Origin of the sequence: Mesorhizobium sp. CA13 (genome assembly GCF_020165235.1) — a bacterium.
GTDB lineage: Bacteria > Pseudomonadota > Alphaproteobacteria > Rhizobiales > Rhizobiaceae > Mesorhizobium.
Genome location: NZ_JAIUHS010000002.1, coordinates 391866 through 446638, shown reverse-complemented (window position 1 = coordinate 446638; position 54773 = coordinate 391866). Strand labels below are relative to the sequence as shown.

The following is a 54773-nucleotide window of genomic DNA, read 5'->3' as shown; positions in this document are numbered from 1 at the left end:
GCCCGACGCCCATGCATCTTCGCGGCCACGGTCGCTGCCGCATATAGCTTTGGATTGACGTTTACGTCAACGCGAATTGCAGGGCCTGATTCCGATCGCCGCGCCGGGCGAGGGACCGGATCACCGTGCCTGGCCGTGGCATGCCGATAGCTCAATGCGACTTGAACGCCTTGGTCATCTCGGACGCCGTGGGGCCGGCTTCCTGCCGGCGGCGCAGCCAGTTGTCGCGTATCTCATCCTTGCTCAGGAAATTGACCTGATCGACCAGAACTTCATGCACCAGTGTGGCGCCGACGCGTGTGTTGACGGTATCGCGGATCGCGGCGCGGAAGGCGTCGAGGTCGAGCGTCTCCTTCTTGGTGAAGTCGATCTGCGGATTGGAATAGAGATAGGAATAGACCTGGTCGGTGATCAGCGCCTCGGCCGGGATCGACAGTTTCTTGATCTGCTCGGGTTCGACCGTGTAGACCAACTTGGTCAGGAAATAACCGTCGATCCTGGCGTTGCGGATCAGCGGCACCGAGATGACCTCGGTCTTGACGTAGTCCAGCCCGCCCAGCATCGGCTTCGGCTTTTCGCCGACGCCGCGTTCGCCGGCGGCCTGGAACGAATAGAACACCGCGCCGAGCGTGGCGACGCAGATCCAGACCGCGATGGCGATGACCTTGACCATTCAGGCAACCGAGCCGGCGAGCACCGCGCGCTAACCGCGCGCCCGGCCGAACTCGCCGGCGGAATAGGTGCCGTCGGTTTCGGCGCGCTGGATGGCGGTGCGCAACAGGCCAGCGACCTCGTTGACGGCGCTCAGATGCGCCAGGATCGCCGCCTCGTTCTTCGCCAGCTTCTGGCGAAGCCGGACAAGGCCTTCGCGGTGCTGTTCGAGGAACTCGGCTTCGCTGCCGCCGCGCATGGCACGGGTCAGTTCATAGAGATAGCGGCTCTTGCGCGCGTTCGATGCCTTGAGGTCGTAGCCCGTGTCGCTGCGCAGCCCGGCCGTCTCCTGCTCGACGACTTCCTCGATGCGGCCGATGATGGCGGCAAGATTTCCGGGCCGCGCGAGTGCGACCGGGGCTTCCGATGTGGCCGTGCGCGCCGGCAGGTTGGCGGTGAATTCCGAAAAGTCGGCCATGGCGTTTCCCAGTCTAGATCTTGATGTCTGTCTTTGTGATCGTTTCATCGCCGGTCATGGACCTGGCGGCCTTGCGCTGCAGCTCCTGGACGAGCGAGGTGGACAGACGGCTCTGCCGGTCGATCTCGGTCTTTTCAGGCCCGCCGGAGACCGGGCCGATCGGCACCTTGCGCTTGCCTTCGAGATAATGGTCGGCGAGCAGCGATTTGGCGATGCCGATGCCGCCGCGCTCGGCCATGACGTCGGCGACGCGCTCGGCGAGCTGCGATTTCCACATGTCGCCGGCCAGGCCCGTGCCGTACACGCCCTCGGTATCCTTGGGCAACATGTTCTGGATGAAGGTCTGGAGCACCATGGCTTCGAATTTCTTGAACTTCTTGGATGGATCGGCCGCCACGGCCTGGTCGGCGTTGGCGCGCGACAGCATCGTCCCGGCCGAAGCGGCATCGACCGAAAAGCCGCCGGCAACGCCGCCCGCATGCCTGGTCAGCGCGGCGCGCGCGGCCGCGAGATCCGCCGGCTCGGCTGCTCGGACAACATCCATCACGATGTCGCTGGGTGGAGAGATCGCCAAGAAAGTCCGCCTTTTATCGGTTTTCCTTGGCCAGACCATGCCTCAACAAGCTTGTGGCAGGCTTGCGGGGGAGGGCGCAAGGTCAGGGTTCTCTGCATCCAGCCGCGTAGCCAGATTTTCAACAACGCATGTCGGATAAACTGGCTTCCGGTTTTGGGAGAACGACCAGCAGAAGGCCTCTCGCCGAACGTGACGCGCTTCAGGACGGGGGAAGACCGGCCCTCGACAGCATTTCAAGGAACCGGGAATGGTGATGATCCTTCACATAGCGCGGCACAAAGCCAGGGCAGACATTGCCCAGATTGAGATGCGGAAGTTGTGACAGGCAATGATGGATGGCCCGCGACGCTTCATCGCGATTGCCGGTCGCGGCCGCGGCTGCGGCCCAATAAAGCGCGCCACGAACGAAGCCCGGCTTTGTCCTGACCACCTTGCGCGCGACCTCGAGCGCCCGTTGATCGTCTCCGCCGGCAAACAACGCCATGACGAGCCCGTGGTGACGCCAGTAGTCGATGACGTCATGGGTTCCCAACCGGATCGCCTCGTTCGCCTCGCGCACGGCTTCGCTGACCTGTCCGCGGAGCGCGAAGAGCATCGCAATATCGCCGTGGCCGCTCGGATAATTTGGGTTGAGGCTGATGGCGTGCCGGCATTCGACGATCGCCTCGTCGATACGACCGCAACTTTCGAGAGCGAATGACAAGATGCACCGGGCAATTTCATCGTCCGGCACCGCCCGCACCGCGGCCTCGGCGAGCGCCAGCGTATACTCAATATTGCCCTGCTCGCGGGGCAGCGCGCCAAACGCGATGCCCATGGAAATTAGGATCGAGAGCGTCCGCTTCGCACGGGCGTTGTCGGGCCCTATCGAGAGCGCCTTCGTCGCAAGTTCCATTCCGACCAGCAGCGAGTCCTGGGTCATCTCAAAATATTTCATGAGCGCCTCGTTCACCAACCTGCGCACTTCAGGGGGACCAGGCGGACTCTTGTCGCGGACCTTCCAGTTGGTCAGTTGAAGTTCGAGGATCACCGCCAGAACGACGGACTGCGCGATCCTGTCCTGGAATTCGAGCGCATTCTCGGAGTGGCCGTCGAACTTCTGGGCCCAGACATGATGACCGCCGACGGCATCGACAAGCTGGATGTTCACCCTTAGCCCATTGCCGGATCTCTGGATGCTGCCGCTGAGCACATATTGTGCCCGCAGCGCTCCCGGCGCTTTACCTTCTTGGCGCAGGCCGACCTTATCTGCCGGGGGAACCGCGGAGAGCACGACATAGTCGGCCACCTCGGAAAGGGCTGTCGTGATGTCCTGGACCAGTCCCTTGGAGAAAAAATTGTCGCCTTGTTTTCCGGTCAGATTGGTGAAGTCGGCAACGCCAATGGAGGGGCGTCCGAGGCGATGGCTGGCCGCAACACCACTTGCCGACGGTGCGTGTGACGCCGTGTCGGAAGTGAGCAGCAGGGACTGCCATAGTGCCCGCGTCTCAGGGCCGGCTTCGACGCCGAACTCCTTCTTCAGCATGTTTCTACAAGCCTCGTATGTCCTGAGCGCCTTGTCGCGTTGCCCGCAAGCAAGGAGCAATTCCATCTTGAGCCGATAGGATTCTTCCCGCGTCGGATCCATAGCCAGGACGCGATCGGCCAGGACGAGGCCCGCTTCAGCGTCGACGAGGCGAGCCAGTTTCTCGAACGATTCAAGCGCACGACCGAGCAACCTGTCGCGTTCCGACGCGACCCAGTCGTCGAAGCCATTGCTTCCCACATGGAAACCGTCGAGGAACGGGCCAGTGTAGTTCGCCAGAGCCTTTTCGAGTTCCTGCGCGGAGCGGGCCGATAGACCCGTCTCGAACTCCTCCACATCGACCCGAAACGTCTCTGGCCTGAGGTGGATCAACTCTCCGGTGGAATGGATAAGATCGACACCCGAGAGATCGCGGCGCAGGATGCTGAGGGTTTGGCGAAGACTGTTGCGCGAATGTTCGCCATCGCTGTCGCCCCATAGCAGGTCAGCCAGTTTCTCCCGCGTTGCTGCCATGCCCGGACATCGGGTCAGATAAGCAACGATTGCCGGGCCGCGTTTCCCAGCCAGTCGAAGCGGGCCAGTTGTTTCAATACGGAAGCCGCCGAAGAGTGAGATTGTATTTGCAGCGCCGCCGTCGTCACTTTGCATCTGCTGCCTCAGCCTGACGAAATTCTAACGCAAATCTAACGTTCCGCAATCGTCCGTCACCGCGCTTCAAGCGCCCCCGTGACGGCAGGTCATTTAGACTTCGCTAAATTAGGCCGCCAAGTCAACGCAATGCTTGGTTCAAGAGGGGCGCGTGTCCAGAACAAGAGCCGATTTGCTGCTGCTCTTTGCAGCCGCATTGTGGGGCTTCGGCAACGTCTCGCAAAAGACGGTGCTGGTCCATCTCGACGCCATGAGCGCGGTAAGTCTGCGTTGTCTGATCGGCGGGCTGCTGGTGCTGCCCTTTGTCTTGACCGAAAGGCGAGTGGCGATCGGGGCGGGCTATTTTCCGAGCCTGGCCAGGGTGGGCGCGCTGTTCGCCATCTCCATCACGCTTCAGCAGCTTTGCTATCTGGGAGCCTCGGTCACGAATGCAAGCTTCCTGGTAAGCACGGCAACCGTGATGACACCATTGGCCGCCTGGTTGCTGGTCGGCGAGCGTCCGACGGCGGGCCTCACGATCGCTGCCGGGCTGACCCTGGTCGGAGCCCTGCTTTTGTCGGATGGGATCGGCGGCCTCAGCAGCGGCGATCTCACCGCCGTCCTCTCGGCTGCCTGTTATGCGCTCTGGGCGGTCGAGCTCGGCCGGCACATGCAGGCCCATGCGCGGCCGTTCACCGCCGCCGCGGCACAATTCCTCGGCGCCGCAGTCTTCGCCCTGCCGCTCGGGGCAATGCATGGCAACCTGTCGCTGGCCGCCGCATTCGCAGCCGGCCCGGAATTGGCGATACTCGGCGTCTTCTCCACCGCGATAGCCTTCGGCATACAGACGGTTGCCCTCCGCTTCACGCCGGCCAGCCACGCCGCCGTGATCGTCAGTGCCGAAAGCGTTTTCGGGGCGCTGGGCGCGGCGATCTTTCTGGGCGAGCGGAGTTCGTGGCCGGGCGCCTTGGGAGCAGCGATCATTCTCGGTGCGATCCTTTCCGTAGCACGATCGAACCAAACGCCGCAGGCACGCGAGTCCTTGCGGACCGCTTCGAACCAACTCTTCGACATTGCCCCTGCCTTTGCAACGGTGCCGGCAAGCGGGGCAGGCGAACGGCGCGTCAACAGTTCAGGTCCGGTGGAGGAATGCGATGACCACTGCCGCTGATGCGAACGTCGCCGTGTCGATCGCCGCCGGACAGGCCACGGAGGCGCTGTGATGAACGCATGGACAGTCCTTCCTCCGCTCACACATTTGAGATCAGCCCTTGGTGCCCGCATGAAGGGACCCGGCGGCTATTACAACAGTGGCAACGCGCTTGGCCTCGTCGTAGGTCTTGCAACCCAAATTGCGGCCGCGCCAGTCGGCCCGCATGAGGAAAGCGCTGTCATCGCGGCGGTGATGGACTATTTCGCGGGCAGCCATGGCACTGTTGCGCTCACCTTGGCTACCCTCGTCTTTTTCTGCGGCGGCGAAGCCTACCACCGAGCTTGGGCAAAGCCGGATGTTCCCGATCCCACCCTCAATCGTCTGGGCGACTTCCTCTCGGGATTAGGCGCAATCGGGCTCGGCATCGCGCTGTTGCTGCTCGGCGACCCGCTGCTTGCGGCGACCTCTGGCCTGCTGCATGCGCTCGGCAAGTTCGGCAGCGCCTTTCACAGGCCGGGCAGGCAGGTTCCGGTGTGGCCGACCGCTTGGCCCGATCCGTTCCGCAGTGCGGTGCTCGCCAGCAGGTTGCCGGCAGTGGTGGCGACAACCGTCGTCCTCGGCCAGGCTTTGCCGGTGGTCTGGTCGGGCGAGTCCTTCGCGGCACTCATCATGCCGCTGACGTTACTCGGCTGTTATCTTTTGTGGACCAAGGCCGATCTGCTGCTGTTCGGCGTTAGGTCCAAGGTCCCTCGTCAAATTTCCACATGTTGAAAATGGGCGGCTTTGACAACGATCGGTTGTCGAGATGGAGAATGGCATGTTTACAGATATGTATCAGGACGCCGGTCCCTCTTCTGGAGCGGTCTCCTTTCGCGGGCGGGTGCGGTCGATAGGCGGGGCCAATCTTTTTTCGCCCACAAAGCCATCGGGAAGGGGGCTGGCAAAGCGAGGCAATTCACTCCTGAGACTGGCGGGGATACTTGCAGCTCCTGCGTTCTGGAATTTCCCGGCGCATGCGGCGAATGTCGACGTTGCCACCGTGTTCGCGGTCGACTTCTCGTCATCGATTGATCCAAAGATCGCCGATCTGCAACGCGAGGGACATGCCGCAGCACTCACGTCGCCCGAGATCATCGCCGCCATCGGCCGGAATTACGTCGGCTGCATCGGCGTGGCCTACTTTGAATGGTCGAGCCCCGGACACGCACGCACCATACTGCCGTGGACAAGCATTTGCGGACTGGAAGATGCAAGAGCGGCGGCGGCGGAGATCAGCAGGAAAGGGGATACCGGCGTCATCCGTCGAGGGCGAGCCGGAACATCGGTTTCCTCGGCTATCGACATTGGCAGTCTTCTGCTGGACCAGTTTCCTGGAAATGCCGCCAAGAAAGTCATCGATATCTCTTCCAATGGTGAGAACAACGACGGACTTCCTGTTCAGCCGAGCAGGCTGAACGCCATTGCCAAGGGATATACGATCAACGCGATCGCCATTCCCACCGAAGACGACGATCCCGACAATTCGCTGGCATCCTATTTTGCCAAATCGGTCATTGGTGGTTCCCAGGCCTTCGTCATGACGCCGAAAGGGCCAAACGACTACAGCACGGCGCTTCGCCGCAAGCTGGTCACGGAAGTAAGCATGAACAACGAAGGGCAATTCCCGCAACCGGCGGACGGGCGCTCTTCTCAACCATAATTCCGGACAGTGGCGAATTGCTGCACGGCCGCGTAGGGCCGAGAGCAGAGGGCGGCTCCTGGCATCAGTAAACACAGCTTTCCAGGCTGCTCGGCTCGACGCGCCGAGCCGTCAACTGACCTGAATGCGGCGGTCACCTGTCCGTTGCTCTCCCAATAGGTGTTTCTTGGCGATCCACGGCCCCTCGTCGATCTTGACCTCGGCCCGGTCGATCGGCGCACCCCAGGCGGCTCCAACGATCCGACAATTGCTGCCAATATGAGTCACCCGAGCCGGCGCCGATTTGAGGGCCGGCTCAGCCGCGGCGACCCTCATGCCACCGCGGCGGTGGGAGCGCGGCTCATCCGATCGAGCGGAGCACACCACCGTCGACGCGCAGCGCGGCGCCGGTGGTCGCCGAGGCCTGCTCGGAGCAGGTGTAGACGACCATGTTCGCGACTTCCTCGGTTGTCGCGAACCGGTTGATGAGCGTGGTCGGACGCAGCGATTTCAGGAAATTATGCTCGGCGTCCGTTTGCGTGATGCCCTGCTCCTTCGCGGTGGCCTTCATCCAGCCGCCGAGAATCTCGGAGTCGGTCGGCCCCGGCAGGACAGCGTTGACCGTGACGCCGGTGGCACCGACAAGTTCGGCCAGGCCGCGCGACACGGCCAGCAACGCGGTCTTGGTCATGCCGTAGTCGATCATCTCCTTGGGGATGGCGAGCGCGGACTCGCTGCTGATGAAGACGACCCGTCCCCACCCGCGCTCGACCATACCCGGCATATAGTGGCGCGCGGCGCGCACGCCGCTCATCACGTTGAGCTGGAAGAGGTCGAGCCATGCGGCGTCGTCCTGCTCGAAGAAGCCATTGGGACGCGCAGTGCCAACATTGTTGACGAGGATGTCGGCGTCCGGCGCCTGCGCCGCGAGCGCCGCCGAGCCCTCGGCCGTCGCGAGATCGGCGGCAATGCCGGTGAGGTCGGCGTCAGGCAGCAGCGCGCGCAGTTCCCGGAGCGTCGCGGCGACCCGCTCTTCCGTACGTCCATTGAGGACGACGGCGGAGCCTGCGCGCGCGAGCCCTTCGGCGATCGCGCGGCCGATGCCGGCGGTCGATCCCGTGACGATGGCCTTGCGGCCCTTGAGTTCGATGTTCATGCCCTTGATCTCCGATTACAGGTGGCCGGACGACCGGACAGATGGCCCGGAGGTCAGCTGATGCCGCTCAGCTAGATAAGCCGCGCGAGCGCACGCAGGCGTTCCGATGCTAGTGCCGAAAGACGCCGAGCCCGGGTGCTTGCCATGGACACCGCCATTTCCTGGCGGCCGAATATACGGGCAATGCCTGGCCAACAGCCCCACATCTTATGATTGAATAGCTCATCGCGCTTCTCCTTCGTGGGCGGACGCATCGCCGCTGCCTCACGCCAAGAGGTAGGCGTGCCGAGGCGCGCCATGCAGTCGGAAGATATGCACTAGGGTGGTGCGAAATTGCACCGGAGGCTTCACGTGACCGCGCGAACGTCTCGATGATCGACTGGGACGATATCCGTACTTCCTCGCGGTCGCGCGCGGCGGTTCGGTCCGAGCGGCGAGCGAGCGCCCCGGCGTGTCTATTCGATCGTCCTGCGCCGCATCTCCCAGCTCGTCGATGTCGGACTGCCCGAAGGCAATGGCTTCGATCTGGCTGCCGAGATTCGCCGAAACAGCCAATGCGGCATCATCATGCTGACGACGCTGGGCGGCAGCGATGACCGCATTCGCGGCTTCGACAACGGCGCCGACATCTACCTGGTCAAGCACAGCACCTTGCGCGAGATAGAAGCGGCCGCCCGTAGCCTGCTGCGGCGGGCGGGCGACACGCCGGACGCCGCGGACGGAAACGAAGACCGCTGGGTACTCAATGGCTCCAATTGGCTGCCGACCGCGCCCAACCAGCATTCGCTAAAGCTGACGGCCACCGGGTTCGCTTTCCTCAATGTGTTGTGCAATCGCAAGGGCGAGGTGTGCCGGCGCGAAGATCTGGTGGAAACGCTCGCCCGCCCCAAAGTCCATTTCGATGACCGCGATCTGGACGCGGTGGTCAGCCGGCCGCGCCGCAAGATCGAGCATCATTCCAAGCTGCAGGCACCGATCAAGGTCGTTTACGGCGTCGGCTACACGTTCACCGCCGCCGTGTCGGTGGAATGACCGTCGGCTCCCGGCGCGCTTCGAGGATCACGCGGTAAAGCCGGAGCATCATCAGATGGCGACTGTCTCGCGAACCTGATCGGCCGCAGCATCCAGAAAAGCCTGCGCGAGGTCGGGGTCGTTGACCACCCGCGAGAGCAGTACCGCGCCGACCATTGTCGAGAGAACGGCCATTGCCTTGTCGCCGGCCTTTTCGCCGTCGTCCTCGCCAACCCAACCGCCGAGCATCTTGAGATACTCCTTGATGCCGGCCTCGAATGAGGCCTTCACCTCGGCGCCTTGCCTGGCCGCATCCGAGCCGAGCGCGACGACCGGGCAGCCGTCCATCTTTTCCGCGCGATGATCCATACTGAGGTAGAATGAAATCACCCCGTCGAGCGGTCTCCCAGGGTTTGCCGCCGTCGCGGCCGACCACTTGTCGGTGGCGCTTTCCATCGCGCGCCTGGATGCCTGCGCCGCCAGGTCGTCCTTCGACTCGAACTGCTTATAAAAGGCGCCCTGGGTCAGCCCGGCGCCCTTCATCAGATCCTTCAGGCCAATGCCGTCAAAGCCTCGCTCCCGAAAAAGGCGGCTTGCCACATTGATCACGGTTTCGCGGTTTTCCGCGGCCTGAGTGCGACTTACGCGCATCGCCATCTCCTTTTTTAGATTGCATTCGTAATCTATACATTATATAGATGTCGAATGCAATCTAAAAAGGAGATATGAGATGATCCGCAAAACCCTGAGTGCGTCCCTTCTGGCCGCGATGTTTCTTGCGAAACCGGCTTTTGCCGAGGAAGCAACCATCGGACGCCCGATCGAAGCTGCCAGCCTGCACGAGGGAAAGCTCGACATGGTGGTCTACTACGTCCCGGTCGACGGCGACCTGTTGGAGGTCACCGCCACCTTCGCGCCGAAGACCGGAGGTGATCCGCTGCGCTTCGTCATGGGCCTTGCTGACGGCGACTCCGTGGCCTTTTCCATGCCGGGCTACCAGGATTCGCTTTATGCGTTCTCAAGGTCGGGCGAGGAGGTGACGATCTCGACAGAGACTGACACCTACCTGCGAGCCGACGCGACAATGCGCTGACGCGCAGACCCTGCGTGGTGTCGGCCGCGTCCGACAGCTCGCCACAAGTGCCTTCGATCGCGCCACCGAATGAGTTGGAGGAGAGTGAGATGCTATATGGCTATTTCGTCGAGAAATCGATTCGAAAAAGCTTCGATGACGTCAACAATCATCGCTGGGATGCGGCGGCGAAAGCACTCGCGTCGCATGTCCATCATCGGGTCGGCGGCGCCCACGCGCTTGGCGGAGAGCGCCACGACAAGGAAGCCCTGCGCCGCTGGTTTGAACGCCTCGGCCGTCCTGGCGCGTCTCGTGCAGCGCCTTCAACTGTTCCTGCACCTTGACCAGCTTCTTCAGGCGGTCCTTGCGCGTGCTCATGTCACCTCGCCGGAGAGCCGACCTTGCACTGTACAGTTCGCCATGGGTGAGTCTGCATGTAGGCGCAGAAGTGCGCTTGCCGACGAGTGCGGCGTAAAGCGGCCGTCCATAGCACGGCTGGCGGAATCGCATTTGCGTTAACAGCGCCGATCGTGGTCGCCCACTCACAAAAGACAATGCGCGACAAGCAGCCCGTTTCAACCCAAGCCTGTTTCTGCTTGAATACCCTCGATCCCGGAATGGAGCACAGCCCCATCTCAAACGACCCTTTCGCCGCGTTGCGGCAACGCTTCCTTGCCCGATGTGCCGACCAGCTGGCGGCGCTGAAGGCCACACGTGAGCAAAGTGCCGCGCTCGGGACTTCCGGCGATGCGCTGGCCCGCATCGCCCACTCGCTGGCGGGGGCGGCGGGGACATTCGGCTTTGCGGAGATCAGCGCGCGGGCGTCCGCGCTGGAGGCGCTGCTGATCGAGAAGGAGCATGAAGCGGCGGCAGAAGCCGCGCTCGACGCCCTGATCGCGGAGATTGAGCGGACGCTGCAATGATGCGTCCGGCGACGTCTATTTCTTGGCGCCCGACAGGCCGGTCCTGGTCATCTCGCCCCAGTTCTGGTCTGCCCGCAAGAATTGCCACCAGCCCTTCACGCGCCAGAAATTGTTGAGCTGGCGATAGCCAAAATTCTCGATCACGGCGACCGCGGTCAGCACGGCTAGGTCCCGGGCGCGTGGGAAGCGCTGGAGCTCGGCCTCTTCGAGGATGAGGGAACATACGCTCACACAGACGCCATAGGTGAAGATGAGCGAGGTGAAGGCCAAAAGATACTCCGCCGAAAGGATGCCAAGCAGCCAGAAAGCCGGGATCAGGATATAGCCCAGCACCTCCGCCACAGGCCCGAGCACGTCGACGATCAATATGTGGCCGAAACCGAGGAAGCCGACGCGGCCATAGCGCGGATTGAAAAGCATGGCGCGGTGGCGGAAGAAGCATTCGAGCGCACCGCGCTGCCAGCGCGTGCGCTGCCTTGCCAGAACGCTGAGCGATTCCGGCGCCTCCGTCCAGCACACCGGTTCGGGGATGAACTGGATGCGGTATTTGCGCCTGGCGTCCCGCATATGGCGATGCAGCTTGATGACGAGGTCCAGGTCCTCGCCCATCGAACCCTTGGTGAAGCCGCCCACCGCCACCACTTCCGCGCGGCGGAACATGCCGAAGGCACCGGACACCAGCATCAGCGTGTTGATGCGGCTCCAGGCAAGCCGCGCCATGAGGAAGGCACGCAGATATTCGACTACCTGGAGCAGCGGCAGCAGGCGGCGCGGCAAATGGATCTCGCGCACCCTGCCGGCCTCGATTTTCGAGCCGTTTGCGATTCGAATCGTGCCACCCACGGCGATGGTGCGCTCGGGGTCGTCGATGAAAGGTTGGGCAGCGCGCATCAGCGCATCGGGCTCAAGGATGGAGTCGCCGTCTATTACGCAGAAGAGCGGGGCCCGGCAGACATTGATGCCGGCATTCTGGGCGTCGGCCTTGCCGCCATTCTCCTTGTCGACTACGAACAGCCGCTCGGTCATCGGCGAGGAATAGAGGCCGCGAATCGGCTTGTGCGCGAGCGCCTCTTCATAGGGCCGATGGAACTTCACCAGCCTGAAGGCCTCGATCAGGCTCTGCAGCGTCCGGTCCTTCGAGCCGTCATTGATGACGATCACCTCGAAATTGGGATATTCGAGCGCCAGCATGGAATGGACGCTCTCTACCACGTTCAACGCCTCGTTATAGGCAGGCACCAGCAGCGCGATCGGCGGTGCGACGTCGCTATAACGGTGCCAGAGCAGCGCCGAGCGCGCCACCGGCGGGCGCTTGGAAAGCGCATAGCCGGCGACGACGAGCTGCAGCAGATAGATCGTCGTCTGCGCCAGCCCCGCCCCAATGATGAACCAGGACAGGATGGTGGCGGCAAGAACGATTTCGTGGCTCCAGTCGGCGATCATGAGGCTGGCCCCTCGGCAAGAACGAGCGAGGCGGTGCGCTGACTGCGCGAGACCTCGCTTTTGGCAATCTCGCGCAGCAGCCGCTCTCCCGGCTGGCCGAAGGAGCGCAGCGCATTGGCGGCGGCATAGCGCACGTTCCACGCCTCATCGTCCATCAACCTGGCCAGTGGCGGGGCGAGTTCAGACAGGCCGAGCCGGCCGGCTGCATCGGCGGCGGCGCTGCGCACGTCCCAGTCGCCGTTTGCCATCGCGGTCGCCAGGATCGCCGTCGCGTCAGCGTGTCCCGTGAGGCCGAGCGCGCGCAGCGCCGCGGCGGCCACCTCGGGCGAGGCGTCGCCGGCCAGGCGGGCGAAGAAATCGGCGAAGCGAAAGCCGCCGACACGGGCAAGCGCGTCGATCGCAGCCGCCCGAATGAAGGGCACGGCGTCAGCGCGCGCGGCGCGGTCCGCGAGCTCGTCGAGGCGCGCCGGCGGCAAGCGCCTGAAAAGCTCGATCAGGCGCCGCGAGCGCTGACCCGCCACGCCGATCTTGCGCAGCGCAATGCCGAGCGGCGGCAGGCTGCCGAGATCGCAGAGCGCGATGGCGACGGCGATCCTGACCTCGCGCGAACGGTCGTGGTCGAGCGCCGAAAGCAGGCTTGCCACCGCACCTTCCGAACGCAGGGCCGCCAGCATCTCGGCCGCGTGTATGCGATCGGCTACATTGCCTTTTTCCAGCTGCCTGCCGACAAGGGCCGGTAGGCCGCATTCGTTGAACGCCGCAAGGACGTCGTCATGCTCCTCACCGCGCAGCATCGAAATGAACTCGAAGCCGGCGTTGATCGCCACGCCCGCCGGCACCGCGAGCACCGCTGCCTTCAGGGTCTCGCGGTCACGGTTTTCGGTGAAGGCGATCAGCGCCGTCAGAAGCTGGCGCCGCTGGCCGGCCCCGGCTCTGCCCCAGCGCTCCTGCAGCACGCGCCGCGCGACCAGGGACAGCATGATCACCAGGGAAAGAGCGCTGAGCAATATGGACAGGTCCCAGATGTACCACATGGTCAGAACCGCGCGGTCAGTCCGAGCCCGAATATGCTTCGGTCGAACGTCGGACGTTGCTCATGCGCGATGCTGGCGCGCAGCGTCAGTGGGTCGCTGACATCCCAGGAAATACCGCCAAAGGCGGTGCGCGTCGGCACCAGCGTGCCGTCGGAGATTTCGGGGGCGTCCGCGTAGCCGCCGAACACATTGAAGTGCTGTGTCACCGCGAGGTCGGCGCGAAGCACATAGCCGTCAGCACGTGTTCCGATATCGTCTTGCGCATGCACCCAGCGGGCGGAAAGCCCCAGGCGGCCGTCGAGGACATAGCCCTGCACCCAGGGTGAGATGCTGGTGACGCCGGTGTCGGCGAAATCGTCGTAGCGGGCGTCGATGTTGAGCGTTAACGGTCCGAACGCCTTTGCCGGGGCCATGACCTGCCACGAAGCGCCGGCGCCGATCGAATAGCGCGCCAGGAAATCCGCGTCCGGGGTCGCCGCAGCCAGCGCATAGGCGGAGAATGCGGGCGAGAAGGCCCGATCGACACGGCCCTCGATCTGGATGTCGGTGTGGCCAAAGCGGGTGGCCAGCCGGGTGCGGCCGGAAACTGTCATGCGCGGCGACAGCCGATAAGCAAGGCCGGCCGAACTGTCGGTCCAGTCGCCGAGCCCGTCGGTGAGATCGCTCACCTCGCTTCCGAGGTCGAGCCGCCATTTGCGCGGCGGCGGCACGGCCAGCCTCTGCTCGACATCGGCAGAGCCCGGCTCGATGGCGAGCGCTTGCTCGTAGGCCTGCCGCGCAGCGTCGTCGTCACCCTCGGCGCGGCGCACATCGCCGATCCCGACCAGCGCCTCAGCGTTGCGCGGATCGGCCGCAAGCACGCGCTGGAATGACTGCCCGGCGCGCGCGTAGTCGGCCTCAAGCAACGCTACTCTCGCGTCCAGGTCGAGCGCCTCGACATTGTCCGGCGCCGAGACCAGCACACCGTCGACCAGGGCGCGGGCGCGCGGCGCGTCGCCTTGCCAGATCGCCAGGCGGACCTTGCCCAGCCGGGCGTCGAGAAGGCCGGGCTTTGTTGCCAAGGCGCGGTCGAAGAAATGCCCGGCTTCGTCGAAGCGCTGGCTGGAGCCCACGACCAACCCAAGGGCAACCATGGCGTCGGTGTTCTTTGGCGCCAGCCTTAGCGCCCGGCGATAGATATTCTCTGCATCGGGCAGCTTTCCCGCCGCACGCAACCGCCTGCCCTGTTCCATCAGGCCAGCGACAGGATCGGGCCGCCGGTGGGTTGGCTGCTTCGCAGGCGCCGCGGCAGCCGGAGCCGGTTTCGCCTGACTGGCCAGCTTCGCCTTGCCGGCCTGCTTGGCCTTGCGGATATTCTCGACAAGTGCGGCGGCATCGGCATTGCCGGGATCGGCCTGGGCGACCGATTCAGCGAGCGGCAGCGCGGCATCCAGATTGCCGGAGCGGAACTCAACTTCCGCCATGCCGAAGCTGGCGTCCCGATACGCCGGGGCAAGGGAAAGCGCCCTGGAAAAGGCATCGCGCGCGGCCGGCAGCTTGTCGCGGCCAAGCTCGGCAAAGCCGAGCTGGACCAGAGCGTCGGTATTGTCGGGCTTGAGCGCCAGCGCGCGCCGAAAGAGATCCGCCGCCTCCTCGAAATGCTGCGCTTGCCTGGCCTTGACGCCGGATGCATAGAGCTCGTCGACCGTCTGCGCCAGCGCGGCGCAGGAAGGCGCTGCGATCGCCAGGACCAGGCATGCGGCCAGAGCTGCGCGCCGGCTGCGCCTCATCAGCGTTTCCCGCCCTTGCGCGAGATCAGACGCGCGAGCCGGGCCAGAAGCTCCTCGGGGATGAATGGCTTGACCAAATAGTCATCGGCTCCCTTTTCAAGGGCCGAGACAATGTCCCTTTCAGCCTTGCGGGCGGTCAGCATAATCACCGGTGTTTCCGACAGAGCCGGGTCGCCCTTGATGCGGGTCAGCACCTCGAGACCGTCGGCCTTGGGCATCATAGCGTCGAGCACAACGATGTCGGGGCGTTCCTGCTCCGCCTTCGCCAGCGCTTCGGCTCCGTCCACCGCTTTGATGACCTCGTATCCCTTGGCCCTCAGCCTGAATTCCATCAGCTCGAGCAACAAGGGATCATCATCGCAGATCAGAACTCTTGCCTTCGCTCCATCCACCAGTCCTGCTCCGATCGCGCCTCGTTGCCCCCGGAGTGATCAACCCATGAACCGACATCCGCCAAAGCGGTCCATGCCAAAAATCCGCGCGGCTTTGCCCGCGGCCGCTAACGTCGTGCAATCATAGATAAAGCCGATTCGCGACGGCAGCATTTCGATAAAATCACTAGATGAATATCGGCCCATGGTATAGGAGCCGTAAACAGCAAACAGCGCTTTGCCGACCGACTTCTTGCCGTCACCTTCGCTGGCGCGCCCAGGCAGGGCCATCGCGCCGCCGGAGCAGCTTCCTCACTTCACCTGCAAGCGCCAGCGGATCGAAGGGTTTGGCGATGACCCCGACCGCTCCCATGGCGAGATAGCGCTCGACCTGATGCGTTTGCGTACGCGCCGTGATGAACGCCACGGGTATTGATGCCGTCAGCGGCGAATCGGCGAGGCGCGTCAGTGTTTCAGGCCCATCCATGTCCGGCATCATCACATCGAGCAGGATGAGGTCGGGCTGCCAATCGGCAGCTTCGGTCAGCGCCACGCCCCCCGAGGAGCAGGACCGCACCTCGAATTCCGGATCGAGCTCGAGCGACATTTGGGCAATCTCGCGAATATCGTCCTCGTCATCCACATAGAGGATCCTTGCCGGCATCATCGTCACTCCTTGGCATGCGTCGGGGCGACGTCGTGGCGTGACGAGGCCAGCATGTTTCTGACCAGCTTCGCGACGTCTATTTCAGAGGCCTTGGTCTTGGTCATGATCGCCTGCACCCCGTCGCCGAGCTTCTGGTCGAGTTCCGCGGCCGAGAAGACGATCACACGGGTGTCTAGCGGCAGATCGGCGAGCAGATCCAGCCCTGATCCGTCGGGAAGCGCGATGTCCAGAATGATCAGATCGAAGCGATGAAGCGCGATAGCCTGCTGGGCCTCCTTCAGCGTTTTGGCCGAGGTTATCGAGACGCCGGAACCCAGTCCCTCCGACATCACCGCGAGCACGCCCTCGTCGTCCTCGACATGGAGGATTTTCGGCTTCGGCTCGATCCTGCTTGCGACAATCTTGGCGAGAGCGGCGTGAAGCCGCTCCGAATCCACCGGCTTTTCCAGCCAGTCGACGATGCCGACAGCCGTCCCGTTCAGCGTCCGCCTGGCCTCGTCGGCGACGGCGGAGATGACGATGACCGAAATGTCGGAATTCACCGGCGATGCCCTTATGTCGTGGAAGAGCTTGATGCCGGATTCCCCCGCCAGCTTGATGTCGAGCGTCAACGCCACGTAATCACGCGACCGCAGAAGCGCCTTGGCGGTGGCGATGTCAGGTGCGACGTCGCTGGAAAAGCCCTCCGCATCCAGAAGCGCAGCGATCACTGCCGCGACGTCGGTCTCGTCCTCGCAGATGAGAACACGCATGCGGCCATCGGGCTTCGGCGGCGGACGCGCCGGCGAAGCCGGCTTCGCGTCGTGCCTGGGCGCTTCGGCAAGGTCGACGTGGAACGAGGTTCCCTTGCCTTCCTCTGTTTCGAAGGAAACGCCGCCGCCCAGCTTTTCCATGATAGTTTTGACGATACTCAAGCCTAGGCCCGTGCCCCCCTTCTTGCGGGTGCTAGACGCGTCGGCCTGCTCGAACTTGCCGAATATCCGGCTGCGGAACGCTTCCGGGATGCCCGCTCCCTGGTCGACCACCGATATGCGCAGCATGTCGCGGTCGCGACGCTCGAGCTTCACCATTACGGTGCCGCCGGGATCGGAGAACTTGATCGCATTCGACAGCAGGTTGGCCATCACCTGATGCAGACGGTCCGGGTCGATATTGGCCTCGGCGCGCGGAGCATCGTCGACCAGGACGATGCGGATCCTGTTCTCGGCCATGTAATTGGAACTGGCGGCAATAGCCTGCTCCAGCACCGGGCGGACAGCCATCTGCTTGATCCTGAAGGCGACTACGCCCGATTCGATCTTCTCCATGTCGAGGATGTCATTGATGAGAAGGACCAACCTTTCGCTGTTGTTGTGGGCGATGTTGACGAGGTTGGCGGCCTTGGGTGGCAGTTCGCCCGCGACGCCTGCCGCAATCAGGCCGAGCGAGCCGCGGATCGACGTCAGCGGCGTGCGCAACTCGTGGCTGACCGTCGAGATGAAATCGTTCTTGAGCTGAGCGTTTCGCTTCTGCTCGGTGATATCGCGATTGTAGGTGATGACGCCGGTGATCCTGCCGGCCTCGTCGCGGAAAGGAGCTTTCAAGGTGTAAAGCCAACCCTGCCTGCCATCAGGAAACAGCGCGGGCTGATCGATGCGCAACGTCTGCCCGGCCTCCAGCGCGCCCGTCTCATCCTCCCTGAAGCCTTCGGCCACCTCCTTCGGATAGAAATCGAAATCCGTCTTGCCGATCAGATCCTCGACCGAAGCGGCGCGCATCATTTCGGCAGTGGCTGGATTGGCGACGACGAAGCGGCCGTTGACATCCTTCACGTTTAGGCAATCCGGCAACTCGCGAACCATGGCGCGATAGATCATGTTGGACATGGCGAGGTCACGCCGCCGCTGCTGGCGATCGAGCAGCACGCCGATGATGAAGGTGCCGAGGAAGCGGAACACTAGCGACGGGAGCGTGCTCTGCTGCACAAAGCTGGCGACGACCTGCGGGGGGATGATCAGAAGGGTGATCAGTCCGGCCAGCGAGACTGACACGCCGAGGCCGAGTATATCGAACATAGTGCGCGACCGGGCCGCGACGATGTGGTGCCATGCCAGACCGACCACGGCGGTGATCAGGATGCTCATGACGCCGGCGCTGGCACCCTGCCCGCCAAGATAGAGCCGATAGGCAATGGAGCCGGCAGTAGCGATCAACATCGCCGGCCACCCGCCGAAGAACGCGGCGGCTGCGACGAAAGCGGCGCGCAGATCGACGACGAAGCCGGAGACGGACAGAGCCGTCGCCATGGAAATGATCGCGCCCACGCACATCACCCCGCCGAGAAGCAGCGACTGAATTCTCTGCGGGAGACGTTCCGTGAAATCTGCCACAAGGTCCCAGGCGACGACCAAGATGGAGACCAGGGCAAGATTGGCGAGGAGTGAGTGCCAGATATCGGTCATGATTTTCCGGCTCCTTTTCTCCGATTCATATTGGCAAAACCTATCCAAGCTCTAAAGAGGCTGCGCGTCAGCCACCGGTGTAGGACTGAAGGCGTCCCGGCGCGACGATATGGCAGGCGTCTTGGTTGCGCGCTCCTCGAGCATCAAGTTGACGCTTGATCTCTGCGGCGCAGCTCCAGCTTCGAATTGACCATGGCTGTTCTTAGGCGTCCGCTTACGGGCCGAGCAAGGGCTGCTCGTATGGCCGACACGACGCGCAAAGTGGCCATATGCGCTTTTCCGCTTGCAGAACTGCCTCCTTTACTCCTGCCCCCGCTTCTGCGCGATCAAATCGAGGCGTTCGCGGTCGGAGCGTTCGCGTTCGTCGCGGTTGCGCACGTCCTTGTAGGCGCGCTCGACCATGTTGGTGCGCGCGGTTGCCGACGCGACGAGGCCGGCTTCCTGCCTGGCGCCTTCGAGGTTCGCCTCCTGGCGCACGACGGCCTGGGCGATGCGGCGGTGGTAGAGATCCGGGAAAAGACCGGAGAGGGAATTGTCCTTATCGAAATGCTCGACCAGTTCCTTGGCCTCGGCTTCGGCGGCATTTGCGGCAGCGAGTAGGGTGGCGTGGCGCGTCTCGTGCAGCGCCTTCAACTGTTCCTGCACCTTGACCAGCTTCTTCAGGCGGTCCTTGCGCGTGCTCATGTCACCTCGCCAGCGTCAGGTCGACAAAGCCGTCCACGAACAGCGACAGCATGGAGCCCACGGCGAAATAGAAGATGAGCATGCCGCCGGCGATGACGAAGGGCTGGGAGATGAAGTAGATCGGGATCTGCGGCGTCAGCTTGTTGACGAAACCGATCGTGAGATTGACGAGAATGGCATAGGCGACGAAAGGGCTGCCGAGGCGGATGACCAGGAAGAAGGTGTCCGAAACGGTGTCGGCGACATCGACCAGTGCCGCCTGCGGGTTGAAGAAGACGTTGACCGGCGCGACCGTATAGGACGTCACCAGCGCGCGTATGATCTCATGGTCGAAGTCGAAGACGAACAGCAGCAGCAGCGCCGAGAACGAGATCATGGCGGCGAGCGCCGCCTGCGGTTCGGGCTCCTCGATCGCCGGTCCGCCCGAGCCGCCATAGCCGATCAGCATGGCGATGGCCGACCCCATGAAACGCAGGGCTTCCATGTAGAGCCTGGTCATGGCGCCGATCAGGCCGCCGACCAGGAGTTCGGAAACGATCATCGGCACCAGGATCTGCGGACGCGGATCGACGAAGGGAAAGATCTTGTCCCACAGGAAGGCGAGCAGGCCGCCGGTGGCGGCGACCGCAACGAACAGCCTGACCTGCACCGGGATGCGGGCGCTGGACAGGCCAGGCATCAGCATGAAGCAGGCGCCGATGCGGCAGAAGGCGAGGAACGCCGCGATGACGACCGCTTGCGAGAGAACGCTCACGATATGGTCCCGAGCACCCTGATCTCGACGCCCTTGGCGATTTCGACATGGGAGAGCACCGGCAGCGTGGTGAACAGCCGTTCGATGATCATACGCACATAGGGGCGTGCGTCGGGCGCGGTGACAAGCACGAAACGCTCGCCGGCTTCGAGGAATTTCTTGATCGCCTTGGTGGCGTCCTGGCCGAATTCTTCCAACTGGCGCGGATCGATGTCGAACTCGCGGACCTCGCCCTTGGCGTCGCGCTTGAGGCTCTGATGGAAGGCGAGGTCCCAGCGGTTGCCGAGACGCAGCACCTTGAGCACGCCGCCTTCCGAAAGGTCGCCGCAGATCTGCTGCGCCATGCGGATGCGCACATGCTCGACGATCTGCTCGGTGCGGCGCACATGCGGCGCGATCTCGGCGATGGCTTCGATGATCAGGTGCAGGTTGCGGATCGAGACACGTTCGGCGAGCAGCAGCTTCAGCACTGCCTGCAGGCCGGGATAGGAGATGTGCGTGGTGCAGATCTCGTCGGCGAGCTTGCGGTATTCCTGGTCCTGGCGCTCCAGCAGCGCCTTCATGTCCTTGTAGGACAGGAGCTGCGGAAGGTTGTTGCGGATGACCTCGGAGAGGTGGGTGAGCAGCACCGACATGTTGTCGGCAAAGGTGAAGTTCTCGCGCTTCAGATCCTCGGCGAAGGTTTCCATGACCGAATAGGCGCGCATGCCGAAGGCCGGCTCGCGGATCTCCTCGCCCGGAATTTCGGGAACGTCGCGGTTGCCGAGCAACACCATGATCTCCCCGACGCGCATCGAATATTCGGCGACCACCGTTCCGTGCACCTTGATCTGGTAGCTCTTCGGCGGGATGGCGAAATCGTCGGCGACGCGCACTTCGGGCACGACGAAGCCATATTGCTGGGCGAATTTCTTGCGCATCTTGGCCATGCGGAAGACCAGCTCCTGATGCGAGACCAGCAGCCGGGTCGAAAGCTGCTTGCCGATCAGAAGTTCGATCTCGGCGGTGGCCAGCGAGGCCTTGACCGAGTTCTTCTCTTCCTCGGCCTTGGTCGCCTTCTCCTGGTTCTTCAGCGCCTCGGCCTCGGCCATGGCCCGGTTGTGGCGCATCGGAATGACATAGCCGAGGCCGGCCATGCCACCGGCGAGCGCGAAGAAGGGGAAGAAGGGCAGGCCGGGCATCAGGCCGAGCAGCACCAGCAGCGCCGCCGCCACATAGAGCGCGCGCGGATGCGCGCCGAGCTGGCCGAACACGGCCTGGTTCGTCGAACCGCGCGTGCCGCCCTTGGAAACCAGCAGGCCGGCGGCGAGCGAGACGATGAGCGCCGGGATCTGGGTGACCAGACCGTCGCCGACCGACAGCTTGATGAACACGTCGGCGGCCTCGCCCATGCCCATGCCGTGCCTGATATAGCCGATGGCGATGCCGCCGACGATGTTGATGGCGGTGATGATGAGGCCGGCGATGGCGTCGCCGCGCACGAATTTCGAGGCGCCGTCCATCGAGCCGAAGAAGGAGGATTCCTCTTCCAGCTCGCGGCGGCGCAACTGCGCTGTCTTGTCGTCGATCATGCCGGCGGAGAGGTCGGCGTCGATCGACATCTGCTTGCCGGGGATGGCATCGAGGGTGAAACGGGCGCCGACCTCGGCGATACGGGTGGCGCCCTTGGTGATGACGATGAAGTTCACCACGATCAGGATCATGAAGACGATCAGGCCGATGACGAAATCGCTGGCCATGACCAGTTTGGAGAAACCGGCGATGACATAGCCGGCGGCATGCGTGCCTTCATTGCCGTGCGACAGGATCATGCGCGTGGTGGCGATGTTGAGCGACAGCCGCAGCATGGTAGCGATGAGCAGCACGGTCGGAAACGAGGAGAAATCGAGCGGCCGCTGGATCCACAGCGCCACCATCAGGATCAGCACCGAAAGCGCGATCGAGAAGGCAAGGCCGACGTCGATGAGAAAGGCCGGGATCGGCAGGAACAGCACGGCCAGGATGATGACGATGCCCAGCGCGAAGAAGACGTCGCGGCCGTTCTTGGCCACGGCGCCGGGCTGGATGCTTTCGCTTATCGCCATTCTATCCTCGAAAACCCTGGGGCTGCCGAGCATGCGACAGCCCGGCGAGGGTAGCTGGCCAAGCTTGCGCGAGGGTGGGAGAGTGGGTCTGCCCAACCATCGAAAGGAAATCTCATGCTGCTGATCATCGGTACGGTTCGTCTGCCACCAGACAGGCTCGAACAGGCAAGGCCAGCGATGGAACGCATGGTTGTTGCCAGCCGTGCCGAGCCCGGTTGCCTCGCATACTCCTATGCGCAGGATGTCCTCGATGCCGGGTTGATCCGGGTCACGGAAGTCTGGAGCGACAGGGCGGCGCTCGACGCACATTTCGCCGCGCCACACCTTGTGGACTGGCGCGCAAGCTGGCCGTCGCTCGGCATCGGCGAGCGCAATCTCGTGCTCTACGAGGCCGGCGACCCTAAGCCGACCTGAGCGCCTTGCGGTCCGATTTCCACAAGCCGTGGCGGAGGCTCAGGATATGGCGGCATCTGCCGTGGCAATTGCGACCAGCCAACGTCTGACTGTTCTTTCTTCCTCGGCCGACAGGCCTTCCGTCAGGTCGCGCTCGATTGCGCGCACCCGCTCCCGACACGCTCGCAGCAGCGCCCGGCCGCTGTCGCTGAGGTCGAGGTGCACTATGCGGCCGTGAATCGCGTGCGGCTTGCGAACCAGTGAGCCGGCCCGCTCGAGATTGGCGACAATGACGCTGAGCGTTTGCGGGGTGAGCAAGGCCAGCCGGGCGAGATCGGCATTGGAAAGACCGGGGTAGGCGGCCAGCATGGTCAGTGTCACGAACTGCGGCTGCGTCACGTCGAGATCGGCGAGCGCTCGTTCGACCCTGAGCCGATGGGCGCCCGCCGCCTGCCGCAGGAGATAGCCGAGATAGCCTTCTTCGCCACGTTTGCCTTCGCCCGGAGCCGGGATCGAGGGGCGCTGATTTGGCTTGCGCATAATGTAAGAGCTCTTATATGTTATTCGAACCCTGATATTATCGCAGTGCAAGGACGATGACGATGGCCTATCGAATTTTTCTCGCCGGCGCCGCAGGCGCAGTCGGGCAGCGGCTGATCCCCCAATTGCTGGCCGCCGGTCATCAGGTGACGGGCACCACGCGCAATGCGGACAAGGCCGCCAGGCTGGAGACGCTTGGCGTCGAGCCCGTGCTGGTCGATGTGTTCGATGCGCACGCGCTGTCGCGCGCCATGCTTGGCGCCCGACCCGACATGGTCATCCATCAGCTGACCGACCTGCCGGCGGGCCTCGATCCGAGCCGCATGGGCAAGGCGATCGTACGCAATGCCCGTATTCGGGACGAAGGCACCCGCAATCTGGCCGCCGCCGCTGCGGCGTCCGGCGTCCGCCGCCTGATCGCGCAGAGCATTGCGTGGGCTTATGCGCCCGGCCAGCAGCCCTACACCGAAAGCGACCCGTTGGATGCCGATGCCGAAGGAAACCGCGGCATAAGCGTCAGGGGTGTCATTGCGCTGGAGACGACCGTGCTGAACGGGCCGTTTGCCGGCGTCGTCCTGCGCTATGGCCAGCTCTACGGGCCAGGAACTGGAACCGAGGCGGCTGGCGGCGCGTCGCCGCTGCATGTCGATGCAGCTGCCTATGCCGCGCTGCTCGCACTCGACAAAGGCGCGCCCGGCATCTTCAACGTAGCCGAACCCAATGAGGCTGTCTCGACGCGGAAGGCGGTCGAGGAACTCGGCTGGCGCGCCGATTTCCGCCTGCCGCCTGAAGCAATCCACGCGGAGACATCGACATGATCAGCAATCAGGCTCGCCTGCGCACCGGCCAATTTCTCATCGGCATCAGTGCCGTCGCGGTTCTGTCCGCACTGTCGGCAAAGTGGGCCGGCCCGGGTTTCATCGGCGCCGTTCCCCCTGCAATGGAAGGGCACATGCATATGGAAGGCGTCGATGCCGGCAGTCCCTCCGCGGCACGGCCTAAGACCGTCGTTACGCCCGTTTCCTGTGAAAAGCTGCCGAATGTGCCGGGCAAGTCGATCACCACAGCCGTCGTCGAATTCCCCCCGAATGCCTATACGCCCCGCCACCGTCATCCCGGCTCGGTGAGCGCCTTTGTGCTGGAAGGCACGCTGCGCTCGCAACTGGCGGGCGGTCCCGTCGGCATCTACGTCAAGGGACAAACCTGGTTCGAGCCGCCCGGCGCAGTCCATCTCTTCGCCGAGAATGCCAGCACCACCGAACCCGCCGAACTGCTGGCGACTTTCATTGCCGACGACGATTGCGGGCCACTGACAATCCCGGACTGACGGCAACGCCGATCGCTTCGCAGACAGGGCAGAAAGACCGCAATCAGCTGGTTTCCTGGCCATAATGGCGCCTTTGATGTCGGCATTGTGGTTGTCATGCCGTGCCGCCCGGCGTATCAGGCGGGTCTTCCATTGCCTTTCATGTCGGCGAGCCGCCCCGGTGCTTTCCAGGAACCACAGCGAAGTCTACGCCCGCCGGCTGCGCGCGGTGCTCATCAATTCGATACCGCTGCTCGAAGCGCGAGGCATCGCGGTTGTCGTCCTTGCCGGCATCGTCGGCGTGATGGCGGGCATACTGGTCACCGCGATGAGCCAGATCGTGCAGGACCTGCACGGCCTGTTGTTCGGCGTGCAGCCCGGCGGCCGGCTTTCCGGCATGTTCTCGCTCGCCCACCCCATGCAGGCCCTGATCCCGGCGATCGGCGGCATCCTGCTCGGGCTGACGGTGCTCTGGCTGAGAAAGCGGAGATTCCGCACGCCTGTCGACCCGATCGAGGCCAACGCGCTCTATGGCGGTCGCATGTCGCTGACCGATACGTTCATCATCGCCGGCCAGACCATGATCTCCAGCGGTTTCGGCGCCTCCGTCGGGCTGGAAGCGGGCTACACGCAGGTCGGTTCCGGCCTGGCTTCGCGGCTGGCGCGGCTGTTCAAGCTGCGCCGCAACGATGTCCGCATCCTGGTCGGCTGCGGCGCCGCCGGTGCCATCGCGGCGGCTTTCGATGCGCCGCTGACCGGCGCTTTCTATGGTTTCGAACTGGTCATCGGCATCTATTCGGTCGCCAATGTGGTGCCTGTCATGACCGCGGCGATCTCCGCCTCGCTGACCGCCGAGATGTTCGGCGGCGTGCCGTTCCCGCTGGAGCTTGCGGGCCTGCCGGCACTCACGGCCAGCCAGTACGTGCCGTTCCTGCTGCTTGGGCTGCTTGGCGGGGCCGCCTCGATCGCCATCATGCATCTGGTCACGCTGGTCGAACGCGCCTTTGCCAAACTGTCAGTCGATGCCTCGCTGCGTCCCGTCATCGGCGGCGTCATCGTCGGCCTGCTTGGGCTCGTTACGCCGCAGGTGCTGTCGAGCGGCCATGGCGCGCTGCATCGCGAATTCGCCATGAACTATGGGCTGAGCGTGGTGGCCAGCGTCTTCGTGTTGAAGCTGGCGGCTTCCGCGATCTCGCTGGGTTCGGGGTTTCGGGGCGGACTTTTCTTCGCTTCTCTGTTTCTTGGCGCCCTGCTCGGCAAGGCATTCGCCGATGTGATGGCTTTCATCTCGCCGTCAACCGGCATCGATCCCGCCGTCGCTGCCGTTGTCGGCATGACATCGCTGGCGGTCGGCGTCGTCGGCGGGCCGCTGACGATGACGTTCCTGGCGCTGGAATCGACCCGCGACCTGACGCTGACCGGCGTCGTCCTGGCGGCCTCGATCATGGCGGCGATCCTGGTGCGCGAAACCTTCGGCTACTCCTTCTCGACGTGGCGCTTTCATCTGCGCGGCGAGACGATCCGCAGCGCCCATGACGTCGGCTGGATGCGCAGCCTGACCGTCGGCTCGATGATGCGCAAGGACATCAAGACCATCAATGCCGACACGACGCTTGCTGCCTTCCGCAAGCAGGTGCCGCTGGGTTCGGCCCAGCGCGTCATCGCCGTTGACGCCGGCGATCAGTATGTCGGCGTGCTGATCGTTGCCGAACTGCACAGCGACCTGTCCGACGGCGAGACGACGGTGCGCGATCTCGCGCAATACAAGGATGCCGTTCTGGTGCCGAGCATGAACGTGCAGTCGGCCGCCGAGACCTTCCAGCGGGCCGGCGCCGAGGAACTGGCCGTGGTCGAGGATTTCACCGACCACATCGTGCTCGGACTGCTGACCGAGGGCCATCTGATGCGGCGCTATGCCGAGGAGCTGGAAAAAGCGCGCCGGGATCTGTCGGGCGAAGGGTAGGTCGGGCGAAGGTAGGCTGCCGAGCCGGCCCGGCTGAGCTCTTGCAAGGCGAAGCTGCGGTGGCCAAGCTTGCTCTCCACCCTACATCAGCAGATCATGGCCGACCGCACACCATACCCGCCGCTCAACACGTTAAAGCTGGTTTCGAAGGACATCTGGATCGTGGATGGCCCGGTCATCCGCTTCGGCATGCCTTGGCCGAAAATGCGGTTTCCGACGCGGATGACCATCATCCGCGTCAACGGCGGCGATTTGTTCGTCCATTCACCCACCTTGCTGACAGAGAGCCTCGAGGCCGAGATCTCTGGATTGGGCAAGGTCCGCTACATCATCGGGCCGAACCGGATGCACTATTGGTGGATTCCGATGTGGCGCAGGGCCTTTGCGGATGCGGGTATCTGGCTGGCACCGCGGATTCGCGAGCAGGCGGGCGACAGGATCGATTTCGAGGCGAACGAGCTTGGTGCCGAGAGGGGTTACCCATGGGACGATGACCTCAAGTCGCTGCCGGTGGAAGGCAGCTTCATGACAGAGATGGTGTTCTTCCATTCCGTCAGCCGAACATTGATCCTGACAGACCTGATCGAGAATTTCGAACCGCGGAAGCTTGGCTGGCCGTGGCGCTGGCTTGCCAGGGCGGCTGGTGTCGTCGATCCGGATGGCAAGACGCCGCGCGATTTGCGATTGACCTTCCCCAGGGGGCAGCTCAAGGCGGCGGTCGAAAAGATGATAGAATGGAATCCGGAACGCGTGATCATGGCGCACGGCCGTTGGTACGAACGCGATGGCGTCGCCGAGCTGAAGCGCGCGTTCCGCTGGCTGGGTCCGCTCTAACGCTTTGTCTTGATGCAAGCCCGAACGAAAACGTCTTCGCGCTTTCCGCCACTCCTAATGCTCGATCGGCCCCTTTGCCATGACCAGCGCCGTGCCCGCGGTGGTCGAGCGCTCGATCACGCGGCGCACCCGCGGCGGCTCGTCGCCGCTGTGCAGTGCCCGCAGGCGCTCGCCGACCATGGCGTCGGCTTGGGTGATGCGGCCGTTGTGCCTGACATATTCGAGCCAGGTCGGCGTGTGGTAGTGCTCGATCCAGATCGCCGGATTTTCGAGATCGCGCGCCAGCGTCCAGTTGCGGGCACCGTCGCGGCGGCGGATGCGGCCGCGCTCGGCCATGGTGGCCAGGAACTCCGGCACGTCCTCGTCGCGGATGATGTATTCGATCATGATGGCGATGGGACCGCTGCGCGGCTTCAGGTCGAGCGCGAGATGCGGCTCCTTGAAGCGGTTGAGCGGATCGAGGTTCAGCACCTGCTGCTGCGGCAGCGGCAGCACGAGGCCGATGGCGCCGCCAGCCAGCATGGCGATGGCCGCCGCGATCAGCGCTGCCCCGGCGCCATGCGCGTCGGCGACGATGCCCCAGATCCAGCTGCCGAGCGCGATGCCGCCGAATGTCGCGGTCTGATAGACCGACAGCACCCGGCCGACGACCCAGCGCGGCGTTGCCATCTGCACGGTGACGTTGAAGTGCGAAAGCGCGATCACCCAGCACGCGCCGCCGACCAGCAGGCCGAGCGATGTCTGCCAGGCATTGTGGCTGAGGGCGGCATTGAAGGCGCAGACGGCGAAGCCGGCGAAGGCCGAGCGCACCATGGTCTCGCTGGACAAAAGCTGGCGCAGCCGCACGCTGATCAGCGCGCCGCCGACCGCGCCGATGCCGAAGGCGCCCAGCATGATGCCATAGGTCAAGGCATCGCCCTTGACGACGTCGCGCGCCACAAGCGGCAGCAGCGCCAACACCGCGCCGGCGCTGAAGCCGAAGGCGGAGCCCCTGACCAGCACCTTGCCGATATTGGGCGACATGGCGACATAGCGCAGGCCTGCGCCCATGGCCGCGCCAAGCGATTCGCGCGGCAGCGTCGATGGCTGCACCTGCGGCTTCCAGCGCGCCAGCACGACGATGAGACCGATATAGCTCACCGCGTTGGCCGCGAATGCGACCGCCGCCCCGGCTGCGGCGACGATGATGCCGCCGATCGCCGGACCGACGCTGCGGGTCAGGTTGAACCCCATCGAGTTCAACGCGACGGCGGCCGGCACTTTGTTGCGGGGCACGATGTCACCGACGGAGGCTTGCCAGGACGGGCTGTTCAGTGCCGTGCCGCTGTCGATCAGGAAGGTGAAGGCAAGCAGCGTCCATGGCGTCATCAAGCCGGAATAGGTGAACAGGGTCAGAAGCACCGAGACGACCAGCATGAAGGTCTGGGCGACCAGCATGACCTTGCGCCGGTCGAAGCTGTCGGCGATGGCGCCGGCGACGAGCGCGAACAGCATGATCGGCAAGGTGGTCGAGGCCTGTACCAGCGCGACCTGATAGGGCGAGGTGGCGATCGTGGTCATCATCCAGGCGGCGCCGACGCCCTGAATGAGGCCGCCGAAATTCGACACGAGGCTGGCCGACCACACGGCGCGGAAGATGCCGTGCCGGAACGGCGCCAGCGCCGAAACGCTCTCGCTCTCCGGCTTTTCGTCAATCATAGGAAAGGCCCTGCCATGGCTTGCCGATCGTTGCGGTGATCCGTTTCCCCGGATGGTTTGCCGAAACTATGGCATCGTGCCGCAAAGAGCGAACGTCTTGAAAAAAAGATCATGGTCCAACAAGGGGATAGAGGAGGACCACGCAGCCGGGCGACTTTGCTTCGATGCCGCGCCGCGCATGCACCCCATGCCCTACATGGTCCGCCATCGGCGACTGCCGAGACGTCGTCGGGACAGAACGGTCCGGCTCGCCGCAAGCAGCGGCTAGAACCCGTTTTCAATGCGTTCGAAGACGACGTTGGTGAAGGCCGATATCTGGCTGCCGATAAAGGGACCGGTCAGCGCCGCCACGAGCATGATGGCGACGATCTTCGGCACGAAGGTCAAGGTGATCTCCTGGACCTGCGTCAGGGCCTGGATCAAGGCGATGCCGATACCCACCGCCATGGCGACCAGCACCACCGGCGCGGATGCGGTCAGCACCGTCCACACCGCGTACTGGACGATGTCGAGTGCGTCGGCCTCGTTCATGGGATCGGCCTGCCGGGGCCGTCAGCTTGCCGCCTTGACCGAGACGCCGGGACCGACCGCGATCTCGGTGCCGTTGCCCAGCACGGCGATGAGGCCGCTGCTGGCAAGGCGCACGGACGCGACGGTGCCCGTCGTCTTGCCGTCGGCGGACGTTATCGAGCGCCCGATCAGCGCATCGGCCTGCGACAGCGCCGAGGACTGCATGATCTGGTCCAGCTTGGTATTGGTCTGCACAGACTGCTCGACCTGCGAGAAGGTGGCGAGTTGGGCGACATACTGTGTCGAATCCATCGGCTTGGTCGGATCCTGGTTCTTCATCTCGGCGATCAGAAGCTTCAGGAAGGACTGGTAGTCGACAGCGGTCTTGGAGGTCTGCTGGCTGGCCTGATTGGCGCCAACCGGTATCGTCGTCGTCATGTCCACGGTCATCAGCGTGCTCCCACAGCCAGCGGACGCGAGGCGCCCGGAACGTCGTCATTGCCGCCAAGCGCGCGGCGTTCGAGCGGATAGAGCGACCGGATCGCCTTCAGCGCCTCGTAGATGTGATCCTCGCCGACCATGCGGTCGATCTGTTTCAGCGCACTGCCGATCTCGGCGTCCTCGAAACTTGCAAGCAGCAGCGGCAGGGAGCGGCGGAACATTTCGCGCGCCTCGCCGGCGCCGGCCGGATTCATCAGCATCACCTGGAGGATGAAATACAGCTGCTTGAGCGGTGTCGAGGCGTCATCGGCCTGGATCACATGGCTTTCGAGCAGGAACTGCACGTCGTTCATCAATTCGACGGTGACCTTGCGGTCGACGCGTATGACCGCACCGTTGACGTAGATCTTCTCGTTCGGCTTCAGCGATATCTTCAGCGTGTTGGTCATTGAATGCCGTCGCGGATGATCTGGGATACCTCGATCAGTCCCTCGAAATTCTGGGTGCGGCCCTGGCGAATGTCTTCCGCCTCGCGCAGCAGCCAAAGACCGATCGAAATCAGGTTGGCGCGCAGTTCCTTGGGAAGCGCGTTGTCGTTGGAGCCGAGATCCTCGACAAAGGCGGTCCAGACGCGGTTGGTGAAATGCAGCGCCTCCACTGCCTCCATCGAAGCGGGGCCAAGGGCGGCGGCCGCTGCCAGCATGTCGATCGAGCGGGTCAAAAGCTCCCGTTCACGGTCCTTCGCGTCGGCGACAGAGGTGCTCTGGATGTCGGCGTAGGAGAATTGGTACATCGTTGGCTCTACCGTTCCGGTTCAGAGTTGTCAGGTCAGGTAATTCAACAGGCTGAGCTGCTGGAGCCGCGCCGTCAATGCGAAGGAGGTCTCGATGTGCTGCGTCAGGTCGGCGACGCGGGTCGCGGCTTCGGCCGGGTCGACCGCTTCAAGATCGAGAATGTGGCGCTCGAACAGGTCGACCTGCGTCTTCATGCGGTCGACGGCGTCGGACACGCGCTTCTGGACGATACCGGTTTCGGACTGGACCTGGCCGATGCCGCTCAGCGCTTCGCCAACCAGCGATTGCGAGCGGCCGACGATGGTGTCCTTCGCCGCCTGGCTGATGTTGGTCGACATCAGGCTGGAGACCATGGCCGCCGCCATGGCGAGCTTCTTGATGCCATCGCTGTTGGCGCTGGTCGAGGTCGCGGTGGTTTCGTTGAGCGCGATGCGGCTGACGATCTGCTGGTCGGTGGCATTCGACCAGTTGGCCTGCCAGCCCGAGCCGAAGAACTGCGGCTCGACGTCGTTGGTGATGAAATCGTCCATCTGGGCCGCGGTAATGTTTGCCGCGGCAGGGTCATCCGGCGTGAAACCGAAATTGGCCACGAAGGAGGCGTCGAAGGCAGCCTTGGCGGGTGATCCGGCCGCGGTGAAATCGTTGATCGGCTTGACGTCGGTGTTGGTGCCGGCAAACAGATACTCGCCGTTGACGCTGGTGTTGAGGATCGAGGCGAGCTGCTGGACGGCCGTCTTGCCGGCCGACTGGGTGAGGTTGGCGGAAGAATCGCCCGACGTTGAGGAGGTCAGGCTCGATAGCAAGGTCTGCGCGACGCTGGAGAGCTGGCCGAGCGAGGTCTGCGTCGAGGAGAGCCGGGCGGCCACCAGGCCGTTGGAATCGATGATGACATTGAGCCGGTCGAGATCGCGCGAGAAGGTGACGGACTGGGCGGTGCGTCCGCCCAGCGCCAGGCCGACATCGGCGACCCTGCCGGTCGAGGACTCCTTCGTGGCTTTGACGAGTTCGGCCTGCATGCGCATCTGCTGATAGCGCATCGCGTTCGAGAGGGCGGCCGAAGAGACTGAGGTCATGGATTATCCCACCGCGCTGAGCAGAGCCGCCAACATGTCGTCGACGGTTTTCATCATTCGGGCCGATGCCTGATAGGTGTGTTCGAGATCGAGAAGCAGCGACATTTCCTGATCGACATTGACGCCGGTAGCGTTGGACAGCGCCTCGGCGCTGCGCGATGCCAAAGCTTGCTTGGCGTCGGCTGCGGTCGAAGCCTGCTGGCGCACGCTCTGGAGCCAACCGATCGAATTGGCGGCATAGTCGGCAACGCTCGACGTCGCCGAAATCCCGGCGGCGGGGTCGAATGTCATCGGCTGATCGAGCCGGTCGCCATAGGCGACCAGAAGGCTGGAATAAGAGGCGCCGCCAGTGTTGACGACATAGGCCGCGCCGTTGGCGCCGCCGTCGCGCAGCAGTGCCGGATTGCCGCCGGCGCTTGGATCCATGGCGGCATTGACGCTGATCGTGCTGGCAAGGCCATTGACCAGCGTGCCAGCGGCCGGCACCGCCGGCGCGCCCGACCAGGTAAACAGTCCGGCGGCGTTGGGCATCGACGGCGCGGTCTCGGCGAAGGCCGTGATCAGGCCGCGCGCGGTCTCGTCGAGCTGGCTCTGCATGGTCGAGGCTACCCCATCGCGCAACTGCAGCAAACCGGCAAGCTTGCCGCTGGCGCTGGTGTTGCCGCCGGTTCCCGCCGAGATCGGCACGTTGTCGATGTAGAGCGCATTGCCGGTGGTACCGGCGCTGTAGCCGGAGGACGGGGCGAAGCTGACCGTGCGCGGGATCGTTTCGAACAGCGTCGTGCCGTCACCCGTGGTGATGACCATGTCATTGTCGCCGCGCGTGAAGGTCGAGACCGGAATATAGTCCGAGATCTTCTTCAAAAGCGCGTCGCGCTGGTCCAGCGCATCGGAAACGTCGGTGCCGGAGCGCGTGCCCGATATGACAGCCTGGTTGGCATCCTGGAACTGGCTGAGCAGCGAGTTGAGATCGTCTACCGCCGTGGCGATCTGGCCGTCGGTCTGGGTGCGAAAGTCCTGAATGGCCCTGGAGCCTTCGTTCAGGGAGCGCACGACCTGCTTGGCCGCGTCGATAACGCTGGAGCCGAGATTCTGGTTGGACGGCGAGGTGGCATAGAGCTGCAACGCCTGCTGCAAATTGCCGATCGCGGTCGAAGGAGAGGATGCATTGTCGACACCATTGACCGAAACATCCAGCTGATCCAGGCCGCTATAGAGCGCGTTCTGGCCGCTATATGCCGACAGGGCGCTTAGATTCTGACGGAAGAGCAGGTCGTTGGCTACGCGCTGGATGTCAACCGAGCGCGCGCCCGGCGCCGTGCTGGTGACGACGGCGATGCGGCGCGTATAGTCCGGATTGGAAGCGTCGGCGACGTTGCGCGAGACAACGCTGGTCTGCCGAGCGGTGTTCATAAGCGCCGATTGGGCGATGCTCAATGCGGTGGAAAGCGACATGCGGCTCTTTCACGGGCGTTGCCCGTTTCATCTCTTCAGGTTGACAAGGACGTCCATCAGGTCGGAACCCGTCTGGAAGACTTTTGAATTGGCGGTGTAGCTGCGCTGCGCCGCGATCATGTTGGTCAGTTCCTCGGCGATATCGACGTTCGAATTCTCGAGCGCGCCGGAGATGATGGAGCCGAGCTTGCCTTCATTGGCAAAGCCGACGCGGACCGCGCCGGATTCTGTGCCTTGCGAGTACACATTGCCGGGCAGCGCGGTGAGCTGGTCGGGACTCTGCACATCGGCCAGCGGGATCTTGTAGAGGGGCTTGGTGGAGCCGTCCTTGTACTGGGCGTAGATGGTGCCGTCCTTGCTGATCTGAACCTTGTCGATGGTGCTCGGCGCGTTGCCGTTGACCTGGGCGTCCGACACCGTGAAGCCGGTGCCGAGCTGGGTCAATGCCGACAGATCCAGCGAAAAGGCGCTGCCGTTGGGCACGGTGAGCGAGACGCTGTCGACGGCGCCGGTGAGCTTGCCCGTGGTCGCGTCGAAGGTCAGATTGGCCGAGCCCAGTGCGCCGCCGGTGTAGGGGAATGACGTTCCGGCGGTCGCCTTCGACTGGTCGAAGACCGATACCTGCCAGGTGCCGGCGCCGGTGTTGGTGAAATAGACGTCGAGCAGCTTCTTGTTGCCGAGATTGTCATAGGCGACCATCGAGGATTTCGAGGTGTACTGCGCGCCTGCGGCGTTGGTGGTGGGCAGGTTGCCGGCCGCGACTGGCGTCGCGCCTGCGGGCAAGTTACCGCTGTAGAGACCCTCGGTGCTCGGGGTCGCGGTCATTCCCTGATCGGAGATGACGACCGGGACCAATCCTTCAAAACCGTTCACCGTCGCCGCCGGCACGCCATTTTCGTAGCTGTAGGCCATCAGCTGGAAGCCGGCCGAGTTGACCAGCCTGCCCTGGCCATCGGGAACGAAGGCGCCGGCGCGGGTCAGGAAAGGCGTACCGCTCGGGTCCTGGACGACAAAGAAGCCGTCGCCGCTGACGGCAAGATCGGAAACAGAGGTGGTGTATTGGAGCACGCCCGGATCGCTGACCGCCTGCCGGATCGTGGTGGTGATGCCGCCGGAATTATAGGCGCCGCCCGTCGAGGGCATGACCAGAGTTGAAAATTCTGCGGAGGACCGCTTGTAGCCGGTGGTATCGGAATTGGCGATGTTGTCGGCTGTCGTCGACAGACGGTTGGCCTGCGCGTTCATCCCGGAAACGCCGGTCCGCATCATCCCGTAGAGGCTCATCGAAATGTCTCCGCAATGTCCATGCCACTGGCAGCGAGGCTACGCGTCCTGTCTTGCGCGAGGCTGGCGCGGCGGCGCATCAGAACACCAGCCGGTAGCCGAGGAAGCGCTTGGAATCGATCGGATCGGTGCCCAGCTTCTCGCGCAGCTTCTTGCGCAGCTTGCTGATGTGGCTTTCCACCACGTTCTCCTCGACCTCTTCGTCGAAGATGCCGTAGATGGCGTTGAATACTTGGGTCTTGGTGACGCGGCGGCCGCGATTGCTTGCCAGATATTCGAGAATGCGGCGCTCACGGCGCGGCAAGGGAAGCGGCTGGCCATCGATTTCGGGGTCGCGGCCATCCATGAAGATGCGCATGGCGCCGATCTCGGTGAAGGCGGCATCCTCGTTGGCGCGGCGGCGGATGGCTGTTATGCGAGCCAGGATCTCTCGGATATGGACCGGCTTGCGGATGACGTCATCGACACCGCTCTCGAACAGCCGCAACGTGTTCTCCAGCGAATGCTGCTCGCTGAGTGCAATCACCGGGGCTCCGGTGCGGTCGCGGATCTGGCGCGGAGAGATCGCGCCTTCCCGGCAGTCGCCGATGAGGAAGGCCCGGACCGAGCGCAGATCGGCATCGGCGGCCGAGTTCACCCACTCGCCGAATTCGCCGGAAGCGAAGCCTGCGCAGGCGATGCCCTCGCGGTCAAAAAGTGAATTGTATCCGTCTGTCACGAGCTCTCGCTCGTCAACGATAACGATCATCGGCCCCGCCTCCGAATCAGCTCATCTGCCCCGTGGGGAAAGCCGTATCCGCTGGCAGGAATCCTGAACAACCGTCATTTCTTGTAACTAGTTTCTTGGGAGTCCGGAATCGCATCGGTTGCATTAGCGTGGGGTGAGATATGCTTCGTGCTCCAAGTCCCGGCCAAGTCGAAGCACAACGCCGAGACTTTGCGACTGATTGCATGAGATGCAAAAGTACGCTCATGGGTTGCAGAACGTGCGGGCATTGCCGGTCCATTTGCCGAAGCCGGTGGCAACCATGTTTGATATCACGCGGCAGACATAGACCTTCTGCGCCGGGTCGTTGTCGGGCCCGGCATGATAGCGGGCGACGGCCATCGACCAGGTCACGTGATGGGCATGAAGGCTGGCCAGGAAACGCGCCGCATAGTCGACATTCTGGCGCGGATCTAACATGTCCTCGACGCTGCGGAAATGCGCGCCGTGGTAGTGGTGATTGATTTGCATGCAGCCGAGATCGATCAGCGTCTTGCCTTCGCGTCGGGCATTGGCGAAGGTTGCAAGAGCTTCGGCGCGGCTTGTCGGGAAGACCGCTTTTCCTTCTATATTCAATGCGTTGGGCTGCAAGCTTCCCTTCTTGCCGGTCTCGGTCAAGCCGACGGCATAGAGGATGCCGGCCGGCACGCCATAGCGGTCGGCGGCGCGCAGGATTTCCGGTTCGCAAGCATTGGCGGCGGCAGCGGCGGCGCCCGCAAGACTAGATAAACATATCGCCGCCAGCGCGCTCGCGAGAAGGCGAAGCGGGGCGGCCGTGTGTTTGCGCGTCATCATTGTGTCTTCCCGCGGATTGCTGGCCCGGTTGCTGGCCGCCGGCGCCGCTGTTGCCGCCGCCGGAATTCCCGGGTTGAAAGGACGACTGGTCGCGGCCCACTGCCGTCTGCAAGGATGCGGTTGCATCAGTGCGGGTCGTTGCGGGGACCGCTACCGAAGGTTGCAGTATCGTGACCTTGTCAACCTCGAAGCCGAGTCCGCGCAGGGACTTGACGATGGCATCGCTATCCGAGGACAGCCGATGGTAGGCGTCATGTGTTTGAGGCTTCAACTCAATCGAAAGTTGTTCTCCGGAGAGGCGAAGATTGGCGGTGACCATGCCAAGCTCGGCCGGATGAAGTTCGATCTTCAACACATGTGTCGCGGCGGCAACAGGGCCTGTCAGCTGCGCGGTTGCGGAGGGTGTCGAAAGTGCCGTTTTCGGGCCGCCATCGGCTGTTATGGCGCCGATCACGTTGAGGGCCGCCTGGCTCATCGGCGCCTGCGGCGGGGCAGGGAAGCTGCGCTCGGAGACCACGTCGATGCGCGCTGCCGCCGACAGTTGTTTTCCGGGACCGGACCGCAAGGAGGACTGCACATCGGCGATGGATTTCAGCTGCGGTGCCGCCTGCTTCGGATCCACGCCCGGCACTTCGGCCGGCGCTGTCTGGGGCAGCGGCCCGGCGATCGCATTGTCGCGTTTTGGCGTGCCGGCGGCGTCGTGGACGGTCTGGCCATCGAGCTTGGTCAGCGGCCCATCGACGAGCGATGTCCGCTCGGGCTTCGACATCGGCTCGAGATCGTCATGCCCGGCGGCGGATTTCGGCCGATAGGCCTTCGGCAGAAGCTGCCCGTCGAGCGCCGGTTCCTGTCCGGTTTCGCTCGTACCGGCCGGTCTGGCCGATGTCGAGAAATGGCGCAGGTCATGGAACGCGATCAGCAACGGCAGATGGTCCTCGAGCCGCGTCGTACCTGTCTCGGCCGCCGCGCCATCGGCGTCCTTGTCCGCGGTGTCCTTGTCCGGCTCGGCGGTCTTGTCGTCCCTGGCTGTTTTCGCGGCCGGCATTCCGCTGGATGGGATCCTTGCCTTGCCAGCCGGCAGCGGCTCGTCCTTCTGCCCGGCAGGACCGGCGGCAAGCCTGCTCCAGCGCTCATCGCGCGATCCGGCCCCGGCTGCCGGATGCTTGTCCGGGTGGGCCGGGACAGCCTTGTCGTCCAGCATCTTGCCGAAACCCGTGTCGTCATTCTTTCCGGTCGCCGCCGGCTGTTCCGCCGTTGTGCGCGCGGTGGCGATTACCGGCAGCGCCGGACCGAGGCTGGGGGTCATTTCGGAGCGGCTCCAAGCATCTGGTCGATCAGGTCGAGCTGTCGACGAGTTTTGACCATGGCGGCATCAGTCGGGTCTGAAGTGTCTATGCTGGCCGCGGCCGCCGGCGCCGATGCCGGCAGGACCGTTGCCGCATCGTCCGGAGCCGGTGCGTTCGGCGCAGCTGCCGCTGTGTCGCCGGATGGCGCGACGGCCGGCTGTTCGGAGACAGCACCCTCGACGGGCGGCAATCCGGCGGCGTCGGCGGCCTGCGCGGCGGCAGGCTCGGGCTCGTGCGATGGCATGACCTCGGCAGGCGCCGGGCTTGCGGTCGGAAGGGAAGCGGGCGGCGCCACCACTTCGCCGGCGATGGCCTCGGCGGCGTCGAGCAGCGCGCGGTCGCCGTCCGACAACCGGCTGCGGTCGATCTTGCCCAGCTTGGCGCGCACGTCCTCGATGGTACCCGATGTCACGGTGGACAGGCTGGAGTAGAGCAGGGCACGCGGATCGCCCTGATTGGTGTTGCCGTCGCGGCCTTGCTCGGCCCGCGCCGAGGCGAAGGCGGACAATTCGTTCAGGCCGTCGATCGCGGCGCGGCGGGCGATGCGCAGATAAATGACCTTCTCGCGCTCGGGATCCATCATCGAGGTGATATCGGCCAATTTGTCCTGGCTGATCGACATGTGCAACTCAATCACGCCCGAGACGAAGGAGTCGGCGAACTGGCTGGCATAGGGCGAATAGAGATAGCGCTCGACATATTGTGTGGAGGCAAGCGCGAAGCGCGCCGCGTCGCGCTGCGCGACCGCAATGCCGACCGAGCGGCGCAATGCCGCCTCCTCGACCAGTGTCCCGGGGCCGAGCAGTTTCGCCTCGTCGAGCAGCACCAGCGCCGCGGCCGGCTGGTCGCCGGCGAGCAGCGAACCCTTGACCAGGGCAAGGAAGGCGCCGAGGTCGCTGGGCTCCGCCATCGGATCGACCGGCTTCAAGGCTTCGATGGCCTCGCCAGGGCGGCCGTTCAGGTAGTCGATGACGCCCCTGGCAAGGGCTAGGTCCCGCGCATCGGCGGCGGCGCGCGACACGGCCGCCTCGACGGTCACGGGATTGCCGCCGCTCATGCCGTAGACCAGCAACGCGCGAAAATTCTTCGGATCCTTGAAATCGTCCTTGTCCGCCTCGCGCAGACGCGTATCGATCATCTCCAGCAGCTTGGACTGCATCGGCAGCGCGGCGTGGTCGCCGACGGCGATACGGTCTTGAATAAGCTGTAACGAGCGCACCAGCTGATAGGGCTGCAACGGATCCTGGGCGAGGGCGGCCGTAGGCTGGCCGGCCAACAGCAAAAGGCCCATCAAGCGGCTGGTGAAGACCGCCCGCCTCATCCGCCGGTCGCCATCAATATCTCGATGCGGCGGTTCACCGCCGACAGCGGATCGGCAGGGTCCTTCGGCTGGCGGTCGGCGAAGCCGGCGACTTCGGTGATGCGGCGCTCGTCGACGCCGCCGCGCACCAACATGTAATAGGCCGAATGCGCGCGCGCCGTCGAAAGCCGCCAATTGTCGTAGCCGGCGCCGCGGAACGGCCGTGCGTCGGTGTGGCCATTGATGCTGATCGTGCCCTTCTGGCTGTTGACGATGCGGCCGATCTTTTCCATCGCCAGCACCAGTTCACGGCGCGGCATCGCCGAGCCGACCTCGAACATGCCGAAATCGAGCTGGTCGGTGATCGAGATGACGACGCCCTTGTCGGTGGCTTCGACGGAAACCCCATCATGCAACTTGTCGCCAGGTTTGAAGGCATCGGCAAGCTGCTGCCTGACATCGGCCGCAGCCTTGAGCGCGGCCGCGCCCGGCATCTTTTCGCCGGCATCCGGCTTGGCCGCCTCCTGGGCGGCGGCCACCTTGGCGTCCGCGAGCCCGGCAGCGCCGGCTTTCGCATCACCCGCCTCGGCGATTGCCCTTGCGGGCTTGCCGTCCTTTGCCAGAGGTTCAAGCGGCGCTGCGATGACGGGCGGCGCAGGCGGCACGGCCTTGACCTTGGCGACCTGCGCCTCGGCGGCCTTGTCGCCGGGCTTCACCGGATCACCTTCGATCCTCGCGCGCTGCGCGCTGGCCTCGGCGCCCGGCGAGGCGACCTGCTGAGACCAGAAATCAGGCTCGAACGGATCGCGATAGGAGGCGCCGCCGGAAGCGCCTGTTGCCGGGCCGGCACTTTGCGCGCCGCCATCGCCCTTCTGGCTGACGTTCTGCATGACGCCGGTGTTGGTGGCGATTTCCGAGAGCACCGCATAGGGATCGGCGAACAGGTGTTCGTCGGACTGCTCGGACTGCTGTGGCTCCTGCTTTTCCTTTTTGGGATCGGATGAACCCGCGCCGCCGGCTCCATCCTGTCCGGCCTTGGTGGCCGCCTCTTCCGGATTGTCGGCGGTCAGCCCGATGGCGCGGGGACCGTCGCCGAGATCTTCCAGGCCCTTGCGGCTCGACGTGCGGTCGACCAGCTTCACCGGATTGAAATAGCTGGCGACCGCCGCCTTGGTCTGTTCGTTGGCGGCGTTGATCAGCCACATGACCAGGAAGAAGCACATCATGGCCGTCATGAAGTCGGCGAAGGCGATCTTCCAGACGCCACCGTGATGGCCTTCCTCGTGGTCGTCATGGCCGCGACGCACGATGATGATTTCGTGCCTGGCCTGATCGGCATCGGCGACGCTCATGCCAACACCTCGGAGAGCGTTGCCGACCATTCGGCCATGCGCGTCTCGAACACCGCTTCGTCGACGGAGACCGTGAGATCGAAGCCGGGAGCTTCGATGAAGTCGAGATTGGCGGCGCGCACTCCGAGCGATGCCTTCAGCGCTTCGAACAGGGAAAGCGGTCCACGAACGACTATGCGCACCGCTTCGCCATCGCCGACCGCTTCGCGGACCGCACCGGCAAGCGCTTCAAGCGAGCGCTTTTGCAGGTCGTCACTGACGATGCCGCCGATGATGCGGGCGACCGTGGCGGCGACGAGGTCCGTCACGCGCGCCTCCATGGCATCGATGCGCAACGAGACCGCCTCGCCGACATCGCCACCGAAGCTCTCGAGAAAGGCCTTCGCTTCCTCGGCATTCGCCCGGCGTTCAGCATCCATCGCTGCTTCGTGGGCAGCCGCAAGCCGTTCGCCAAGCGCTGCCTCCGCCTGGGCGACCGCTTCGGCGATCAGCGTGCCGATATCGGCTTGCGGCGCGGCTGCTTCCGGCTCGTGCTCGGCGGCGGCCTTCGGCTGGCTGACACGTTGCGGGCGCGCGCCGAAATCCGGCAGGAGATCGAAAAGGGCTAGGGAAGGCATGGGCTACACCGCGACTTCCTGGGCCGCCCATTTGCGCAGGATTTGCGCGGTGCGCTCCTCGTTGAGGTCGACCATGCGGGCAAGCCGCTCCTGCGGCGCGGGCCTGATCTTCTGGCGCAGGTCATCGAGGGGGGTGGAACCGGCCCGCACGCCCGGCAAGGTGCCGACCGCCGAGCCGGCTTCGGCGGAAGCCGTGGCCTCCGGCGTCGGCAGCGAGCGCTGGACCTCGTCGAAATTGGGACCCGCTATGGCCGGCGTCGCCTTTGCCGTCAGGGCCGCCGCCATCGGGCGCAGGCCGAAGAAGGCCACCAGGAACACCACGACGATGAAGGCGCCGGCATTGATCAGCGTGCCGGCATGCTGGCCGACGGAATCGAGCATTCCAGCTTGCGGGATCGCCTCGCCGTCGAGCCCGTCGATGAACTCGACCGCCGAGACGTCGATGACATCGCCCCGCTTGTCGTCGAAGCCGGTGGCAGAGGTCACCATCTTCTGGATGTCGGCGACGCGCTTGGCGATCTGTTCGGGCGTGGCGTCCTTGCCCAGGATAGCCTTCAGCCGATCCTGGTTGACGACCACGGCGATGGACATCTTGGTGACGCTGTAGCCGTTGGAGACGGTGGCGATCTTCTTGGAGTTGATCTCGTAGTTGGTGATCTCTTCCCTGCGGTCGTTCTGCGAGGAGGATTGCGGACCCTCGGTGACGGTCGTCTGCGTCTCGGGCAGGTTCTGCTCGACGCTCGCCGGAGTGGAGGCCTGCTTCTGGTTGTTGTTCTCGTTGGCGCGCACCGACTGCACCGAACGCTCTACGCGCGACTCCGGATCGAAGATCGTCTCCTCCGTCTGGCGGGTATCGGTGTTGACGTCGGCCTTGACGCTGGCGCGGAAATTGTCCGGGCCGAGATACGGGGTGAGGGCGCGCCGGATGTTGTCGCCGATCTGCGCCTCGACGGTCTGCTCGACGCCGAGCGTGCGGGCGGCACTTGTGTTGGAAGGATCATCTCCCGCCGCCAGCAGATTGCCGTTTGAATCGAGCACCGTCACTTTGTCGGCCGACAGGCCGGGAACGGCGGCGGCGACGAGATGGCGGATCGACATGGCACTTTTCTCGGCGTCGATGCCGGCGTAGCGGATGACGACCGACGCGGAGGGCTGCTGTTCGTCGCGGCGGAAATTGGCACGCTCGGACATGACGATATGGACGCGCGCCGCCTTGACGCCCGCGATCGACTGGATGGTGCGCGATATCTCGCCCTCCAGCGCGCGCACACGCGTGATCTGCTGCATGAAGGAGGTCAGGCCGAGCGAGCCGACATTGTCGAACAGTTCATAGCCGGCATTGGCGCTGGTCGGCAGGCCCTTTTCGGCAAGCAGCATGCGCGCCTGCGCGGTGGTGCCGGCCGGTACCAGCACCGAGGTTCCGTCGGAGCCGACGTCGAAGCCGATGCCGGCCTCGCCCAGCACGAGGCCGATCTGGTTCACGTCCGCGCGGTCGAGCCCGACATAGAGCGTGTCGTAGGCCGGACGGTTGAGATAGACCGAGGCGACGCCGATGACGCTCATCACCAATGCGGCGATGCCCGCCAGCATGGCTAGGCGCTTCACGCCAAACCCGCGGAGATTCGCGATGATGCTCTGGATCTGTTCCGGCACGGTCGACTACTCCCAGCATGACTGTCCGCTGGAACACTAGCCCTTGAAGCTTGTGCGAAAATGAAATCGGGCCGCGCTCGGCGCGCGGCCCGTCAGGCTTCCGGTGAAGGGATCGAGTCGGTGGTTAGCTCTTGAACAGCGACAGGATCGACTGCGAGGAGCTGTTGGCGATCGACAGCGACTGGATGCCGAGCTGCTGCTGCACCTGGAGCGCCTGGAGGCGGGTCGATTCCTTGTTCATGTCGGCGTCGACGAGTTGGCCGACACCGCGGTCGATGGAGTCCATCAGGCTCTGCGTGAAGGTCTTCTGCAGGTCGATCGAGCTCTTGGCCGAACCGAGGATGGTGGCGGAATCGGTCAGCTGGCTCATGACGTTGTCGATCTTGGTGATCATCTGGGTGATGATGTCGTCGGTCACGCCCGCCGCAGTGATGTCGAGATTGTAGGCGGAAATATTGTCAACCTTGGCAACCGCCCCCGCCGCGGTCTGGCCGGCGGTATTGGCTGCGATATCCGTTGATCCACCCGCGATCGACGCCGCATAGGCGGTGTCATACAGGGTCTGCGCGGCCGCGGTCGAATAGATCGATGTCTTGCGGTCTAGAATGCCCTGGTTCTTGACCTCGGTGGGGAGCCCGGAATCAAAAAGCTTGGTGCTCTCGACATCGATGTCGATCGTCCCGAGCTGGACGGCGCCGGACGAGGTGCGGTTGAACGAGGACACGATCTTGGAGTCCGGCTGGACGCCGTCATTGGCGGCCGTCACCTGCTTGGATATCACCGACAGGAAATTCGAACCGGAGAAAGTGGCGGCATCGGCAAAGGACTTCATCTGCGCCTGGAGCGCCGTGATTTCGGTCTGCGTCTTTGCCTTGGCGGCATCCGTCTGGCCGACGGTCGAAAGCAGCTTGGTTTTGATCTTGCCGATCGTGTCCAGCACGTTGTTCATGCCGGTATAGGCGGTGTCGACCTTTGAGGCGCCGAGGCCGAGCGCATCCTGCACGGTCGAGAGCGCCTGGTTGTCGGAGCGCATGGTGGTGGCGATCGACCAGTAGGCGGCGTTGTCGGAGGCCTCGGAGACCCGGTAGCCCGTCGAGACGCGGGCCTGTGTCTGCTCGAGCGACTTGTTGGTGGCGTTGAGGCTTTGAAGTGCAGTCAACGCCGCAGCGTTCGTCATGATGCTCGCCAAGAAACTCGCTCCTTCTCTAAGCCGGCATGCCCACAGGCCTGATCGGCCTGTCCATCGGCTGCGATCGTGCCGGTCGGGCCGATTCGACAACCTGTCGTAAGCTATTGGTTAACCATACTTAGCGCGATATGGTTAACACCCTGTTAAAAGTCAGCTTTCGACAGTTAAGGAACGAGGATTGCGCGGGGCTGGAGCAAACGCAATCGGGCCGCGCTTTTGGCGCGGCCCGATATCTTGGTGCTGTTCGTGGATGGTGAAGGCGATCAGCCGCGGAAGAGCGACAGGATCGACTGCGACGAACCGTTGGCGATCGACAGCGCCTGGATGCCGAGCTGCTGCTGAACCTGCAGGGCCTGGAGGCGGGTCGATTCCTTATTCATGTCGGCATCGACGAGCTGGCCGACGCCGCGGTCGATGGAGTCCATCAGGCTCTGCGTGAAGGTCTTCTGCAGGTCGATACTGCTCTTGGCAGCGCCGAGCGTGGTGGCGGCGTTCGTCATGTCCTTGAGCGCGGCGTCGACGACTTTCATCATCCCCGAGATCTGGTCGTCGCTGAAGCCTTTGCCCGTTGCGGAGTCGAAGATCTTCAGGCTGGCGACCGAATAGGTGTCGCCGGCCGCAACGGTAGCACCAGCAGCCGGAGTAGCCGCCGTGGCGGTGACGCTGCCGTCGGTGCCCAGACGCGCGGCGTCGAGGATGCCCTTCGCGGTGCCGGCCGTGGTACCCGCCTCGTAGAGCTTGGTGCTTTCCACGTTGACGTCGATCGTCGAGATCGAGACCGCGCCGGAAGCGTCACGGTTGAAGGCCGAAACGATCTTGACGTCCGCCACGGACGTGCCCGTGCCGCTGTCCACGGACAGCATGTTGGTGCCGGAGAAGCTGGCGCCATCGGCATAGGCCTTCAGCTGCTTCTGAAGGGCGGCGATTTCGGTCTGGGTCTTTTCCTTGTCGGCATCCGTCTGGCCGTAAGAGGCGGTCAGCTTGGTCTTGATCTGGTTGATGGTGTCGATCGCGCTGTTCATGCCGGTGTAAGCGGTATCAACCTTCGAGGCGCCGAGGCCGAGCGCGTCCGAAACGGTCGACATCTGCTGGTTGTCGGAACGCATCGTGGTGGCGATCGACCAGTAAGCGGCGTTGTCCGAAGCCTGGGAAACGCGATAGCCCGTCGAGATGCGGGCCTGGGTGGTTTCGAGGTTCTTGTTGGTGGCGTTCAAGCTCTGCAGCGCGGTCAGCGCCGAGGCATTGGTCATGATACTGGCCATGGCTACTCGTACCTTGTTTTTTTACAGGTGTTTTTTGACATACCGGATTGGCCGGTATGACGGAGCGGCATCATGCCAATGATCTGTCTGAGACCCGATCACCCGCCATCTGCGGGGAATATGGCGGCAAGTCCCTACCAAAGGACTAAACCGGACGGTTAATCGAAAAATATTGTCGAAGAAAACGAGGGAGCGCGGCCGGCGCCGGGCGCGATCAGTTGAAGGAGCGCACCAGGCTGCCGACAAGCAGGTTCCAGCCGTCGATCAGGACGAAGAACAGGATCTTGAACGGCAACGATACCACCGTCGGCGGCAGCATCATCATGCCCATCGCCATGGTGATGGTGGCGACGATCAGGTCGATGACGAGGAACGGCAGCACGATCAGGAAGCCGATCTCGAAGCCGCGCCGGATTTCGGAGATCATGAAGGCGGGCACCAGGATGCGCAGGTCGACGGTTTCCTTCGCAACGGTCTGGCCGCGTTCGCGGGCGAGGTCGGCGAAAAGGTCGAAGTCCTTGTCGCGCACATTGTGCAGCATGAAGGTGCGGAAGGGCTCGGAAATCTTCTCGAAGGCCTCGGTCTGGCTGATCTGGTTGTCCATCAGCGGCTTGACGCCGGTATTCCAGGCCTGGTCGAAGGTCGGCGCCATGACATAGAAGGTCATGAACAGCGACAGCGAAATGAGGATTAGGTTCGCCGGCGTCGACTGCAGGCCGATGCCGGCGCGCAGGATCGAGAAGGCGATGACGAAACGGGTGAAGCTCGTCACCATGATCAGCAGGCCCGGCGCCACCGACAGCACGGTGAGCAGGCCGAACATCTGGATGATGTAGCCGACGGTGGTGCCGTCGGCCTTGCCGATGCCGCCGAGGTCCAGTTGCTGGGCCGTTGCGATCGATGTGGCGGCGCCGAGCAGCGCCGCGGCAAGAAGAAATTTCTTCATTCGAGCAGCAACGTCCTGATGAGTACCTGCTTGGCATGCCCCTGGCTGCGGATCGAGGCGCGCTCCTCGATATCGGCCTTCAGGTGCTGATAGCCGCTGGCGCCTTCGATCTGGTGCATCTTCAGAGTGCGCACGAAGGCCAGGAGATCCTGATGGATCTCATCCGACATTGCCGGCGGCTGCGGCGCGTCGTAGACCACCGACACTTCCATCCTGATCCAGGTCTCGGCGGGCGAGGCGATATTGGTGGTGATCGGCGCCAGCGCGACGAGTGACGGTCCCGTGCCGGGCTCTACGTCGGCGGGCTTGGGCACCTTGCCCTCGTTTTCCGGCGCGACCGGTACCGATGCCGGTGCCCCCACACCCTTGAGATAACCGCCGGACAACCATCCCATGCCGATGGCGACAGCCGTCACCAGGAGCAGCATGGCGCCCTGGACGGCAAGGGAAGGACCCTTGCGAGACGGAACCTGTTCGACGCTGGCCACGGTGCTGCGGTCTCCAATGCCCTAGAACGGAAGAACCTGGTCGAGGATCTGCTGGCCGTAGGCCGGCTGCTGGACCTCGCTGACGCGGCCGCGGCCGCCATAGGAGATGCGCGCCTCGGCGATGCGTTCATAGGAGATGGTGTTCTCCGCGCCGATATCCGACGGGCGCACCATGCCGGCGATGGTGAGCACCCTGAGCTCATAATTGACACGCACTTCCTGCGAGCCCCTGATCATTAAATTGCCATTGGGCAGAACTTCGGTGACGACGGCAGCAACGTTGAGCTCCAGGTTTTCCGAGCGCTTGATCTCGCCGTCCGCATTGGTTTCGGTGCTGGAGCTCAGGCCGGCGTCGCCCTTGCCGCTCGTGCTCTTGTCTTCCCATCCGAGCGTGACGTCGTAACCCAGCTTGCGCGAGGCGGTGCGGCTCCTGTCGTTCTGGTTCTTGAAGTTGGCCTTGTCGTTGAGCTTGATCCTGACGGTGAGAATGTCGCCCTCGCGCAACGCCCTGGGATCGGTGAACAGCCGGCTCTGGCGATCGTCCCACAGCGAGAATTTCTTGACCGGCGCCGCAGGCGGCTCGGGGTAGCTGTAGGGCGAAGCTCCTTCATTGCCGATGCCGGAACCGACCGGCGACAGTGAAGGCTCCCTGCCGATCTCCTTGAGATTGGTGCCGCAGCCGGACAAAGCTGCGACCGCGCACAGGACAAGCGTTCTGCGGATCATGACGGATCTACCCTTCGGGCTGCGCTGGCCATGATGCCGGTGAGCGTCGCCGCCGCCTTCTGGTCCATTTCGTTGAGGATGACGCCGGCCTTGCGCGAATCGAGCTTCATCAGGATGGCCGCGGCGAGATCGGCATTGACGATGGCCAGGCGCTCGGCCGCCGCGTCGGGCTTCATGCCGGCATAGATCTTGACGACGCTGTCCTCGGCCCGGGCCAGGAACACCTCGCGCCGCTTCAGCCAGGTCTCGTATTCGGCCCGCTTGTCGTCCAGTGCCTTCATGCGTTGGTCGATACCGGCCTGGAGTTGTTTCAACTCCTCCGCCTGCAAGACGTAACGGCGGTCGCGGGCGGCGTCGGCTATATTGGAGCAGAAGCGCTCGATCTCGCTTTGGTCGGGAGCCTTCTCCCGGGCCAACAGCTGCGGCGCGGGTGCGGGCGGTGCCCCCGGCAGGACCTGGCGGACGGCATCCTCGGCATGCACGCCGCCGGAAAAGGCCGCAAGGGCGCAGGCCGCGAACAGGATCGCCGCGGGGCAGCGTCCTCGATGGAATGAGAGGGAGGAGATCATCGGCATAGCTATTGGAGAACCAGGTCGGCTTGCAGGGCGCCGGCCGACTTGATGCCTTGCAGGATGGCAATGATGCCATCGGGCTTCACACCGAGACGGTTGAGGCCAGAAACGAGGGTTTGCAGGTCGGGGCCGTCGAGCACGGCGACGCGTGCGTCGGGCCGGCTGGCGTCGATGGCGGTGAACGGCTCGACGGCGGTTTCGCCCTTGGAGAAGGGTTCGGGCTGCACGACGCGCGGCGCTTCGGTGATGCGCACCGTCAGCGTGCCGTGGCTGATGGCCACGCGCGAGATCTTGACCTCGTTGCCGATAACGATGGTGCCGGTGCGCTCGTTGATGACGACGCGGGCCGGCGTATCGGATTCGACCACCAGGTTCTCGATCTCGGCGTAGAAGCGGGCCGCCGAGACGCTTTTCGGCCGCTTGATCTGCACGGTGCGGGAATCGCGCTCGGCCGCCACGCGCATGCCGAAGCGCTGGCTGGTATAGTCATTGATCGCGTCGGCGATGCGAATGGCGGTCGAGAAATCGGGATTGCGCAGCTGCAGCGTCAGTATCGGCTGGTCATCGAATTCGGCCTTCACGGCACGCTCGATGATGGCGCCGTTCGGCACGCGGCCCGCCGTCGGCACGCCTTGCGTCAGCTGCTCGGCCTGACCCTGGGCGGTGAAACCCGAAACGATGACCGCGCCCTGGCCGACGGCATAGATTTCGCCGTCCGCCGCCTTCAGCGGCGTCATGATCAGGGTGCCGCCGGCGAGCGAGGTGGCGTCGCCCATCGAAGAGACGTCGATGTCGATACGCGCGCCCGACTGCACGTAGGGCGGCATGTTGGCGGTGACGATTACGGCGGCGACGTTCTTGGCGCGCGCGCTGCCGCCTTCGGTGGCGATTCCGAGATTCTCCAGCATGGCGCGGATCGACTGTTCGGTGAACGGCGAGTTGCGCAAGCTGTCGCCCGATCCGGCAAGGCCGATGACCAGGCCGTAGCCGACAAGCTGGTTGTCGCGCGAACTCTGCAGCTGCGCGATGTCCTTGATGCGCGAGGCGACCTGGCCCGGCGGCAGCGAGCTTGGGCCGGGCGAGACGCGGAACATGCGGGTGGTGGTGGCCGGATCGTATTCCGGATCGTCGTAGACGCCGCCGTTCCTGGCGGCGAGTTCGCGCTTGGCCTTGGGTGTGAGGCCGTCGGCGAACGCCGGCTGCAGGCCGAGCGCGGCCGCAAGCAGAAGAACAAGCGGGCGCATCATGAAGCGCTGACCTGGATGGTTCCGTCAGCCATCACCGTGCCGGAGAGAATCTTGCCGCTGTCGCTGTTGCGAACCTTGATGAGATCGCCGGCCGAGCCTGGCTGCAAGGTCACGGCGGTGGCCGATATCGTCAGTCCGCCGGCGATGAAGAAAACCTGCACGGCAGCGCCCTGCTCGACCAGCCAGGCGTCGCGAATGGCGGCGGCGGGGATGTAGCGGCCGGGCAGCAGCGTGCGCTTGGCGATCTTGCCCTGGAGTTCCTCGGCAAGGGTCGCCACCGCGTCGGGCTTGTGCTTGCCGGGGATGAGGGTCACCTGCTTGAGGGCCGCGAGCTCGATGGTCTCGCCGGGATAAATGACCCGGTTTGGGATCAGCACGACCTCGCCGGCAGGCTGGCTGCTGGCGATCCGCGTTGCCGACCGGTTGGCCGCGTCCTGCGCGAAAGCCGGCATGCCGCCGGTCACCAGCGCAAGGACGAGCGCGGTGCGGCGGAACGCGGAGCAGGAGACCGGACCGGCCATTGTCGTTACCTGATGTTCTTGGAGACGACCGAGGCCATGTCGTCGGCGGCCTGGATGACCTTGGAATTCATCTCATAAGCGCGCTGCGCCGAGATCAGTTCGGTGATTTCCTTGACCGGGTCGACATTGGAAGCCTCGAGATAGCCTTGCTGGATGGTGGCGAAGCCGGGATCGCCGGGCACGCCGGCATTGGCCGGGCCGGAAGCGGTCGTTTCCTGGAACAGATTGTCGCCGAGCGGCGCCAGTCCGGCTTCGTTGGCGAAGTTGACGATCTGGAGTTGGCCGAGATTCTGCAGGTCCGCCTGGCCGTCGATGCGGGCGAAGACCTGCCCCGTCTTGTTGACGATGACCTCGACGGCGTCGACCGGGACGTTGATCGCCGGGATGACATTGGCGCCGTCCACCGTCACCAGCTGGCCGGTGGCGTTGGTGTTGAAGGCGCCGGCGCGGGTGTAGAGCGTGCCGCCATCGGCGCCTTCGATCTGGAACCAGCCCCTGCCGGTGAGCGCCATGTCGAAACTGTTGCCGGTGCTGGTCAGTTCGCCCTGGGTGTGGACGTTGCGCACCGCGGTGGTCTTGACGCCGAGGCCGATCGAGACGCCCTCCGGCACCAGCGAAGCGTTGGAGCGGTTGGGCACGCCTTGCGTGCGGTCGACCTGGTAGAGCAGGTCGGAGAATTCGGCCCGCGCCCGCTTGTAGCCGGTGGTGTTGATGTTGGCGATATTGTTGGCGATGACTTCCAGATTGGTCTGCTGGGCGTTCATGCCGGTAGCGGCGATGGCGAGTGCTTTCATGGCCGAACTCCTCAGATGCCCATGCGGCTGACTTCGAGATAGGCCGAAACGACCTTGTCGCGGATGGCGACGGCGGTCTGCAGCGCCTGCTGGGCGCTCATGACGGCATCGACGACCTGGCGGGTGTCGGCGTCGCCTTTGAGCGCCTGGACCGAGACCTGCTCGGCGTTCTGCAACATGTTGACGGTCTTTGTGGCCGCCTGGCTCAGCGCCTCGGCGAAGGAGGAGCCGAGGTTGCCTGCGGTCGCGGGCGCAACGCCGCCCTGAAGCAGCTCAGTCGCCGTATCGCCAAGTCCAGGCTTCAGGTTGAGCGCGCCGATGCCGTTCACGATCATTGGTTCCTCATCAGGTCGATGGTCATTGAAATGAGATCGCGCGCCTGCTTCACGACTTGCAGGTTAGCCTCGTAGGAGCGGTTGGCCTCGGTCATGTCGGCCATTTCGATCAGCACGTTGACGTTGGGCATCTTGACGTAGCCCTTGTCGTCGGCGGCCTCGTTGCCGGGCTGGAATTCCACGGGAAAATCGCTGGGATCGCGGTCGATCGAGTTCACTTCGACCGTTGAGCTGCCAGTGGTCCGGTCGAGCTCGGAGACGAAGCTGATGGTTTTGCGGCGATAGGGGTCGGAGCCGGGGGTGGTGCCGGTCGACTGGGCATTGGCGAGGTTTTCGGAAACCACGCGCAGCCGCTCCGACTGGGCGCCGAGGCCGGAGGCTGCTACCTTGAGGGCTGCTGTGAGTGCGTCCATGGTCAGCTCTTCACCGCCATCATCATCATCGAATGGAATGCCTTGACGATTGCCGTGTTGAGCTCGAAGGAGCGGCGCACCTCACCGGCCTTGAGAAGCTGGTCCTCGAGCACGACGGTGTTCTTGGACGGCATGACGACGCCGTCGTCTTCCTGTGGCTTGATCGCGAAACCGGCATTGGTCGCGGCGCTGCCGAGGTGTCCGGCCTGTGTCGTCTGCAACGACACCGCCGCGCGATCGAGCACCTTCTCGAACGGCTCGACATCGTTTGCCGTATAGCCCGGCGTGTTGGCGTTGGCGATGTTGCCGGCGACCGCCGACTGACGCACGGCCAGCCATTGCGCTTGCTTGGCGGCTAGATCGAAAAGAGAAACGGGCTCCATGGGAATCTCCGGGCGTGTGCCCAAAGACTAGGCCGCCAGTCTTGCGCGGACCTTGCGAGCGGACGCAACCGGCAAGCGCGGCGAACTTACCTGGAAAGCTCGATCACCTGGTTGGCGCTGGTGACCATCACCCATTTGCCGTTGCGTTGCTCGATCGACGACACTTTGTTGGAATCCGGCAGGACCGAGCCACGCTGGACCATCCACAGCCCGGTGTCGTCCTCGATCATGGCGCGGCCATTGGCGACGTGGACCATGCGGAATTTGGTGACGTCGGCCGGAAAGGGCTGGTCATCTGGCGCCGGGGCGGCGCTGGGATCATCCTGCACGGTTCCGGTGGCAAGCAGGTCGATATCGGCATTCGGAACGTCCCTGGCCGTCAGCGGCGCGCTGCGCTCGGCAACCACGCCGCCGCCCTCGCGTCCGGAATTGGTGCCGGTGCCGCCGAACTTGATTGCCTGGACGCCGAACTGTTCCTGATTGAAGAAGATATACCAAGGAAACAGCGCGCAGATCAGGCCGAGCGTGATGCCGAGCGCTGCGATGACGAAATCGCTGCGCCGGTCGGCCTTCTTGCCCAGCCTGGGAAACGCGGTCTTGGGTGGCTGCGGCCATTGCGGCGCCGCGAAGAGCCCGTCGATGGCCGAGTTGCGGCTGGCTTCGATCTCTTCTTCGGCTTTCGCCTCCGCGATCATTTCGCGCAGGATACGCTCGGTATGCTGGAGCTCAGTCCCCTGGTTCGGCATTCTGCTTTCCCTTGAGATGGCGGGCGAGATCGGAGAACGGATCAGCGGACGGGCGGTCCTTCGGCGATTGCATCAGCGCCTCGTAGATCACGGGTACCTGGCGCACCGCCATATCGAGTTCGGCGTCGGCGCCGCCCTGGTAGGCGCCGAGCAGGCGGATGTCGCGCGTGTCCTCGAAGCGGGAGATCATCGACTTCAACCGCGTCACCAGCGCGCGCTGCTCGACGCTCCAGGCCTTGCCAGCCAGGCGTGATATGGACGACAGCGGATTGACCGGCGGATAGCGGCCCTGTTCGGCGATCGCGCGGTCGAGCACGACATGGCCGTCAAGGATGCCGCGCACGGAATCAGCCACCGGATCGTTGTGGTCGTCGCCGTCGACCAGCACGGAAATGATCGCGGTGATCGATCCTTTCCCTTCCACTCCCGGCCCGGCGCGTTCGAGCAGCTTCGGCAGCTCGGTGAAAACCGAAGCGGGATAGCCGCGCGCGATCGGCGGCTCACCCGTTCCCGTCGCTACTTCGCGCAGGGCGTGGGCAAAGCGGGTGATCGAATCCAGCACCAGAAGCACGCGGTGGCCCTGGTCGCGAAAATCTTCGGCGACGCGCATCGCGGTGTCCGGCGCGCGCCGGCGCATCATGGCGCTCTCGTCGCTGGTGGCGACGACGGCTACGGTCTTGGCCATGCTGTCGCCGATCGTGTCTTCAAGGAATTCGCGGACCTCGCGGCCTCGTTCGCCGATCAGCGCCACGACGACGGTGTCGAAAGCGTCTGCGCCGGCGAGCATGGCCAGCAGCGTCGACTTGCCGACACCGGAACCGGCAAAGACGCCCATGCGCTGGCCGAAACAGAGCGGCGTGAAAATGTCGATGACCTTGACCCCGGTCATGAAGGCGGTGCCGACGCGCTGGCGCGCCATGGCGCCGGGCGTGGCGGCCCCGGACATGCCGTCGCCCCTGATCAATGGCGGGCCACCGTCGATCGCCCGGGTGAGCGCGTCGATCGTGCGGCCGCGCCACGAGGCATGCGGCGCCACGGCGAGCGGACCGCGACGGAAAACGGCGTCGCCTATGCCGGCATCGGCACTGCGTTCGAAGGGGGCCACGACAATCTCGTCGCGGCTGATCTTGACGATCTCGCCGCGGCGCGTGCCGGCATGGCCGCGCTGTTCGACAAGGTCGCCCAGCCTGGCGAAATCCGAAAGGCCGCGCACTTTGTAATGCGTCGATGTGACTTCGGTGACGAGGCCGCCGCGTTTGAGCAGTCCTTCGGCATCGCTGAAGCGCCGCCATATCCGCTCCAGCGCGGCAAGCCGGTCTTCCGGCGTTGGCTGGGGCAGTCTTTCGGGTGCGCGCAGGGTTGGCTGGTCGAGCGACATGCTACTTCGAGCCGAGCGTCTTGATCGCCTCGTCGGTGGAGGAATCAGTCTGCCGCATCAGGGCGGCGGTGTTCTCGAAAGCGCGCTGGACCATGATCAGCCGCGTCATCTCCAGCACCGGATTAACGTTGGATTCCTCGACAAAGCCCTGGGCGACGCCGATATCGGCGCGATCGGTCACCGGCTCGGGCGTGCGCGCCGGCACTATGCCGGAATTGCCGTAGCGCACGAAATTTTCGCCCGGATCGAAATTGTACAGGCCAATGGAGCCTACCAGCTGATCGTTCTGGCGCAACGAGCCGTCGGCACCGGCCTTGGGGGGGCCGTTGCGGGGGTCGAGCTGGATCGGCGCGCCGCCGGCGTCGAGGACGGGATGTCCCTCGACCGACATCAGCTCGCCATTCTCGTTCATCGAGAAGCGGCCGTCGCGGGTCATGACGGTGCCGACCGGCGTCTCGATGGCGAACCAGGCGTCGCCCTGTATGGCGAAATCGAACGGATTGCCGGTCTCGGTCAGAGGGCCATGGGCGCCGGAAAGGTAGGTCTTGCCCGAGGAGGCGAAGGACACGGATTTCGGCCCGCTGCCGGACACCACGTCCTCGAACTTCACGCCGGTGGCGCGAAAGCCGACGGTCGAGGCATTGGCGACATTGTCGGCGATCGTGTCGAGCCGGCGCTCGAGCGCGATCTGCGAGGAAAGGGCGACGTAGAGACTGTCCCGCATGATCAGAACTTCAACTTCTGCATGGCCATCATCAGGTCGGTGGAGATCCCCGCCGTGACCGGCTTGGCGAAGAGCACGCTGATCGACGACACGGCTGACGAGGTTGGGTGGTTGATCTCGTACATGGAGGTGAAGCGGGTCAGGAACTTGCCGAGCTTTTCGGGGTCGGAGAAATCAGAAATGTCGAGCTTCTGCTCGAACAGCTGCGCCTGCTTGTCGACGTCGGCGGTGGCGAAGGAATCGGGCAGGCCGAGCACGGTGCGCACCACGCTGGCAAGAGCGGTGTCGGCGAGCACATCGTACCAGCTGGTGATATCAGGCGCCTTGCGCTGGAAATAGAGCGCCAGCCGTACGCCCTCGTTGGTCTTGCCGGCATCCTCTTCCAGCGTCTGGCGCATATACCTGTCGACGGTCGGCTGCTGCGCCGGATTGATTGTGGTGGCGTTCTCGCCGAACTGCTCGAAGTTTAAAGCCGAGGCCAGTGCCGCATATGCCGGGTCCGTCTGCTTGTTGGCGACGCTGTTGGGATCGCGCACACCACCCTGCAGGACCTGTTTGACCAGGTCTTTGTCCTCCGTTGCCGAATCGAGACCGAACGCAGCCAGCGCATAGGTGTAGAGCCGGTTGTTCGACATCAGGTCGTCGACGGACTTCACCTTGGTGATGTTGGCGAGGTAGTAAGTCGTCTCGGCCTTCACATAGTCGGAATTCGGATCGAGGCCGGCGATCTGCGCCTGCGTGGCATAGTTTTTCGTCACCAGTTGCTGCGCCTTGTTGTAGATCGTCGCATCGGCGCCGTTGGCTGCGAAGTTGAAGGCGCTGACGAATTCGGCA

The 54773-nt window shown here is 64.1% G+C and carries 61 protein-coding genes (1 of these 61 only partly in view); 12 read left to right on the top strand and 49 right to left on the bottom strand.

Features of this window, described 5'->3' with window-relative positions; all coding sequences use genetic code 11:
- Positions 1-151 precede the first annotated feature (151 nt).
- From LB566_RS07760 to LB566_RS07745, 4 genes are all read right to left on the bottom strand, one after another.
- Complete coding sequence (locus LB566_RS07760; RefSeq protein ID WP_224623942.1) at positions 152-673, bottom strand: hypothetical protein; 522 nt, start codon at positions 671-673, stop codon at positions 152-154.
- 30 nt (positions 674-703) lie between these two features.
- Positions 704-1129 (bottom strand): hypothetical protein, encoded by a 426-nt coding sequence (locus tag LB566_RS07755; RefSeq protein WP_140496250.1) that lies wholly within the window; start codon positions 1127-1129, stop codon positions 704-706.
- A 13-nt stretch (positions 1130-1142) separates the two neighbouring features.
- Positions 1143-1742: a rod-binding protein gene (locus LB566_RS07750; RefSeq protein ID WP_224623941.1), complete on the bottom strand. Its 600-nt coding sequence runs from the start codon at positions 1740-1742 to the stop codon at positions 1143-1145.
- 160 nt (positions 1743-1902) lie between these two features.
- Positions 1903-3876, bottom strand: a complete 1974-nt coding sequence (locus LB566_RS07745; RefSeq protein WP_224623940.1) for a BTAD domain-containing putative transcriptional regulator — start codon at positions 3874-3876, stop codon at positions 1903-1905.
- Between the two features lie 151 nt (positions 3877-4027).
- On the opposite strand from LB566_RS07745, the gene LB566_RS07740 reads away from it, so the two are divergent.
- The 3 genes from LB566_RS07740 (at position 4028) to LB566_RS07730 (ending at position 6707) form a co-directional block, all read left to right on the top strand.
- Entirely contained in the window at positions 4028-5026 is a 999-nt protein-coding gene (locus tag LB566_RS07740) for a DMT family transporter (protein WP_224623939.1), read from the top strand.
- A gap of 111 nt (positions 5027-5137) precedes the next feature.
- Entirely contained in the window at positions 5138-5779 is a 642-nt protein-coding gene (locus LB566_RS07735) for a hypothetical protein (RefSeq protein ID WP_224623938.1), read from the top strand.
- 46 nt (positions 5780-5825) lie between these two features.
- A complete protein-coding gene (locus LB566_RS07730; RefSeq protein ID WP_224623937.1) occupies positions 5826-6707 on the top strand; it encodes a DUF1194 domain-containing protein in 882 nt (293 codons plus the stop codon).
- Between the two features lie 340 nt (positions 6708-7047).
- On the opposite strand, the gene LB566_RS07725 is transcribed toward LB566_RS07730, so the two are convergent.
- Positions 7048-7842 (bottom strand): SDR family NAD(P)-dependent oxidoreductase, encoded by a 795-nt coding sequence (locus LB566_RS07725; protein WP_140549638.1) that lies wholly within the window; start codon positions 7840-7842, stop codon positions 7048-7050.
- 264 nt (positions 7843-8106) lie between these two features.
- Positions 8107-8397 carry a hypothetical protein gene (locus LB566_RS07720; RefSeq protein WP_224623936.1) on the bottom strand — a complete coding sequence of 97 codons (291 nt, stop codon included), beginning with the start codon at positions 8395-8397 and terminating at the stop codon, positions 8107-8109.
- On the opposite strand from LB566_RS07720, the gene LB566_RS07715 reads away from it, so the two are divergent.
- Complete coding sequence (locus tag LB566_RS07715; protein ID WP_318012832.1) at positions 8305-8874, top strand: response regulator transcription factor; 570 nt, start codon at positions 8305-8307, stop codon at positions 8872-8874. The genes LB566_RS07720 and LB566_RS07715 overlap by 93 nt on opposite strands.
- A gap of 51 nt (positions 8875-8925) precedes the next feature.
- Here the strand turns inward: LB566_RS07715 and LB566_RS07710 are convergent, their stop codons facing one another.
- Entirely contained in the window at positions 8926-9504 is a 579-nt protein-coding gene (locus LB566_RS07710) for a TetR/AcrR family transcriptional regulator (protein ID WP_224624124.1), read from the bottom strand.
- A 79-nt stretch (positions 9505-9583) separates the two neighbouring features.
- Here LB566_RS07710 and LB566_RS07705 point away from each other — a divergent pair, with 79 nt between their 5' ends.
- From LB566_RS07705 to LB566_RS07695, 3 genes are all read left to right on the top strand, one after another.
- Positions 9584-9946 carry a hypothetical protein gene (locus tag LB566_RS07705; protein ID WP_224623935.1) on the top strand — a complete coding sequence of 121 codons (363 nt, stop codon included), beginning with the start codon at positions 9584-9586 and terminating at the stop codon, positions 9944-9946.
- An 89-nt stretch (positions 9947-10035) separates the two neighbouring features.
- Positions 10036-10269, top strand: coding sequence for a hypothetical protein (locus tag LB566_RS07700; protein WP_224624133.1), 234 nt, complete (start codon positions 10036-10038; stop codon positions 10267-10269).
- A gap of 210 nt (positions 10270-10479) precedes the next feature.
- Complete coding sequence (locus LB566_RS07695) at positions 10480-10848, top strand: Hpt domain-containing protein (RefSeq protein WP_224623934.1); 369 nt, start codon at positions 10480-10482, stop codon at positions 10846-10848.
- A 15-nt stretch (positions 10849-10863) separates the two neighbouring features.
- Here the strand turns inward: LB566_RS07695 and LB566_RS07690 are convergent, their stop codons facing one another.
- From LB566_RS07690 to flhA, 10 genes are all read right to left on the bottom strand, one after another.
- A complete protein-coding gene (locus tag LB566_RS07690) occupies positions 10864-12291 on the bottom strand; it encodes a glycosyltransferase family 2 protein (protein WP_181172386.1) in 1428 nt (475 codons plus the stop codon).
- The gene (locus LB566_RS07685) at positions 12288-13325 is read right to left on the bottom strand and encodes a HEAT repeat domain-containing protein (protein ID WP_224623933.1); all 1038 of its coding nucleotides are present in this window, start codon (positions 13323-13325) and stop codon (positions 12288-12290) included. The genes LB566_RS07690 and LB566_RS07685 overlap by 4 nt, the downstream gene beginning before the upstream one ends.
- Before the next feature lie 2 nt (positions 13326-13327).
- A complete protein-coding gene (locus tag LB566_RS07680; protein WP_224623932.1) occupies positions 13328-15094 on the bottom strand; it encodes a YaiO family outer membrane beta-barrel protein in 1767 nt (588 codons plus the stop codon).
- A complete protein-coding gene (locus LB566_RS07675) occupies positions 15094-15486 on the bottom strand; it encodes a response regulator transcription factor (protein WP_224623931.1) in 393 nt (130 codons plus the stop codon). The genes LB566_RS07680 and LB566_RS07675 overlap by 1 nt, the downstream gene beginning before the upstream one ends.
- A gap of 39 nt (positions 15487-15525) precedes the next feature.
- Entirely contained in the window at positions 15526-15756 is a 231-nt protein-coding gene (locus LB566_RS07670) for a hypothetical protein (RefSeq protein WP_224623930.1), read from the bottom strand.
- A complete protein-coding gene (locus tag LB566_RS07665; protein ID WP_224624123.1) occupies positions 15725-16129 on the bottom strand; it encodes a response regulator in 405 nt (134 codons plus the stop codon). The genes LB566_RS07670 and LB566_RS07665 overlap by 32 nt, the downstream gene beginning before the upstream one ends.
- A gap of 5 nt (positions 16130-16134) precedes the next feature.
- Positions 16135-18573 carry an ATP-binding protein gene (locus LB566_RS07660; protein WP_224623929.1) on the bottom strand — a complete coding sequence of 813 codons (2439 nt, stop codon included), beginning with the start codon at positions 18571-18573 and terminating at the stop codon, positions 16135-16137.
- A 300-nt stretch (positions 18574-18873) separates the two neighbouring features.
- The gene (locus LB566_RS07655) at positions 18874-19257 is read right to left on the bottom strand and encodes a hypothetical protein (protein ID WP_224623928.1); all 384 of its coding nucleotides are present in this window, start codon (positions 19255-19257) and stop codon (positions 18874-18876) included.
- Between the two features lies 1 nt (position 19258).
- Positions 19259-20011 (bottom strand): flagellar biosynthetic protein FliR, encoded by a 753-nt coding sequence (gene fliR, locus LB566_RS07650; protein ID WP_140496241.1) that lies wholly within the window; start codon positions 20009-20011, stop codon positions 19259-19261.
- Positions 20008-22095: a flagellar biosynthesis protein FlhA gene (flhA, locus tag LB566_RS07645; RefSeq protein WP_140549646.1), complete on the bottom strand. Its 2088-nt coding sequence runs from the start codon at positions 22093-22095 to the stop codon at positions 20008-20010. The genes fliR and flhA overlap by 4 nt, the downstream gene beginning before the upstream one ends.
- A 114-nt stretch (positions 22096-22209) precedes the next feature.
- On the opposite strand from flhA, the gene LB566_RS07640 reads away from it, so the two are divergent.
- Positions 22210-22509 (top strand): putative quinol monooxygenase, encoded by a 300-nt coding sequence (locus LB566_RS07640; protein WP_224623927.1) that lies wholly within the window; start codon positions 22210-22212, stop codon positions 22507-22509.
- 39 nt (positions 22510-22548) lie between these two features.
- Here LB566_RS07640 and LB566_RS07635 read toward each other — a convergent pair whose 3' ends face one another.
- Positions 22549-23028, bottom strand: coding sequence for a MarR family winged helix-turn-helix transcriptional regulator (locus LB566_RS07635; RefSeq protein ID WP_224623926.1), 480 nt, complete (start codon positions 23026-23028; stop codon positions 22549-22551).
- A gap of 62 nt (positions 23029-23090) precedes the next feature.
- Between LB566_RS07635 and LB566_RS07630 the strand changes: the two genes are divergently transcribed.
- The 4 genes from LB566_RS07630 (at position 23091) to LB566_RS07615 (ending at position 27131) form a co-directional block, all read left to right on the top strand.
- On the top strand, positions 23091-23846 hold the full coding sequence (locus LB566_RS07630) for an NAD-dependent epimerase/dehydratase family protein (protein ID WP_224623925.1): 756 nt from the start codon (positions 23091-23093) through the stop codon (positions 23844-23846).
- Positions 23843-24355, top strand: a complete 513-nt coding sequence (locus tag LB566_RS07625; protein ID WP_224623924.1) for a cupin domain-containing protein — start codon at positions 23843-23845, stop codon at positions 24353-24355. The genes LB566_RS07630 and LB566_RS07625 overlap by 4 nt, the downstream gene beginning before the upstream one ends.
- Before the next feature lie 160 nt (positions 24356-24515).
- Positions 24516-26297 (top strand): chloride channel protein, encoded by a 1782-nt coding sequence (locus LB566_RS07620; RefSeq protein WP_224623923.1) that lies wholly within the window; start codon positions 24516-24518, stop codon positions 26295-26297.
- A 96-nt stretch (positions 26298-26393) separates the two neighbouring features.
- The gene (locus tag LB566_RS07615) at positions 26394-27131 is read left to right on the top strand and encodes a DUF4336 domain-containing protein (protein WP_224624122.1); all 738 of its coding nucleotides are present in this window, start codon (positions 26394-26396) and stop codon (positions 27129-27131) included.
- A 54-nt stretch (positions 27132-27185) separates the two neighbouring features.
- Here the strand turns inward: LB566_RS07615 and LB566_RS07610 are convergent, their stop codons facing one another.
- The 31 genes from LB566_RS07610 to LB566_RS07460 all read right to left on the bottom strand — a co-directional run.
- Positions 27186-28829 (bottom strand): MFS transporter, encoded by a 1644-nt coding sequence (locus LB566_RS07610; RefSeq protein ID WP_224623922.1) that lies wholly within the window; start codon positions 28827-28829, stop codon positions 27186-27188.
- A gap of 264 nt (positions 28830-29093) precedes the next feature.
- On the bottom strand, positions 29094-29360 hold the full coding sequence (fliQ, locus tag LB566_RS07605; protein WP_140496235.1) for a flagellar biosynthesis protein FliQ: 267 nt from the start codon (positions 29358-29360) through the stop codon (positions 29094-29096).
- Between the two features lie 21 nt (positions 29361-29381).
- A complete protein-coding gene (gene flgD / locus LB566_RS07600) occupies positions 29382-29789 on the bottom strand; it encodes a flagellar hook assembly protein FlgD (RefSeq protein ID WP_140549654.1) in 408 nt (135 codons plus the stop codon).
- Entirely contained in the window at positions 29789-30229 is a 441-nt protein-coding gene (flbT, locus tag LB566_RS07595) for a flagellar biosynthesis repressor FlbT (protein WP_140549655.1), read from the bottom strand. Before flbT ends, flgD begins: the two co-directional genes overlap by 1 nt.
- The gene (gene flaF, locus LB566_RS07590) at positions 30226-30573 is read right to left on the bottom strand and encodes a flagellar biosynthesis regulator FlaF (protein WP_140496232.1); all 348 of its coding nucleotides are present in this window, start codon (positions 30571-30573) and stop codon (positions 30226-30228) included. The genes flbT and flaF overlap by 4 nt, the downstream gene beginning before the upstream one ends.
- 30 nt (positions 30574-30603) lie before the next feature.
- A complete protein-coding gene (locus LB566_RS07585; protein ID WP_140549657.1) occupies positions 30604-31647 on the bottom strand; it encodes a flagellar hook-associated family protein in 1044 nt (347 codons plus the stop codon).
- Between the two features lie 3 nt (positions 31648-31650).
- The gene (gene flgK, locus LB566_RS07580) at positions 31651-33102 is read right to left on the bottom strand and encodes a flagellar hook-associated protein FlgK (protein WP_140549658.1); all 1452 of its coding nucleotides are present in this window, start codon (positions 33100-33102) and stop codon (positions 31651-31653) included.
- Between the two features lie 27 nt (positions 33103-33129).
- Entirely contained in the window at positions 33130-34386 is a 1257-nt protein-coding gene (locus LB566_RS07575; RefSeq protein WP_140549659.1) for a flagellar hook protein FlgE, read from the bottom strand.
- A gap of 79 nt (positions 34387-34465) precedes the next feature.
- Positions 34466-35134 carry a response regulator transcription factor gene (locus tag LB566_RS07570; protein WP_140549660.1) on the bottom strand — a complete coding sequence of 223 codons (669 nt, stop codon included), beginning with the start codon at positions 35132-35134 and terminating at the stop codon, positions 34466-34468.
- 222 nt (positions 35135-35356) lie between these two features.
- Positions 35357-35944 carry a transglycosylase SLT domain-containing protein gene (locus LB566_RS07565; protein WP_224624121.1) on the bottom strand — a complete coding sequence of 196 codons (588 nt, stop codon included), beginning with the start codon at positions 35942-35944 and terminating at the stop codon, positions 35357-35359.
- Entirely contained in the window at positions 35874-37253 is a 1380-nt protein-coding gene (locus tag LB566_RS07560) for a flagellar hook-length control protein FliK (protein ID WP_140549661.1), read from the bottom strand. Before LB566_RS07560 ends, LB566_RS07565 begins: the two co-directional genes overlap by 71 nt.
- On the bottom strand, positions 37250-38614 hold the full coding sequence (locus LB566_RS07555; protein WP_140549662.1) for a chemotaxis protein MotC: 1365 nt from the start codon (positions 38612-38614) through the stop codon (positions 37250-37252). Before LB566_RS07555 ends, LB566_RS07560 begins: the two co-directional genes overlap by 4 nt.
- The gene (locus tag LB566_RS07550; protein WP_140549663.1) at positions 38611-39945 is read right to left on the bottom strand and encodes a MotB family protein; all 1335 of its coding nucleotides are present in this window, start codon (positions 39943-39945) and stop codon (positions 38611-38613) included. Before LB566_RS07550 ends, LB566_RS07555 begins: the two co-directional genes overlap by 4 nt.
- Positions 39942-40562: a hypothetical protein gene (locus LB566_RS07545; protein WP_140549664.1), complete on the bottom strand. Its 621-nt coding sequence runs from the start codon at positions 40560-40562 to the stop codon at positions 39942-39944. Before LB566_RS07545 ends, LB566_RS07550 begins: the two co-directional genes overlap by 4 nt.
- A 3-nt stretch (positions 40563-40565) precedes the next feature.
- Positions 40566-42215, bottom strand: coding sequence for a flagellar basal-body MS-ring/collar protein FliF (gene fliF, locus LB566_RS07540; RefSeq protein WP_140549665.1), 1650 nt, complete (start codon positions 42213-42215; stop codon positions 40566-40568).
- A gap of 124 nt (positions 42216-42339) precedes the next feature.
- Positions 42340-43404 carry a flagellin gene (locus LB566_RS07535; protein WP_140549666.1) on the bottom strand — a complete coding sequence of 355 codons (1065 nt, stop codon included), beginning with the start codon at positions 43402-43404 and terminating at the stop codon, positions 42340-42342.
- 263 nt (positions 43405-43667) lie between these two features.
- Positions 43668-44666: a flagellin gene (locus LB566_RS07530; RefSeq protein ID WP_140549667.1), complete on the bottom strand. Its 999-nt coding sequence runs from the start codon at positions 44664-44666 to the stop codon at positions 43668-43670.
- A gap of 214 nt (positions 44667-44880) precedes the next feature.
- Positions 44881-45612 carry a flagellar type III secretion system pore protein FliP gene (fliP, locus tag LB566_RS07525; protein ID WP_140549668.1) on the bottom strand — a complete coding sequence of 244 codons (732 nt, stop codon included), beginning with the start codon at positions 45610-45612 and terminating at the stop codon, positions 44881-44883.
- A complete protein-coding gene (locus tag LB566_RS07520; protein ID WP_263493226.1) occupies positions 45609-46040 on the bottom strand; it encodes a flagellar basal body-associated FliL family protein in 432 nt (143 codons plus the stop codon). Before LB566_RS07520 ends, fliP begins: the two co-directional genes overlap by 4 nt.
- Positions 46041-46121: 81 nt before the next feature.
- Positions 46122-46826: a flagellar basal body L-ring protein FlgH gene (gene flgH, locus LB566_RS07515; RefSeq protein WP_140632564.1), complete on the bottom strand. Its 705-nt coding sequence runs from the start codon at positions 46824-46826 to the stop codon at positions 46122-46124.
- Complete coding sequence (locus LB566_RS07510; protein ID WP_224623921.1) at positions 46823-47401, bottom strand: MotE family protein; 579 nt, start codon at positions 47399-47401, stop codon at positions 46823-46825. Before LB566_RS07510 ends, flgH begins: the two co-directional genes overlap by 4 nt.
- 2 nt (positions 47402-47403) lie before the next feature.
- Positions 47404-48645 carry a flagellar basal body P-ring protein FlgI gene (locus LB566_RS07505; protein ID WP_224623920.1) on the bottom strand — a complete coding sequence of 414 codons (1242 nt, stop codon included), beginning with the start codon at positions 48643-48645 and terminating at the stop codon, positions 47404-47406.
- Entirely contained in the window at positions 48642-49166 is a 525-nt protein-coding gene (flgA, locus tag LB566_RS07500) for a flagellar basal body P-ring formation chaperone FlgA (RefSeq protein WP_224623919.1), read from the bottom strand. Before flgA ends, LB566_RS07505 begins: the two co-directional genes overlap by 4 nt.
- Positions 49167-49171: 5 nt before the next feature.
- The gene (gene flgG / locus LB566_RS07495) at positions 49172-49960 is read right to left on the bottom strand and encodes a flagellar basal-body rod protein FlgG (RefSeq protein WP_224623918.1); all 789 of its coding nucleotides are present in this window, start codon (positions 49958-49960) and stop codon (positions 49172-49174) included.
- An 11-nt stretch (positions 49961-49971) separates the two neighbouring features.
- Complete coding sequence (locus tag LB566_RS07490) at positions 49972-50295, bottom strand: flagellar hook-basal body complex protein FliE (protein ID WP_224623917.1); 324 nt, start codon at positions 50293-50295, stop codon at positions 49972-49974.
- Complete coding sequence (gene flgC / locus LB566_RS07485; protein ID WP_140496213.1) at positions 50292-50708, bottom strand: flagellar basal body rod protein FlgC; 417 nt, start codon at positions 50706-50708, stop codon at positions 50292-50294. The genes LB566_RS07490 and flgC overlap by 4 nt, the downstream gene beginning before the upstream one ends.
- 2 nt (positions 50709-50710) lie before the next feature.
- The gene (gene flgB, locus LB566_RS07480) at positions 50711-51091 is read right to left on the bottom strand and encodes a flagellar basal body rod protein FlgB (RefSeq protein ID WP_140496212.1); all 381 of its coding nucleotides are present in this window, start codon (positions 51089-51091) and stop codon (positions 50711-50713) included.
- A gap of 86 nt (positions 51092-51177) precedes the next feature.
- Entirely contained in the window at positions 51178-51837 is a 660-nt protein-coding gene (locus tag LB566_RS07475) for a hypothetical protein (protein WP_224623916.1), read from the bottom strand.
- Entirely contained in the window at positions 51818-53215 is a 1398-nt protein-coding gene (fliI, locus tag LB566_RS07470; RefSeq protein WP_224623915.1) for a flagellar protein export ATPase FliI, read from the bottom strand. The genes LB566_RS07475 and fliI overlap by 20 nt, the downstream gene beginning before the upstream one ends.
- 1 nt (position 53216) lies before the next feature.
- Positions 53217-53939 carry a flagellar basal-body rod protein FlgF gene (gene flgF / locus LB566_RS07465; RefSeq protein WP_224623914.1) on the bottom strand — a complete coding sequence of 241 codons (723 nt, stop codon included), beginning with the start codon at positions 53937-53939 and terminating at the stop codon, positions 53217-53219.
- A 2-nt stretch (positions 53940-53941) separates the two neighbouring features.
- On the bottom strand, positions 53942-54773 hold the 3' portion of the coding sequence (locus LB566_RS07460) for a DUF1217 domain-containing protein (protein WP_224623913.1). The gene runs 290 nt beyond the window's last position; 832 of the gene's 1122 nt are visible here — the last part of the coding sequence; its start codon lies off the right edge, out of view; it ends in the stop codon at positions 53942-53944.

Bases quoted from the DNA above. Each gene is read 5' to 3' on its own strand.
- LB566_RS07760 (WP_224623942.1), bottom strand. From the start codon at position 673: ATGGTCAAGGTCATCGCCATCGCGGTCTGGATCTGCGTCGCCACGCTC.
- LB566_RS07755 (WP_140496250.1), bottom strand. From the start codon at position 1,129: ATGGCCGACTTTTCGGAATTCACCGCCAACCTGCCGGCGCGCACGGCC.
- LB566_RS07750 (WP_224623941.1), bottom strand. From the start codon at position 1,742: ATGGTCTGGCCAAGGAAAACCGATAAAAGGCGGACTTTCTTGGCGATC.
- LB566_RS07745 (WP_224623940.1), bottom strand. From the start codon at position 3,876: ATGCAAAGTGACGACGGCGGCGCTGCAAATACAATCTCACTCTTCGGC.
- LB566_RS07735 (WP_224623938.1), top strand. From the start codon at position 5,138: ATGAAGGGACCCGGCGGCTATTACAACAGTGGCAACGCGCTTGGCCTC.
- LB566_RS07730 (WP_224623937.1), top strand. From the start codon at position 5,826: ATGTTTACAGATATGTATCAGGACGCCGGTCCCTCTTCTGGAGCGGTC.
- LB566_RS07725 (WP_140549638.1), bottom strand. From the start codon at position 7,842: ATGAACATCGAACTCAAGGGCCGCAAGGCCATCGTCACGGGATCGACC.
- LB566_RS07710 (WP_224624124.1), bottom strand. From the start codon at position 9,504: ATGCGCGTAAGTCGCACTCAGGCCGCGGAAAACCGCGAAACCGTGATC.
- LB566_RS07705 (WP_224623935.1), top strand. From the start codon at position 9,584: ATGATCCGCAAAACCCTGAGTGCGTCCCTTCTGGCCGCGATGTTTCTT.
- LB566_RS07700 (WP_224624133.1), top strand. From the start codon at position 10,036: ATGCTATATGGCTATTTCGTCGAGAAATCGATTCGAAAAAGCTTCGAT.
- LB566_RS07695 (WP_224623934.1), top strand. From the start codon at position 10,480: ATGCGCGACAAGCAGCCCGTTTCAACCCAAGCCTGTTTCTGCTTGAAT.
- LB566_RS07690 (WP_181172386.1), bottom strand. From the start codon at position 12,291: ATGATCGCCGACTGGAGCCACGAAATCGTTCTTGCCGCCACCATCCTG.
- LB566_RS07685 (WP_224623933.1), bottom strand. From the start codon at position 13,325: ATGTGGTACATCTGGGACCTGTCCATATTGCTCAGCGCTCTTTCCCTG.
- LB566_RS07680 (WP_224623932.1), bottom strand. From the start codon at position 15,094: ATGAGGCGCAGCCGGCGCGCAGCTCTGGCCGCATGCCTGGTCCTGGCG.
- LB566_RS07670 (WP_224623930.1), bottom strand. From the start codon at position 15,756: ATGGCCCTGCCTGGGCGCGCCAGCGAAGGTGACGGCAAGAAGTCGGTC.
- LB566_RS07665 (WP_224624123.1), bottom strand. From the start codon at position 16,129: ATGCCGGCAAGGATCCTCTATGTGGATGACGAGGACGATATTCGCGAG.
- LB566_RS07660 (WP_224623929.1), bottom strand. From the start codon at position 18,573: ATGACCGATATCTGGCACTCACTCCTCGCCAATCTTGCCCTGGTCTCC.
- LB566_RS07655 (WP_224623928.1), bottom strand. From the start codon at position 19,257: ATGAGCACGCGCAAGGACCGCCTGAAGAAGCTGGTCAAGGTGCAGGAA.
- flhA (WP_140549646.1), bottom strand. From the start codon at position 22,095: ATGGCGATAAGCGAAAGCATCCAGCCCGGCGCCGTGGCCAAGAACGGC.
- LB566_RS07640 (WP_224623927.1), top strand. From the start codon at position 22,210: ATGCTGCTGATCATCGGTACGGTTCGTCTGCCACCAGACAGGCTCGAA.
- LB566_RS07635 (WP_224623926.1), bottom strand. From the start codon at position 23,028: ATGCGCAAGCCAAATCAGCGCCCCTCGATCCCGGCTCCGGGCGAAGGC.
- LB566_RS07630 (WP_224623925.1), top strand. From the start codon at position 23,091: ATGGCCTATCGAATTTTTCTCGCCGGCGCCGCAGGCGCAGTCGGGCAG.
- LB566_RS07625 (WP_224623924.1), top strand. From the start codon at position 23,843: ATGATCAGCAATCAGGCTCGCCTGCGCACCGGCCAATTTCTCATCGGC.
- LB566_RS07615 (WP_224624122.1), top strand. From the start codon at position 26,394: ATGGCCGACCGCACACCATACCCGCCGCTCAACACGTTAAAGCTGGTT.
- LB566_RS07610 (WP_224623922.1), bottom strand. From the start codon at position 28,829: ATGATTGACGAAAAGCCGGAGAGCGAGAGCGTTTCGGCGCTGGCGCCG.
- fliQ (WP_140496235.1), bottom strand. From the start codon at position 29,360: ATGAACGAGGCCGACGCACTCGACATCGTCCAGTACGCGGTGTGGACG.
- flgD (WP_140549654.1), bottom strand. From the start codon at position 29,789: ATGACCGTGGACATGACGACGACGATACCGGTTGGCGCCAATCAGGCC.
- flbT (WP_140549655.1), bottom strand. From the start codon at position 30,229: ATGACCAACACGCTGAAGATATCGCTGAAGCCGAACGAGAAGATCTAC.
- flaF (WP_140496232.1), bottom strand. From the start codon at position 30,573: ATGTACCAATTCTCCTACGCCGACATCCAGAGCACCTCTGTCGCCGAC.
- LB566_RS07585 (WP_140549657.1), bottom strand. From the start codon at position 31,647: ATGACCTCAGTCTCTTCGGCCGCCCTCTCGAACGCGATGCGCTATCAG.
- flgK (WP_140549658.1), bottom strand. From the start codon at position 33,102: ATGTCGCTTTCCACCGCATTGAGCATCGCCCAATCGGCGCTTATGAAC.
- LB566_RS07575 (WP_140549659.1), bottom strand. From the start codon at position 34,386: ATGAGCCTCTACGGGATGATGCGGACCGGCGTTTCCGGGATGAACGCG.
- LB566_RS07570 (WP_140549660.1), bottom strand. From the start codon at position 35,134: ATGATCGTTATCGTTGACGAGCGAGAGCTCGTGACAGACGGATACAAT.
- LB566_RS07565 (WP_224624121.1), bottom strand. From the start codon at position 35,944: ATGACGCGCAAACACACGGCCGCCCCGCTTCGCCTTCTCGCGAGCGCG.
- LB566_RS07560 (WP_140549661.1), bottom strand. From the start codon at position 37,253: ATGACCCCCAGCCTCGGTCCGGCGCTGCCGGTAATCGCCACCGCGCGC.
- LB566_RS07555 (WP_140549662.1), bottom strand. From the start codon at position 38,614: ATGAGGCGGGCGGTCTTCACCAGCCGCTTGATGGGCCTTTTGCTGTTG.
- LB566_RS07550 (WP_140549663.1), bottom strand. From the start codon at position 39,945: ATGAGCGTCGCCGATGCCGATCAGGCCAGGCACGAAATCATCATCGTG.
- LB566_RS07545 (WP_140549664.1), bottom strand. From the start codon at position 40,562: ATGCCTTCCCTAGCCCTTTTCGATCTCCTGCCGGATTTCGGCGCGCGC.
- LB566_RS07530 (WP_140549667.1), bottom strand. From the start codon at position 44,666: ATGGCCAGTATCATGACCAATGCCTCGGCGCTGACCGCGCTGCAGAGC.
- fliP (WP_140549668.1), bottom strand. From the start codon at position 45,612: ATGAAGAAATTTCTTCTTGCCGCGGCGCTGCTCGGCGCCGCCACATCG.
- LB566_RS07520 (WP_263493226.1), bottom strand. From the start codon at position 46,040: ATGCTGCTCCTGGTGACGGCTGTCGCCATCGGCATGGGATGGTTGTCC.
- flgH (WP_140632564.1), bottom strand. From the start codon at position 46,826: ATGATCCGCAGAACGCTTGTCCTGTGCGCGGTCGCAGCTTTGTCCGGC.
- LB566_RS07510 (WP_224623921.1), bottom strand. From the start codon at position 47,401: ATGCCGATGATCTCCTCCCTCTCATTCCATCGAGGACGCTGCCCCGCG.
- LB566_RS07505 (WP_224623920.1), bottom strand. From the start codon at position 48,645: ATGATGCGCCCGCTTGTTCTTCTGCTTGCGGCCGCGCTCGGCCTGCAG.
- flgA (WP_224623919.1), bottom strand. From the start codon at position 49,166: ATGGCCGGTCCGGTCTCCTGCTCCGCGTTCCGCCGCACCGCGCTCGTC.
- flgG (WP_224623918.1), bottom strand. From the start codon at position 49,960: ATGAAAGCACTCGCCATCGCCGCTACCGGCATGAACGCCCAGCAGACC.
- LB566_RS07490 (WP_224623917.1), bottom strand. From the start codon at position 50,295: ATGATCGTGAACGGCATCGGCGCGCTCAACCTGAAGCCTGGACTTGGC.
- flgC (WP_140496213.1), bottom strand. From the start codon at position 50,708: ATGGACGCACTCACAGCAGCCCTCAAGGTAGCAGCCTCCGGCCTCGGC.
- flgB (WP_140496212.1), bottom strand. From the start codon at position 51,091: ATGGAGCCCGTTTCTCTTTTCGATCTAGCCGCCAAGCAAGCGCAATGG.
- LB566_RS07475 (WP_224623916.1), bottom strand. From the start codon at position 51,837: ATGCCGAACCAGGGGACTGAGCTCCAGCATACCGAGCGTATCCTGCGC.
- fliI (WP_224623915.1), bottom strand. From the start codon at position 53,215: ATGTCGCTCGACCAGCCAACCCTGCGCGCACCCGAAAGACTGCCCCAG.
- flgF (WP_224623914.1), bottom strand. From the start codon at position 53,939: ATGCGGGACAGTCTCTACGTCGCCCTTTCCTCGCAGATCGCGCTCGAG.